The following is a 50,762-nucleotide window of genomic DNA, read 5'->3' as shown; positions in this document are numbered from 1 at the left end:
GAGACCCCGGCGCGACCCTCGCGCCGGGGTTTTTCTTTGCGGGCGAGACTATGGCTGCACAGCGCGCGAATTGCGTGATAAGGCGGCAGAATGGATCCCAGCACCAATCAGGACGGACCGGCCACATCGCACGCGCTTGCCGCGTTCGGGGTTCTTTTCGCCTCTGTCTGCTTCGGGATCGTTCCCTATTTCAGCCGGGGGCTGACGGAACAGGGCGTGGCGCCCTATGCTGTCGCCTTTTACCGCTACATCATTGCTGCTGTGCTGCTACTGCCCGCGCTTGTGATTCACCGCGGGGCGTGGCGCGAGATCCTGTGGGGCCTGGCCGCGGGCGCCATAATGGGGCTGGGATGGATCGGCTACGTGACCGCGCTGGAGACCCTGCCCGCCTCGACCGTGGGTGTCCTTTACATGACCTACCCGGTGTTCACGCTGCTGATCGCATGGGCCTTTTTCGCCGACGCGCCAACGCGGCGGGCACTGCTGGCCTCGGGCCTGATCGTCGTGGCGGCGGTTATCGCGGGCTCTCCCACCTCGGTTCCTCCCGAGCATTTCGGGACGCTGCTCATATCGCTTGCGGCACCGTTCGGATTCGGGTTCGGGATCTGCGTGCTGGTCTACCGGCTGTCCCGCATCGGCTCGCTGGCTCGCATGGCCTCGGTCTCGCTCGGCTCGGTGCTCGGCCTGTCGCCGCTGGTGCTGAGCGCCGATCCGGCGACGCTTGTGCCCGTGGACGGAACCGACTGGTTCCTGATCCTTGGCATCGGTGTCGTGACGGCAATCGTTCCGCAACTGATCTATACCATCTGTTCGCCAGTGATCGGCGCATCGCGCACGGCGGTGATCGGCAGCATCGAGTTGCCGACGATGTTCGCGGTGGGCGTGCTGGCCTTTGGCGAGACGATCACCCTGCCGCAGGCCGTCGCCTGCGCGCTGGTTCTGGGGGCGATCGGGCTGACCCGAAGCCGGACGACCCGGACCATCAACACCGTGATCGCGCGCGAGCCCAAGGACTGAAGCCGCCCCTGTGATGGCACGGGCGCCCGCCCCGTCGAAATCGAGGCGGATTCCGTGTATCATGGCGCAGGCTTCACGGGGGAGGACAGGCCATGTCGCGGATCGATTTCTGGTATTCCATCGGCAGCACCTACACTTTTCTGACGGTGATGCGGCTGCCCCGCTGGGCCGAGGACAACGGTGTCGAGGTGGCCTGGATGCCCTTTGACGTGCGCGCGATCATGAAGGCGCAGCAGAACATCCCCTTTGCCGGGAAACCGAAAAAGAGCGCCTATATGTGGCGCGACATCGAGCGGCGCGCGGCCAAGTACGGGCTGCATGCGGAACTGCCGGCGCCCTACCCGATCAGCGACCTGTCGCTGGCCAACCAGGTGGCCCTGCTGGGCATGCAGGACGGCTGGGGCGAGGCCTTTACCCAGACGCTGTATCGCATGTGGTTCAACGAGGCGACGGATGCGGGCACCGAAACGGCCCTGTCGGAGGCGCTGTTCCGTGTCCAGCAGGACCCGCTGCCAGTGCTGGCGCGGGCGCGAGACATGGCCGATGCGCTGGCCGAGCAGACGGCGCGCGCCGAGACGCTGGGCGTGTTCGGCTCGCCCAGCTTCGTCGTTGGGGGGGAGCTGTTCTGGGGCGACGACCGGCTGGAGGATGCGCTGTCATGGTCCAAGGTCGGCCACGTGACCTGACCGGGCGGTTCGCCCTGCCGTGACGTTTTCGGCCCTCGACGGATGCGCGTGCCGTGTTAGGTTTGCGCCATGCCGTACACGTGGACCGAAACCGCCGGAGAAGAAACGCAGCTTCAGCTGTGGCCGCATAACTCGCTGCCGCCGCGCGGGTTCGCAGCCGTGATCCTGGGGATCTTCACCCTGTCGCTGGTGCCGTTGGGCATCCTTGTGGGTTCGGTGATGTTGTGGGGCATCCTGCCCTTCATGCTGACCGCGCTTGGCGCGATGTGGTGGGCGTTGCAGTACAATTACCGCAGTCGTCGCATCCTCGAGGTGCTGACACTGTCGGATACCCGGGCGCACCTTGTGCGGCACAATCCGCGGGGCGATGTGCAGGAATGGGATTGCAACCGCTATTGGGCCGTGCCGGAGATGCACGAGGATGGTGGCCCGGTGCCCTATTACCTGACCCTGAAGGGGTCGGGGCGCGAGGTCGAGATCGGTGCGTTCCTGTCCGAAGACGAGCGCCGCGCGCTTTATGACGATTTGGTGCGGCGGCTGCGGGGCTAGCCCGTTCAGCGCTCGATTCCCGCGACGGCGCCGGGATCGTCGAACCTGAGTTCGCAGCGCAGGCCGGCGGGCAGTTCGAACCCGGAATTGTCGAGCATCAGCCGGACACCCACCGTGGCCGTGGCTGCATCGAAGACCTGATCGATGACGGTGATCTGTGCCGGGTGCGGCGTGTCCAGCGGCGCCTCGGGCAGGATGGTGAGCGTCTGGCCCAGTTCCAGCCGATCATAATAGGAGATCGGCACGAAAGCCTCGACCCGCAGTTGATCGAGCCGCGCGATGGTGAGGATATGCGCCTCGCCCTCGCGGTATTCGCCGGGGTTGAGCAGACGCTCCATCACCACGCCATCTACCGGGCTGCGCACGATCTTCTGGTCGAGACGGGCCTCGGCCTCGGCCAGCTGGAGACCGGCGAGATCCTTTTCGAGCCGCGCCTTGTCAAGTTCGCGTTCGGCAAGCCGCGCCTCGAGCCGGGCCTCTTCGGCCTGCGTTCGCGAGACGGCGTTGCGCTTGACCAGTTGCTCGTTCCTGCGAGCCTGTGCGTCGAGGAAATCGATCTGCGCCTCGATCGAGGCGATCTGCGCGTCATCCGCGGCCCGCTTGCGCGCGATGGCCACGGCGATCTCTTCGAGGCCGGTGTCGAGCCGGGCCACGACCTGCCCCTCGGCGACCCTGTCGCCGCGATCCACGGCCACCGAATCAACGATTCCCGCGACCGGAGTCGAGAGGCGAATCACCTTGTCGGGCTCGATCAGGCAGCTGACAGGGGCCATCGCCCCCTCTTGGTAGGTCTGCGCAGAGGACACTCCCGCATAGCTTGCAAAGGCCCAGAGTGCGACCACCAGATGTAGCGCCGGAGACGGGAAAGTCGAAGATGTATCCATGAAATCTGTTCCCATGTGGCCGCTCACTGCCCTAGGGTCAAGATTATTGAATATGTCGTCGTGATTACAAGACGTTCCATTTTACAACCGATTGTTCCGCCGTTGGCTTCAAGGGTGGAGCGCAAGGGGGAAAAATGATGAAGAAGGTGAGCGGGGCACCTGACACACCGCTGCGCGACGCCGAGGGGCGTGCGGGCGGTTCCGGTTCTATGAAGGCAAAAGGCCGCTCGAAGCTGCGAAGCGACACCTTGTTGAGCCGCGGCCTGCACCTTGAAATGCTGGAACCCCGAATCCTTCTGTCTGCCGACCTGATCCCCGTGGCCGGCGAGATCGAAGTGCCGGGCGAAACCGATTTCTACACGTTCGAGCTGGCCGAAGAGCGCACGATCGTCTTTGACTCGCTGATCGAACGCTATGACCTGACCTGGTCGCTGGAGGGTGTGGGCGGCGAGATCGTCGGCCCCACCGCGCTGGCACGGTCGGATGCGGATCATGGCGGCGAGATCATCGCGCTGGATGCGGGCACCTACACGCTTGCGATCGACGGTGTCGACGCGGCGCAGGGCGAGTACTCCTTCCGCCTGTTGAACACGGCCAATGCCGAGAGGATCGAAACCGACCGCCTGATCGCTGGCACGCTGGGCGAAGACGGCCGCGAGACGGACCTGTTCCAGTTCGAGGCCGCAGCGGGCACCGAGCTGTTCTTTGACGCGCGCAGCATGAGCGCCGGGTCCGCCGTGTGGCAGCTGGTCGATCCCGATGGCGCGACCGTGTTCGGGCCGACCACCTTTTCCCCATCGGGCGATGTCGCGCGGTTCGCGGCGCCAAAGGACGGCACCTATACACTGATGCTGGAGGGGCGCGTCTTTAATGGCTCGGACAGCGATTACAGCTTTCTCATCTCGCAGGTGGTGGACGAGACGCGCGCCGTCGAGGTCGACGACCTGATCCGCGGCGTTATCGAACAACCCGGCCAGCGGCATGAGCTGACCTTCACGCTCGACGCGGATGTTACGATCCTGTTCGACTCGCTTACCACGGTTCCGCTGCCGGTCAGCCTGACGGGGCCGCGCGGGCCGGTGTTCGAGAACCGGCAGTTGCACCGTATCGACGCGAACTCGGGCAGCGGCCTTCTGGAACTGATCGCCGGGGATTACACGCTGAGCGTGGGCGGCCAGGATGATACGGTCGGCACCTACGGCATCCGCATGATCGCCACCGGCGATGCCGAACAGATCGATCTGGCGGAACCTGCGACGGGGACCTTGAGCGATGAGGGCGTGGGCATCTTCGGCACCCGGATCGACTCGGGCGCGGGGGTTTCAGAGCCGGGCCGCGCGCAACTGTTTTCCGAGACGACGCCGCATTTCTCGGTTCCCGACGCGGATGCGTTGCGCCCCGAGGCGCTGACGCTGGAGACGTGGATCCGACCCGATGCGTTCGACTTCTACGATCTGATTGCGGGCAAGACGACCACCGGCAGCTACAATGACGGCTACGGGCTGTACATGACCGATAGCGGGGTGGCCTTTTACCTCAACAACTGGTTTGACGCCTCATCGCGTGTGGCGGCAGAGCTGGAGCTGGGGGTCTGGAGCCACGTGGCCGCCACCTATGACGGCGCGGCGATCCGCATCTATGTGAATGGTGAGCTGCGTGAAGAGCGCGAATACACCGCCGAGATCAATCACAGCACTGGCCCCCTGCTGATCGGAAGCACGCCTGACGGCTACCGGATGGAAGGCGCGCTGGACGAGTTGCGGCTGTGGGACCGCGCGCTGAGCGCGGACCAGATCGCCGACCAGCGCGGCTCGGTCATCGGCAGCGCCGAGGGGCTGGCCCTGTCGCTGGGGTTCGACGCGGCGACGCCCGACAGTGCCGAGGACCGCTCGGCCAACGGGTTCGAGGCGATGGCGGTGCCGGGCGCTGCGCTGGAAAGCCGGCTGTTCCGCTATGACGCGGCGGGTGGCGAGACGCTGGTGACGCAATTGACACCATCGGGCATCTCGCTGTCGATCTTCGACCCGACCGGCAGGCGCATTTTCGGCCCCGACAGCAATCCCGACAGAGATGTGACCCTGCCCGATCTTGCCGGGCGTTACCTGATCGCGGTCGAGGCGGAGCCGTGGAACACGAACCCGCTGGATTTTTCGCTGACACTCGTCCCGCCCAGCGCGCAGGAGCTGGACCTTGATTTCGACACCCTGGTCGAGGGCGAGCTGTCCAGTGTCGGCGAGGCGGATGGCTACAGCTTCACGCTGGACGGAACGCAGCGCATCTATTTCGATTCCATCTCGACCAATCGCAACGATGTCACGTGGCAGATATTCGGCCCGCGCGGCGCAGAGACGGGCGCGCGGCCCTTCAGTTCGTCTGACGCGTATAACGTGGCCGAAGGTGCGGTGCTGTCGCTGCCGGCGGGCGAGTACCGCCTGGTCGTGGACGGTACCGGTACGGCCACGGGGGAGTATGCGTTCCGGTTGGCGACACTGGCGGCCGCAACCGGGATCGACTATGGCGACACGGTGGATGCGACGCTGACGCCGGGCAGCCAGACGCGGCTGTTCCGCTTCGAGGCGACGGGCGGCGACGTGATCTCGCTGGCAAGCGAGGATGGCGCCTATGGCAGGCTGATCGACCCGTTCGGGCGCGAGGTGTTCCTGAACGAGGAGTTCGAGGACGTCACCGAGCAGCTGTTGCGGGTCGCGGGGACCTATACGCTGCTGGTCGAGGGCTATCCCTACAGCGCCGGGTCACAAAGCGTGACCCGCAGTTTCACGCTGGAGCGGGTACGCACCGAGACCCTGCCCGCCCCGACCGGCACCGCGATCGAGCTGGGCACGATCGTCGAGGGCAATATCAGCCAGGCCGACGACGTGGACAATTACACCTTCACGCTGGATGCGCCGCGCACGATCTATTTTGACCAGTTGAATTCCGCCAGCCCTTGGCCGTTCTGGACCCTGTCGGGACCGCGCGGGATAGAGGTGGAGAACCGTCCCTTCTACCGGAGCAATGCGCGCGACGCGTTCCAGGACGCGACGCTGGACCTGCCGGCCGGCACCTACCAGTTGAGCGTCTTCATCAATGACGGGGCGGCGTCTGCCTATTCGTTCCAGGTCCTGGACCTGTCGGACGCCGCCGGGATCGACCTGGGCAGCCCGGTCACCGGAACACTGGACCCGGGCCGCAGCACGCAGGTCTACAGTTTCGATGGAACGGCGGGCCAGCGGCTGAGCTTTACCGACACCACGCTGGGGAGTGCGCGCTACCTGCCGGTTCTGCGCGTGCTGGATCCGTTCGGGCGCGACATGTACGGCCCGGTCGAGTTGCGCAGTGCGCCGGTGCTGGAGTTGCTGCATGACGGGACGCATACCCTGCTGTTCGAAGGCGCGACCTATGAGACCGCGCCGACCCTGACCTACGGGTTCACGCTGGCCGAGGTTGTCGATACGGTGACGCCGCTGACCCTCGGTGAAACGGTCGAGGGTGAGATTGCCACCGCGCATGGTTCGGACAGCTATACCTTTGCGCTGGACGCGACGACCGACGTTGTGCTGGACGTGCTGGCGCGCTCTGACGATGGACGTGTCCGCATCACCGGCCCGAACGGGTTCGACCGCAGCCTGCACCTCACCGACGCGGACAGCGTCGATACCGGCGTCAACCCGTTCATGCGGCTGGCCGCCGGCGAGTACCGCATCACCATCACCAGCGACGACAGCTGGAACCGCCCGGCCTATGCGCTCCGCCTGCTTGACGCGTCCACGGCCGACACGGTCGCCCTCGGCGATGCGGTCAGCGGGACCCTTTCGCCGGGCGCCGAGACCGACATCTATCGCTTCGAGGTGGATGCCGGGCAGGTCATGTCGATCGGCGACGTCACCAATTCCGGTGCCCGCTACAACGCTTATTACCGGCTGATCGACCCGCTGGGACAGGTGATCGCCGGACCCAGCCGCCTGAGCGGCGAAGGCGCGCGCGAACTTGCCCTTGGCGGGGTCTACACCATGCTGATCGAGGGGCGCATCTACGAGGATCCGGCCTCGGAGATCGGCTATGGCTTCACGCTGGTCGATCCGCAGGATCCCGACCCGGTCGCCATCGAGATCGACGCGCAGGTTACGGCCGAGATCACGCGCGCGGGTCAGGCGCATCGCTTTACTTTCGAGGTCGGGCAGGACACGCGCCTGTACCTCGACAGTTTTACCGAGACCGACCAGTTCTGGATACGGATCGAAGGGCCCGAGGGGCTGAGCCGGACAACACGGATGAACGGCACCGACAGTGTCGATTTCGGAACGGGCAACCCGGTTCTGGACGCCGCGGCGGGCAGCTATACCGTGACCGTCTATTCCACCGGCGGTGTCACCGGGGCGTTCTCCTTCGCGGTGCAGGACCTCGCCGATGCGGCCGAGCTGACCCCGGGCGCGGTGGTCGAGGCGACGCTGGACCCCAAGCGGGAAACGGATGTCTATGCGTTCGACGGCACGGCGGGCGATACCTTTGTGCTGGACGTATTGCGGCGGGCGAACGCGAACCAGTCGACCTATTGGCGGCTGATCGATCCTGCGGGCAACCAGGAGATCACGCGCAGCGTCTTTCAGGACAGCGGCGCCTTCACGCTTAAACGCAGCGGGCTCTATACGCTGCTGGTCGAGGGCCGGGTCTACGAGGGGACGGAAGGTGCGATCGACTACTCCTTTGTCCTGCAGCCGCGGGTCACCGACGAGATCGCGCTGGACATTGCCGAGAGCGGCGCGCGTGCGGGCCTGAGCGGTGCGATCGGCCGCGATGGCGGGGCAGCGCAGGGATTCACCGGTTATGAACGGGTCGAAATCGACGATGCGGCGGTGAACCTGACCGGCGATCTGAGCTTTTCGCTGTGGTTCAAACCGGATGCTCCGCAACGCAGTTGGCAACCTCTTGTCTATCGCGCCGAGACGGCGAATGCGAATGACCGGCAATATACGCTGTGGTTGAACTCCAGCGGGTACCTGCACCTGACAACGGCGGATTCCAGCGGGCAGATCGCGGTGAACTCGCCCGGCGGGTCGGTTCGCTTTGACAGCTGGAACCATGCGGTGGGCGTGGTGGACCGCGCGGCCGACAAGCTGCACCTGTATCTCAACGGCGATTTGGCGGGTACGGTGGACCTGCGAGACCAGGATGGCGTGACGGTCACCACGCCGCTGTCGCTGGGCGGAGAGATCGGCGGACAGGCCGGTTTCGAAGGCGCGATGAGCGATTTCCGCCTGTTCGGTAGCGCGCTCGGCCCAGACGACGCTGCCGCGCTGGCGGGTGGTGGCAACAGTTCCGTCGATCCGCTGCTGCGTCTTGCCATGGACGAGGCGCCGGGTTCCGACGTGCTGGCCGATGCCTCGGGCAATGATCGCACGGGTCGTGTCGTGGATCTTGCCGCGCCGATGGCCGGCGTGTTCAAGGACCGGATCGAGACAGCGGGCGAGGTGCATGTCTACAGCTTCACGCTGGACGAGGCGCAGCGGATCTACTGGGACACCATGGGCAACCGCGCCGACATTCGCGCAGAGTTGCGCGGACCCAACGGGTTGAACATCTCGCGCACGCTGAACGCCACGGGCGCGAATTTCAACGGTGGCAATTACAGTTTCGAAGCGCCTGCCGGGGAGTACACACTGACGGTGCGGGCGGACGCGGCGATCAAGGCGGCCTATGCGCTGCGGCTGCTGCAATTCGGCGATGCCGAGGTGATCGACGCCGATGGCAGTGACGTGGCGGGCGCCATTCCGGCAGGCCGGGCCTCGGCCGCCTTTGCATTCGACGTAACCGCGGGTGAGCAGATCCTCGTCGATCTGGCGTCCATCGACCAGGGGTCGGGCAATTCGGCATGGCGGCTGTTCGACCCGTTCGGGCAGCTTGTGCTGGGGCCGCTCAGCGCCACCGACATCGCGGCGACCACGATGCATTTCACCGGGCGCTACACGCTGGTGCTGGAGTCGCAGCGCGGGCTCGAACCGCATCAGGACATCGCCTATCGGTTCCAGGTGCATCGCATCACGACCGAGGAGGTCGCCGTGACCCTCGGTGGCGACAACCCCGAGGCTGCGCCGGTTCTGGTGGAGGGCGCGCAGGACATGGGCCTGCGGTTGCGCGGCGCGGAATATGTCGAGGTTGCGCATGACGCCAAGCTGGACCTGACCGGCAACACCACTGTCGAAGCGTGGATACGGATCGACCGCACCACGGGCACCTGGACGCCGATCCTGTCCAAGACCAGCGATGACGGCATTCGCGGTTTCGACCTGTGGTACCACAGCAACGGCTCGATCTATGCATCGACCGATGCGCTGGGGGGCGGGCGCGATTCCGCGCAGACGGCCCCCGCCACCGTTCCGCTTGGGGAGTGGACGCATGTGGCGACCGTGTTCGACCGGGCCAACGGTCAGCAGCGGCTATACCTCAACGGCGAACTGGTACTGAGCGAGTCCATGCGAACCACGGTTGGCGAGGGCAATGACGCGCCCGTGCGGATCGGCTGGTCGCGCGAGATCGACCCGTCCTATGGGGCGTTCGACGGCGCGGTCGACGAGATCCGGCTGTGGTCGACGGCACGCAGCGACGCCGAGATCCTTGCCGATTACGACACGGCGCTGGCCGGTGACGAGACCGACCTGAAGCTGTACCTGCCACTCGACGCCGTCGCCGAGGATGGCACCGTGCCGGATGCCGGGCCGGATGGCCAATCCGCGATGCGGGTCAACATGATCCCGCGCGGGATCACCGGCGAGATCGACGCGGTGGGCAAGCGGCTGGACTACAGCTTTGCCGTCGACGCGGCGACGCGCGTCTACGTCGACAGCCTGACGCCCGCAGCGGGGCTGCAATACAGCCTGCGCGGACCGCAGGGCATCATCGTGTCGCAGGGCCTGAACCGCGCGGACAATTCGGGCAACCCGGTACTGAGCCTGCCCGCGGGCGACTATACCTTGCGCGTGCAGGGCGATGGCAGCACGACGGGGCTGTTCAACCTCGTTCTGCTCGATCTGGGCGCGGCCGAGACGCTGACACTGGGCACCCCTGTCGATGGCGAATTGCTGCCCGCGAACCGCACGGCGGCCTACTCCTTTGACTCCGTCGGCGGTGACGCGCAGGTCTATCTGCGCAACCTCTCCGAGCAAGGTCGGATGGACTGGCGCGTGATCGATCCGTTCGGGCGGGTGCATCTGTACGAAAACCCCGGCGACCGGGTTGTCGCCCTGCCCTACGAAGGTACTTGGACCTTCCTTGTCGAGGGCGAGATCGCGCATGGCACGCGCGCCGCCTACGAGCTGGCCGTCTACGAGATCGAGGACGAGACACCCACCGCGCTGACGCTGGACAGCGTTCAGAATGCCGACCTGGACTATCCCGGGCAGGTGCGCCGCTTTTCGCTGGAGCTGACCGAGGCCAAGAAGCTGGTGATGGACAGCCTGGTCTACAGCCGGGATCTGCGCTGGTCGCTGACCGGCCCCGATGGCGCGATCATCACAGGGCGGGCAATGGATCAGACGGACGCGACCCGCTTCACCGCCAACCCGGTGCTGTCGCTGGACGCCGGTGCATACGAGCTGACCATTTATGGCGATGGCAACCTGACCGGCGCGTTCGAGTTCCGCATGATCGACCTCGAGGCATCGGCCAGCGATATCGGCTTTAACGACGAAGTATTCGGGAACCTGCCGAACAAGGCCTTGGGCACGCGGGTGTTCAGCCTTGACGGGATGCGGCACCAGCCGTTCTCGATGGACATGATCGAAACCCCGGCGCGGGACACCGGATGGCGGGTGATCGATGCGGACGGGAACCAGGTGATCTCGGCCCGCCGTCTTGAGGATGCCGGGGGCTTTGTGCTGAAAGAGGCGGGGCAGTATTTCCTGTTGCTCGAAGGCAATGTCGCGAACGGTGAATCCGATGATGGCTACCGGTTCGAACTGGTCAGCCCCGCCTACCCCGCCGCGCTGGGGGATACGCTGGAGGAGTTCGGCACTGGGTCGTCCATCGGCCATGTCCTGAGCACCTACCAGGGGACCGAACCTGCCGAGACGGCCACGGGCGGCGGGACCGCCCTGCAACTGCTCGACATCCTGTCGGCGGACAACCGCACAGGCATCGCCTTTTCCACCACGGTCGAGGGGCAGGTCGATGCCTACACTGCGGCCTTCGACTACGACCTGACTGCGCCGGGGGTCGGCGATCCGGGCAACGGATTCTCGATGCTGCTGGTGCCGACTGCCAGCTATGGCGCGGGCGGCGAGATCGCCTTCCTGGGACTGGAACCGGATGCCAGCGACGTGCTGGCAGTGGCGCTGGACCTCTACCAGGATGGCGGCGACGGGCCGGTGCCGCATCTGTCGGTGCATTTCGGGAGCAAGAAAACCGAGGTCGCGCTGAGCGATCATGGTCTCGGCATCGCCGATCTGATCACCGAGCCGGGCCGCTTGTCCATGACCGCGACGCGGGTTGCCGGCGGGGCCAACATCACCGTTTCGTTGACCATCGGCGGCACCGAGACGGTGCTGCTGGAGGATTTCCTTGTCGGCGGGGTCGAACTGGCCGACCGGCGGCTGGCGATCCAGGCGCAGAACGGCACCAGCACGGTGATGGGCCTTTTGATCGACAACGTATCGCTGGCCACTGCAGCGCTGACCGGTGGGCTGAGTGCCGCGCCGGGCGATATCGTGACCGGCACCCTGTCGTCAGCCGAGGCCGTCGACCGCTATCGCATCGAGCTGGACGCGCCCGCGCGGATCGTTTTCGACCCGATGACCGACAATGGCGCGCTGCGCTACGAGCTGACCGGCCCGATCGGGGTCGAGGCGCGCAACTTTACCCGATCAGACGGTTACTACCTGACGACGAACCCCGTGCTGAGGATGCCGGCGGGTGTCTACATGCTGAGCGTCTACACCAGCGACGACTCGGTCGGCAGTTACAGCCTGGGCCTGCGCGATGCCGATGCGGCCACCGCGCTGGAGCCGGGAGAGCCGGTATCCGCCACGCTCGATCCGGCAAGCGGCGCGCATCTTTATGCCTTCGACTGGGCGGGCGGCGACGCGCTGATGCGCATCGATACCGCCCTGACCTCGGGTCCGACGGCCTATTGGAAACTGGTGGCGCCCGACGGTCAGATCGTCACCCAGCGCAACCGGCTCGACGCCGATTTCGAAACCGCTTCGCTGGGCGGCGCGGGACGGTACCTGTTGCTGGTTCAGGGCACGGTCGATACCACCGAACCCATAGCCTATACGCTGGGGCTGAGCGTGCCCGAGGTGGCGACGGCCGCGATGACGCTGGACAATGTCGTCACCGGCGAGATCGAAGCAGCGGGCGACGTGGCGCGGTACACCTTCACGCTCGACGCGGCGCGGCAGGTCCTGCTGGACACGCTGACCAACGATACGACGCTGGGCTTTACCCTGTCGGGACCGCAGGGAACCATCTATGCGCGCGACATACGGTCGATCGATTCCACCTATCGTAACGATGCGGCGGTGCTGACGCTTGGAGCGGGCGATTACGTCGTCACCATTGACGGGACCGATGCCAATACCGGCGCGTTTGCTTTTGCCCTGCGCGATCTGGGCAATGCCACCGAACTGCCCCTGTCGGAGCAGCAGGACCTGACCTTTGATCCCGGCAACAGCTCGCAGCTGTTCAGGTTCGACGGCACGGCGGGCGACAGTTTCTACCTCGACGCGCTGGAGGGCGACCTTCAGGGCCGGTGGAAGATCGTGGATCGTTTCGGGCAGCTGGTGGCAGGCTCGGCCAACCTGCGCAACGACATCCAGAGCCTGTCGCTGAACATCGACGGGCTGCACTACCTGCTGATCGAGGGCGAGGTCAGCCAGGGCGACGAGCGCACGCATTCCTTCCGCCTCGTGCCCCTGACCGGATCTGCGACGGAGTTGACCTTTGGCGAATTGACCGCGGGCAACATCGCGCTGCCGGGCCAAACCGCCAGCTTTACCTTCACCGTCGAGGAGGCGACGCGGATCTATGTCGATGCGCTGGCGCCCTATGACGGCAATTTCCGCTGGATGCTGTCCGGCCCGCGCGGCCAGGTCGACGACCGGTCCTTTACCCAGACCGATGGATCGAGCGCGCCCAGTGCGCCGCCGATCTACCAGCTGATCCCGGGCGATTATACCTTTACCGTCGCGCCGCAGAACGGTGTGAGCGGCGATTTCTCGTTCCGCGTGCTCGACCTGGCGCAGGCCGCCGAGTTGACCATCGGCACCGCCGTCAGCGACCAGCTGGCACCGGGCAACGAGACCCAGGCGTTCAAGTTCGAGGCCAGCGCGGGCGACCGGCTGTTCTTTGATTTCGGGGATGTCGACTTCAACAATTGGTGGCGCCTGATCGATCCGTTCGGCAACCAAGTGTTCAGCGAATACGCCAGCGATATCGACACCCGCGAGATGCCGTTCGACGGGACCTACACGCTGCTGGTCGAAGGGTTCATGAATGCGCCCGACGCGCGCGAGTTCACATTCAACATCTATTCCAACCCGCTGCGCACGCCGATTTCCCTGACGCTCGAAGACGTGCCGGCGCCGGACCTCGTGCCCAGCGCGTTCAGCGTGGCGACCGAGGACCCGCTGGAGACCGGCGGGACGATGCCTCTGGAATGGACGCTGACCAATGCCGGCGATCTGCCGGTGACGACCAGCTTCAACACCCGCATCACCGTGCGTGACGCCGACGGCGCGATCCTGTCCGATCTCGTCGTGCCCTATGATGTCGGCGCCGCGGGCGAAATCGCGGCCGGTGAGTCGCTGACCCGCAGCGCCGAGATTCGCCTTGCGGCAGGTTCTCAGGCGGTTGGCGATCTGTCGGTCACCCTGCGCGTCGATACCGAGAACAGCGTCGAGGAACAGAACGACGCGGGAGATGCCGAGACCAACAACAGCCTGAACCTGACCGCGACGGTCGTTCTGGCGGCAAGCCCCGACCTGCTGGCGCGCGACGTGTCGATCTCTCCGGCCTCGGGTTGGGAAGGCGGCGACACGGTCACGGTGGATTACACGCTTGCCAACGAGGGCGGCAAGGCCGCTAATGGCGCATGGACCGAGCGGTTGATCGTCACCAACCGCAACACCAACCGCGTTGTCCTGAACCAGGACCTGCGCGCGCCGGGCGACACCACGCTTGACGCCGGGGACACGCTTGCACGCAGCGTGGAGTTCGGCTGGCCCGAGGGGATCGACGGCACCGGCCTGTTCGATTTCCGCATCATCGTTGACGCGCTGGACGAGGTGTCGGAAGCGAACGAGGACGACACGGGCGAGTCCAACAACGACACGACCACGCGGGTCGCCTCGGCCCCCGACCTCGTGATCTCGGAGATTTCGGTCGCCGAGGAAGAACCCGCCGCCGGCAGCTCGTTGACGGTGAGCTGGACCATAGCCAACGAGGGCGCGGCCGCGACGCCGGGAGACTGGACCGACAGGGTCATCATCACCAATCTCGACACGGGCGCCTTGCTCCACGATGTCACGGTGGGTGCCGACGGTTTGCGGATCGACCCAGGCGAGAGCGATACGCGAACGATGGCCTTTGACCTGCCGCATGGCGCGGCCGGTGTCGGCAACCTGCGGATCACGGTGATCGCCGATCGCGACGATGCCAACCGCAGCGGGTTGAACGAGGCGCGCGACGGGCTGACCATTTTCCAGGCCGAAAACAACAACGACCGGCGTATCGACATCGTGTCGGCCTCGCGGCCCTACGCGGACCTCGTGGCCATGATCACCGGCGTGCCGGACAGCCCGCGCGGCGGCGAGACGGGCACCGTGTCGTGGAGCGTCGTCAACCGTGGCGCGGTCACGACCGAAGCCTCGGAATGGGTCGATCATGTCTATATCTCGGAAGATGCGGTTCTGGACGAGACCGACGTCCTGATCGGCACCGTCGCCCGGAGCGGGGCGCTGGAGGTCGATGCCTCTTACACCGTGACGACCGACGTGACCCTGCCCCTTGGTATCGAGGGCGACGTGCAGATCCTTGTCGCCACGGATGCCGAGGCGGCGGTGCTCGAACCCGACACGCGCGGCAACAATGTCGACAACCGGCAGATCGCGCTGTCCTCGCCCTATGCCGATCTGGCGGTTCAGGCACTGGTTGCACCGGCCGGTTCTTACCTTGCCAACGAAGAAATCGACGTGGCGTGGCGGGTGGCCAATTTCGGCCCCAACCCGGTCAGCGCGGCGAACGAAGCGTGGGTCGACCGCGTCTACCTGTCGGCCGATGACACGATCGACGATTCCGATTTCCTGCTGGGCGAATTCTTCCGCGACACTGCACTGGCGGTCGATGCCAGCTACTCGCGTTCGGCCAGCTTCCTCTTGCCGCCCGGCTTCGTGGGCGATTTCCACATCATCGTGCACACGAATGCCGATGGCGACGTCTATGAGCGCGACCTGACGGATAACAACATCAAGGTATCCGACGACACGCTGGGCCTTGCCGCCGGGCCCTCGGCGGATCTGCGCGTGACGTCGGTGGAGGGTCCGACCTCGCTGGTTCCCGGAGAGGTCGTGGAGGTCACCTATACCATCCTCAACGATGGCGAGGCGGATGCCCGTGCCCCGTGGTGGGATGCGCTCTATCTCGTCGGGCCGGGTCTGGGCGCGGGCCGCCTGCTGGGCGAAGCGGAACGGCCATTCGATCTTGCCGTCGGCGACAGTTACGAGGTGACGCTGGAGATCACCGCGCCGGATGTGGGCGAAGGCGAATACCGGTTCGAGGCGCGCGCCGATGCCCGGCGCGACCTGTTCGAGGGCGGGCGCGAGGACAACAACGCCGGACAGGGCGCGGCGCTGGGTCTGCGGCATCCGAACCTGGTGATCGGGACGGTCGCCCTCGACGACACCGCGCCGCAATCGGGCGATACGCTGCGGGTCACCTGGGAGGTCGACAATACAGGGGCGGGCCCTGCCCGGCTGGATTGGACAGACGGCATCTGGCTGAGCCGCGACGACGCGCTCGATGCGCAGGACATCTTCCTTGGAGAGGTGGCGCAGACTGCACCGCTGGCAGACGGGGCAAGTGCCGCCGCATTCGCGGATGTGACCCTGCCCATATCGGTGTCGGGCGCATGGTTCATCCTCGTGGGGGCGGATCGCGAGAATACGGTCAGCGAGCCCGGCAACGAAGAAGACAATACCGGCGCCGCCGCGCTGGACGTGACGCTTGCGCCCTATGCGGACCTGGAGGTGACGCAGGTCACCGCGCCGAACTTGACGGTGGACGATCCGGGCTTTGTCACCGTGGGCTGGACGGTCGAGAATACCGGCACCGGGCGCGGCATCACGGATGGCTGGACCGATCGCATCATCATCTCGGCCGATGACGAGCTGGGCAATGACGATGACATCGAACTGGCGGCCTTCGACCATACTGGCGGACTTGATGTCGGCGCGACCTATGACCGCGAAGAAAGCTTTTTCCTGCCGCCTGCACTCAATGGTCGTTTCACGCTTTTCGTGGTCACCGATGCGGATGACGTTGTGTTCGAGAACGGCCAGGAGGCGGATAACCGCCTTGCACTCGAAGGCTTCTTCGACGTGGCGCCCATTCCCTATGCCGATCTGGTGGTGCAGGAGGTGGTCGCGCCCGAGACCGCGAATTCGGGTGACGACGTGCTGGTGCGCTGGACGGTCAGGAATGACGGGATCGGCCTGACCCAGACCAGCCGGTGGAGCGACCGCGTCTATATCGCCGACAATGCCGAGGGAACAGACCGCGTCTACGTGGGCCGGTTCGAGCAACTGGGTTTCCTTGCGCCCGAGGCGGAATACACCCGTGAGGCGCTGATCCGGTTGCCGGACGGCTGGGAAGGTCCGGCCTATTTCTTTGTCGAGGTGCCCGGCGGATCGTCGACCGGCCCCAACAGCGCGCCATACGAGTTCGTGTTCACCGACGAGGGGAACGCGGGCGCATCGGGAGAAGTGGACGTCATGCTGACGCCGCCGCCCAACCTGATCGTCACCGACATCACCGCCCCCGAGACTGCGCCCGAAGGATCGCCCATCGATGTCACCTGGACGGTGCGCAACGACGGAACCGGCCCGGCAGAGGGGACGTGGACCGACCGGCTGGTGCTGCGCAAGTCCGATGGCAGCGGCAACGACATCCTGATCGGCGCCTACGATTACGATGGACCGCTTCAGGCCAACACGACCTACACGCGCCGGGAACAGATCATCCTGCCCGCCCAGACCAACGACCGTTACGACCTGATCGTGATCACCGATTACGGAAACACGGTCTACGAACATAATGACGAGGGCGACAACGAAAGCGCGGCGGACACGCAGATCCTTGTTTCGCGGCTGCCGCGGCCGGACCTGCAGGTTTCCGATTTCCAGACGAATGACAGCTTTACCGCCGGTGGAACCGGATCGCTGCGCTGGACGGTGATCAATCAGGGCCCGGTGGCGACCAAGGTGCCGAACTGGACCGACAGCGTTTACCTGTCGCTTGATGACAAGGTCACCTTTGACGACATCCGGCTTGGCAGCTACTCGAACGAGGCTGCGCTGGACACCGGCGAGCAATATCTCAGCCAGGAGGTGTTCTTCCAGATCCCGATGCGCTTCCGGGGCGATGTCTACCTGCTGGTCGAGACCGACAGCGGCAACGCGGTCGAGGAATGGCCCAATGACGGCAACAACCTTGGCGTTCACAAGATTTTCGTCGACCCGATCCCGTTCGCCGACCTGGTGGTGCATGACGTCGTAACGCCGACGCAGGCCTTTGAAGGCAACGAGGTCTCGCTGACCTATACCGTCACCAACCGCGGTGCGGGGGCGACGGACCTGGGCAACTGGGCCGAACAGATCTGGCTGACCATCGACAAGAACCGCCCGCATCCGGGACAGGGCGACATATTGCTGACCACGATCCAGTACGCCGATGGCATCCTCGACGTGGGTGAAGGATATGACCGGACCGTCTCGGTCACGCTGCCCGACAGCGTGCGATCGGGCAATTACTACCTGACGCCCTGGGTCGATCCATATGGCACGCTGCTCGAGGATACGCTGGCCGTCAACGTGAACGAGGACGACCCTACCGAGCTCAACTCCAACAACTACAAGGCCGGCGGCGGCGAGGTGATCGGTCAGCCGCCCGTGTTCAACGTGATCGGCGACCCGCCCGACCTGACGCGGCCCGACCTGAACATCACGATCGACGCCGTGACCCCCGAGGCCAAGGGCGGCGTCACGGGTGAAAACGAATTCGAGGTGACCTATACGGTTGCCAATACCGGTGACAAGGAAGCGTCCGGCGGAAACGTGACGCTGACGCTGACCTCGACCCCCAGCCTGAACGCGTCTGGCCAGGAGCGCTGGAGCCTCGGCCGGTTCGACCTGGGCACGATCGGCATTGGCGGCAGCGTGACGCTGACCCAGAAGATGAAGCTCGCCCCCGGTATCGACGCGGCCTATCTGCATGCGGTCGTGGCGCAATCGGGCGACCCCAACACCGACGACAATGCCGATGTCGCGACCACGAAGGTCGACAGCCCGATCCCGAACCTGCGCGTGATCGAGGTCGTTCCGCCGGCCGAGGCGTTCTCGGGTGAGAAGGTGGCCTTCAGCTATACCGTCGAAAACGACAGCGACGCCAAGATCTGGGAGGAGACGCGATACTGGCGCGACGAGGTCTGGATCTCTGCCGATCCGACCTTCATCCGTGATCGTGCGACTATGCTGAAGTCGCTGACAATCGCGAATTCCGACGGGCTGGACGCCGGCGAAAGCTATACAAGGACGGTCGAGGGGGTTCTGCCGCCGGGTATCGAAGGGCCGTTCTACGTCTACGTCTTTACCAATACCGGACTGCGCCTGCAGGAGTTCGAGCGGCCCTGGCCCTATACCGGTGGCGTCAATGACCGGACCGCGGGAACCTTTACCCCTAACGCGTTCGAACATCCCGAAGGCACGATGCTGCGGGGCAGTTTCGATGTCACCTACCGCGAACCCGATCTGCAGGTTACCGCGCTGGACATCCCCGAGACACTGGCGGCGGGCCAGACCATCGATATCAGCTTCGAGGTCACCAATGTCGGCAACCGCACCACGCGGCAGGAGGTCTGGACCGACCGGGTCTACCTTTCGCTCGACAATTCGCTGGACGTGGGCGATTTCCTGCTGCGGCGCGAGGAAGGCTCGCGCGAGATCCGGGCCGAGAACCGTCATGTGGGCGCGCTGGATCCCGGCGAAAGCTATACCTCGACGGTAACGGTCACCCTGCCCTTCGAGATCGAGGGGGATTTCCACATCCTGGCCGTTGCAGATGCGGACCTGTCCGACAGTTCGCGGTCGCGCTCGACGATCTCTCCGCGCCTGCCGGGGCTGAATGGCAGCTCTACCGGCGTGGTGCGAGAGTTCCAGGGCGAGGGCAACAACACCACCTTCGAGGCGGTGACGATCGGCCCCTATGTCGCGCCCGATCTGAAGGTCACGCAACTCGACGCGAGCGAGCGGGCCGTGCGCGGCCAGCAATTCGACCTGAGCTATACCGTCACCAACGAGGGCGGTCCGGTCCCCTTCCAGCAGGCGGCGTGGGACGATCTGATCTATCTCAGCCGCGATGCGCTGCTCGATATCCGGTCGGACCGGTTCATCGGCACTATCCGCCACGGCGGCGGGTTGGAGGCCGGCGAGAGCTACGAGGTCTCGCAAAGCTTTACCGTGCCCACCGACATGCCGACCGAGGCGTATTACGTCTTTGTCGTCACCGATCCGTCACGCAGCGGCAATCGTGGCACGGTTTTCGAACTGGACGATGCCAACAACGACGCACGCTCGGCCGTGCCGATGATCATCGAACTGCCGCCGCCGACGGACCTGGAGGTTACCGACATCTCGATCCCCGCCGATGCCGAGGCGGGTGAGCCGATCACCATCAGCTGGACCGTCACCAACCAGTCCGACGACGTGATCGCCGAGGGGTCGTGGTCGGATACCGCGTTCCTGTCGACCGACGGGATCTGGGACATCAAGGACCGCCCCATCGGACGGGTGCAGAGCTCGGGGCCGTTGGCGCCAGGCGAAAGCCGGACCGTCACGCTGGAAACCACGATGCCGGCGGCAACGCCGGGTGGCTATCGCGTAATCGTGCGCACGGATATCTTCAACCAGATCCACGAGGGTGTGAACGAGGCCAACAACACCACGGCGTCGTCGGATACGCTGGAAACCACGGTTCCCGAGCTTCTGATCGCGACGCCCACGACCGTGTCGGTCGAAAACGGGGCCGAACGGCTTTATCGCATCACCGTCCCGCCGGAAGAAACGCTGCGGGTCACCGTGATCTCGTCCGAGGAACAGGCGCTCAACGAAATCTTCATCCGCCATGACGCGCTGCCCACGGCGAATGCCTTTGACGCGACTTATGAAGGGCCGCTGTCAAGCGATCTGGTGGCGCTGGTGCCATCGACCGAACCGGGAACCTACTATATCTCGGTGCGCAATTTCTCGGGCCCCGAGGACGGAACCGAGTTGACCATCCTTGCCGAGTTGCTGCCGTTGGTCATCACCGACGTGCAGACGGATCGCGGCGGTGCGTCCAGCTTCGTGACCACGCGAATTTCCGGGGCGCAATTCGCCGAAAGCGCCACGGTCAAGCTGGTCCGGCCCAACATCGCGGAATACGCGCCGGTCAATTACCGGGTGGTCGATTCCAGCGAGATCATCGCGACCTTCGACCTTACGGATGCCCCGCTGGGCCTGTACGACGTCATCGTGACCAACCCGTCCGGCGCGCAGGCGCTGGCACCTTACCGCTTCCTTGTGGAGCGCGGGATCGAGGGCGACGTGACCATCGGCATCGGCGGCAGCCGCGTGGTGCTGCCGGGCGAGACCGAGACATATTCGGTGGCCCTGCAGAACCTCAACAACCTCGACGCGCCCTATACCTATTTCGAGGTTGGGGTGCCCGAGCTGCACTTCAACCCGTACGTGTACGGCCTGCCTTTCCTCGACTTCTTCACCAATGTCCGGGGCGAGCCGGACGGGGCCGAGGGCACGCCGAACGAGGATATCTTCTGGGCGGGGCTTGAAAGCATCGTCAACCGCGACGGCCAGCTTGCCACGCGCGGTTTCCTTTACGATCTGCCCGCCGACGGGTTTGCCGGCTTCACCTTCAACGTCGCGGCCTATCCGGGTCTTCAGGCGTTGCATGACGAAGCGTTCGAGGCGTTCCGGGCGCGCATGTCCTCGGTCCTGCCCGACCTCGACGAGATCCTTGAGGAAGGCGGACAGGGTGCGATCGGCGACTGGTACGACAAAGTCGTGGAAAAGGCGGCAGAGGCCAGCCCGCAGCTGGGTGCAGCCATGGCGGCCTTCCCCTTCGAGGAGCTGTACAACAAGAACACCGCCAAGCCGGGCGAGTGCGAGATTCCCTTTATCCCGTTCCGTTTCCACATCTATGCCACCTCGACCTCGATGACGCGCGACGAGTTCGTGGCGCATCAGACCGATATCGCGCTGGAATTGCGCGACACGATCCTTGCCGCGGACGAGGCACCTGCCCCGCTGGTTGCCATCGTTGCCGACCCGGATTTGTGGGTGAACTTCTACCTGGCTGGGCTGGAACAGGCGGGAATCCTGCGGGAGGAGGCCGACATTCCGCCAATCCGCGAGCGCCAGGAGATCCTGTCGCTGATGGCGACGCTGGCCTCGGGCATCCTGTTCGGCCCGGCGGGGCAGGATATCCGCTCGGACGGCGATATCCTGGGCTTCTTCGAGCAGCTTCGCACGTTCTATGGCCATGACGAGAACCTGATGGCCGAGATCGAGTATTGGGATCCGCGCGAAAGCGACTGTTACAGCGGCGAGATCCCGGTGCCGGCCCTTCCCGAATTCGTCGATTACGACATGGGCCTGACCAACCAGACCCATTTCGAAGCGGTGCGCATCTATTCGCCCTGGGTACCGTTCGAGGATCGCGGCCAGGCTCTGCCGGTCGATTTCATGAACCAGAGCCCTGCCACCGTCGATGGCGACGAGTTCGAGATTCTCGATTTCTCGGATTACTTTGCGGACCCGGCCAATACCGGCGCGCTGGCAGCGATCAGCGGTCCGCAGACGCTGGAAACCGAGGGCTGGTTGCCGGCCTCCGAAGATCTGCCGTTCACCGTCAAGTTCGAGAACGATCCCGCCTCGTCGACCTTTGCCAACCAGATCGAGGTGGTCACGCAGCTGGACAACGATCTCGACCCGCGGAGCTTCCGCCTCGGGGACATCCGGATCGGAGAAATCACCATCGATGTGCCGGATGACCGGTGGTTCTACCAAGACGAGATCGATTTCTCGGATACGCTGGGCTTCATCGTGCGGATCAGCGCGGGTGTCGACCTGTTCCAGGATCCTGCCACGGCGCGCTGGGTGATCCAGGCGATCGACCCGCTGACCGGCGAAAAGATCCAGAGCACGACACGTGGCCTGTTGCCGCCCAATACCGAGGGCGGCAAGGGCGCGGGATTCGTCACCTGGACGGTTCAGGCGGCGGATGACGTCGACACCGGCTCGCGCATCACCTCGTCGGCGCGGGTGCTGTTCGACACCGCCGCGCCAGAAGATACCGGGGAGTTGGTCCAGGTGGTCGATGGCAGCGCACCGCGCACGACCATCGAGGTCTCCAAGATCGACGGGACCGACAGTTTCGATGTCTCGTGGGATGCGGTCGATGATCCGGGCGGGTCGGGCGTGCGACATGTCACGCTCTACATTGCCGAGGATGGCGGCGATTTCCGCATCTGGCAGCGGCGGCTTGAGCAGGCCAGCGGCTCGATGATCTTCGAAGGCGATGCCGGCAAGGATTACGAATTCCTCGCCCTGGCCACGGACATAGCGGGCAACCGCGAGACGCCTTCGGACGGCTCGGCCGTGACCGCGGATGGCCAGCCTGTGAACCTGGGTGCGCCGGAAACGGTCGATGCGACCACCGCCCCGAATTTTGGCCGCGCGCCCGAGCCGGTCGACACGCCATCGACGAATGACCTGTTCATTCGCGCCAGCGAGAATATCCCCGCCGCCGCACCGGTCGTGGACCTGCCCGAGTTCGACACGATCCTGAACCCGTTCCTTGGCAATGCCTTTGCGACCGGATTCCAGCAGTCGCAGGACGGGGTTATCGGGCCGATGGCCATCCTCGAGCGGGCGAATGGCGATATCTGGATTTCGGGCGGATTGAACCGTGGCGAAATCTTCACCTTTGACGCGGAAGGCGGGACTGCCGACGGCACATCGCTGTTGATCCAGCTGGATGAGCCTGTTTTCAACCTGGCCGAGGACGCCGATGGCGCGGTCTGGGCCACGACGGGGGGCGGCTCGCTGCTGCGGCTCGATCCCGAGACGGGCGGCGTGGTCAAGCGCTTTGGCCAGGGGCTGACGATGGGCCTGGCCATCGACAAGGAGACGGGCCTTATCTATGTCGGCGCAAATTCCGGCATCCTGGTCTTCGACCCCGAGAGCGAGATGTTCAGCCAGTGGAGCCGGGACGAGAATCTGCGTGTCGGCTCGCTTGCCTTCGACGATCTGGGCACGCTCTGGGCCGTGACCTGGCCGGATCGCAGCCAAGTGGTCAAGTTCACCGAACGGCAGCGCGCCGAAATCGTTCTGGAATTCGACAGCCAGGTGGATTCCATCGCCTTTGGCCGTGAGGGGACGGCGCTGGAAGACCTGCTGTTCGTCTCTGCCAATACCGGTGCTGTTTCCGATACCGGCGAAGTCGCCGAAGGTTCGGCCCTGACCATGGTCGACCTGGAAACCTTGCAACGCATCGAGGTCGCCAGGGCCGGAACGCGCGGCGACGTGGTGGCGACCACCTCGGACGGGCGCGTTCTGATCAGCCAGTCGAACCAGGTGGACGTGGTCAGCCCGGCCTATTCGCCGATCGTGGTTGCGACCAACCCGCCGCAGGATGCCGTGGTGCCGCTGCCTTTGAGCGTGCTGACCGTGCGGTTCGACCAGGACATGTTCGCGGGCGACCCGACCTCGACCGCATCGGTCGCGAATGCCGCGAATTACACGATTGCCAGTTCGGACGGGACCGAGGTCACGCCCAACGCGATCGTCTATGACGCGGTCAACCGGCTGGTGCTGATCAAGGTCGCCAACCTCACCGACGACACCTATACTCTGACCGTCTCGGGCGAGGTGACCTCGACGCAGGGCCTGCGCATGGGTACCGACTACGTGACCGAGTTCCGCGCGATCCAGGACCTGTCGGCGCAGATCGCTGTCGAGTTCGGCGCGACGCGTTACGACCGATCGCTGGGCACAGTGTCCTATGACGTTCAGGTAACCAATATCGGCGATGGCGACATCGTGCTGCCGGTACTGCTGCTGCTTGATCCGAAGCGGGGCTATTCCGGTGTTCCGGGCGATGCGACGGGGCAGACCGATCAGGGCGTGTGGATGATCGACCTGTCCGCCAGCCTGCCAGAGGGCGGCAGGCTGGAAGCCGGGGCAACGACAAGTGGCCAGACGGTCGCCATCGTCACGCCCGACCGCCAGCGGGTTCAGTTCTCGGCCGGGGTTGCGGCCTCGACCGGGCCGAACCGCGCGCCTGTCCTGACCTCGACACCGCCTGAAACGGCAGCCGTGGGCGAGGCGTTTGCCTTTACCGTGACGGCCGAGGACCCGGATGGCGACAGCCTGATCTATCATCTGCTGGACGCGCCTGCGGGCATGGAGATCGACGCCGAGACCGGCGAATTGACATGGATGCCGGATGAGACCGCCAACGCGGAGGCACCGGTGACGGTGCAGGTGTTCGATGCGCGCGGGGCCGTGACGGTACAGCGGTTTGTCCTGTCCGTCGCGGGCGGCAACCAGGCGCCCGAATTCCTGTCCGTGCCGACAGAGATCCGCGCCGCCGAAGGCGAACTGGTCGAGTTCGAGGTCGTCGCCGCCGATGTCGATGGCGACGAGGTGGTGATCTGGGTCGACAACCTGCCCGAAGGTGCCGTGTATGACCCCGAGCGCAGGGCGCTGTCCTGGCAGGTGGGTTACGAACAGGCCGGGACCTACACCTTGACGGTACGCGCCTCTGACGGGCTGCGCGAGATCGCGACCAACGTGACCCTGCTGATCTCGGAGGCCGCGCGCCCTGTAACGCTGCGCACGCCCGGGAAGATGACCGCGGCCGAAGGCGACCGGATCCGGTTCAACCTGCAGGCCGAGGCAGAGCCCGGCACGCCGCTGTCGTTCGGTGTCGTCAACGGCACCCTGCCCTTCGGTGCGACGTTGAATGCCGCGACCGGCGAATTCGAGTGGACGCCCGGCTACACCCAGGCCGACACCTACGAGATCACCTTTGCCGTTTCCGACGGCAACGGCATTGCCGTGGCCGCGATGGAGATCGAGGTCACGCCCGGAAACGGCGCGCCGATCTTTGACAATTTCGACGGGCTGCAGATCTACGAGGGCCAGAACTTCGTTCTGCGCGCCTTTGCCAAGGATCCTGACAACCCGTTCTACGAGCCCGGGTATCGTGATGTGGACGGCGTGTTCCACGAGCTTGGCGATCTGCCCAAGACGGTCTCGATCGAGATCGTTGGTGACCTGCCGGCCGGTGCGACCTTCGACAGTGATACTTGGGAGCTGTTCTGGGTTCCGGGTGCCGACCAGGCCGGCGAATACGAGATCACCTTCCGTGCCACCGATGACGGCGCCGAAAGCGGCGAGCCGATCTCGGTCGAGGAAACGGCTAGGATCAAGGTGCTCGACCTCAACCTGCCGCCGGTCCTGTCGGAATTGACGAACGTTTCGATTGCGCGCGATGCCGTGCAGGAGATCCCGGTTTCGGCCATCGACCCGGATGGCGACCCGATCGAGCTGATGCTCATCAACGAGCAACCGGGCATTCCGCTGCCGGGCTTCATCACCTTTACCGACAATGGCGATGGCAGCGGCGTGATCCGCCTTGCACCCGGCGTGGGCGATCGCGGCGAGCACGCCGTGACGATGGTGGCCTATGACGATGGCGGCGAACAGGGCACGCGGCGTGGCGCGCTGCATACCTTCGTGATCGACGTGCAGAGCGATAACGAACCGCCGCAATTCGTCTATCAGTCCGACGTGGTCGCCGTGGTCGGCGAAGAGCTGTCCCTGGAGCTCAACGCCGGCGACCTCGACCAGGACGATCTGACCTTTGCGCTGGACGATCTGCCCGCCGGTGCGGTCCTGGCGATGGATCCGCTGATCTATGGCCGTGCGCTGCTGACCTGGACACCCACCGCAGCCGATATCGGCAGCTACACGGCCAAGGTTTCGGCCACCGACACCGGCGCGGACGGGCTGACCGATCCGGCAACGACGGACCTGTTGTTCGGTGTTACGGTCCGGCGCGCCAACAGCGCCCCGATCCTGAACCCGATCGGCCTGCTGGAGGGAACAGAGAACGTCGCGCTTTCCCATAGATTCGGCGCCACGGACCCCGATGGGGACGCACTGACCTACGCGGTCACGGATCTGCCCAAGGGGGCGACCTTTGACCGGTCGACGGGACAGTTCGACTGGACGCCGTCGCCGGTTCAGGCCGGTACGTTCACAGTCGGTGTCACCGTATCGGACGGGCATAGCGAAAGCAGCGAAGACGTCACGATACAGATCGGCGAGGCCAATCGCGAGCCTGTGTTCGTTCCCATGACCGCACAGCTGGGCCGCGACCGGGCCGAGATCCGCTTTACGGTGGTGGTTGACGACCCCGATGGCGACGACCTGAAGCTGAGCGTGATATCGGGCTTGCCCGATGGCGCGGCCTTCTCGGAGCAGCGCGGGGAGTTCAGCTGGATTCCGCAATACGAACAGAGCGGCACCTACACGGTCGTGTTCGGCGCGCAGGACCCGAGCGGCGCCGAAGCACGCTATGCCGTGGATATCATCATCGCCGATGTGAATCGCGCGCCGGTGATGGAAGTGTCCGATCGCGTCTTCCTGATCGGCGAGGAAAAGAGCTTTGCCCTCGAAGCGTCCGACCACGATGGCAACCCGCTCACCTTCTCGGCGCTGGACCTGCCCGAAGGGGCGACGCTGGACGCGGCTAGCGGCGAGGTCACGTGGACGCCGGGCCCCGGCCAGGAAGGCGATTACTACGTCACCTTCATCGCCGATGACGGCAAGGACCGGACGCGCCAGACCATCGTCATGCGCGCGACGCTGGAGCCCGAAGAGCCTGTGGTGCGCATCGAGCTTACGCCGAGCTTCCCGGCCGTTCCGGGCCAGCAGGTCCTGGTACAGGTCGTGGCCGACAGCCTGTCGGACATCACCGGCATCTCGCTTTATGCCGATGGGAATGAGCTGACGCTGGACGCGTTCGGGCGCACCCTGCTGACACCGACGCGCACCGGCAAGATCGAACTGGCGGGCTATGCGCAGGATGCCGATGGCAATATCGGCCAGCAGATCCTGGACCTGAAGGTGCGCGACCCCGAGGACCGCAGCGCGCCGGTCATCTTCATGGGCGAGGGTCTGAACCTCTACCAGCTTGATGGCAAGGTCGATATCGGCGGCATGGTCGAAGACATCAATCTGGACTTCTGGAAGCTGGAACTGCGCAGCGCGGACGGATCGCGCCTTATCCGCGAGCTGGCATCGGGCGAAGAGCCAATCGGCGGGCTGCTGGCAACGCTCGACACCGGAGGTCTGCTGAACGGATTCTATTCCCTACGGCTGACGGCGGCAGATATCGGCAGCCGCTACTCGGTCAAGGACGTCCGCATCGAGGTGAACGGGACCGAGAAGGCCGGGCGCTTCACTGCAGTGGAAACGGATGTCGAAACCGACCTGGGCGGTGTACCCTTCTCGCTGACCCGCCGGTTCGACAGCCTGACCGGCGCGGACCGCGATTTCGGCAGCTGGTCGGCGGGCTTCGACCTCGACATCGCGCTGAGCACCGAACCCACCGGGCGCGAGGCATTCGGCCTTTATGCGGCGCTGGCCGAAGAGGCCCGGCTGTACCTGACGACGCCGACGGGCGAGCGGATCGGCTTTACCTTCACACCTGTCGAAGAAAAGATCGGCGGGCGCAGTTTCTGGCGCGCAGGCTGGACGGCCGATGGCGATGCCGGGTGGATCCTGCAATCGGCGGACATGTTGTTGCGCAAGTCCGGCGGGCGGTTCTTTACCGCCGATGACGGGCTGGCCTACAACCCGACGGATCCCTTCGTCGGGGGCGCGCAGCCCTTCCTGTTGATGGGGCCGGATGACACGGCATATGCCGTCGCGAGCGATGGTCGGGTTCAGGAAATCCACAAGGACGGTGTCCGCCTGTTCGTAGGCGACAGCGGCATCACGGCCGATAACGGCGCGGTGCTCAATTTCCTGCGCGATGCGGATGGGCGGATCGTTCGGGTGACGACCCCGGATGGCAAGGCCACGGTTTACAGCTATGACGACCAGGGACAGCTGACGCGTTATCGCGCCCTCGAAGACGGCTCTGGCGGGCGGTTCGGCTATGACGAAGACGGGCGGCTGAACGTCACGACGGGCGGATCGGGCACCCCGCGCGTGATCGTCTATGATGGCGATGGCGGCATCGTCGAAACCCCGCTCAATGAGGATCTCGGCGGTATCAGCCAGTTCACCGGGCGTGTGATCGCAGGCGATGCCTCGGGCGGGACGCAATTCTATACGCTGACGATCCGCGAGAGTGATCTTGTGACCGGTGCGGGCGGCAACGGCCCGGTTATCCGTGTCGAGACCTCGTCGGAGGAGACGACGCCCGAAATCGATGGGGGCCGGTTGTTGAGCCTTCAGCGAACCGGCGGCAAGACGGTCGCGCTCTACCGGTTCGAGGCGCCGGGTCTTTACACGATCGCGCTGTCTGGCGGGTCGGAATTCGACCTCGTTCTGGGTGCGGCGGGAGACATCAACGCCGATGGCAGCGTGAACGGCACCGACAGCGACCTGCTGCGCGATGGCGGGGCCGGCACAGACATCACCGGGGACGGTACGGTGGATGCACAGGACCGCGAGGTTCTGAACGTCAATTTCGGTATTCGCGGCAACACCGCCCCCGTGGTGGCGGCCACCCTGCCCGACATCTTTACCCATGAGGATCTGCCCGTCCTGGTGAAGCTGGACGAGATCGCCGAAGATCAGGAGGGCGACCCGGTCTTCTTCCGTATCATCGAGACCGAGAATGTCAGTGCACGGTTCACCCCCGACGGCGAATACCTGCGCATTACGCCCGGCGCCGGGTTTACCGGCGCGGCGTCGATCACGGTGGCGGCCGATGACGGCTACGCGCAGACCGGCGAGATCAAGCTGGACGTGACGGTGTCGGATGCTGCGCTGACCTCGATAACCCTTTTGCAGCGGGAGTATTACTTCACCGAGGCGGGTGAAGTCGGCGACCTGGTCGTTGTTGGCCAGTTCGAGGATGAGGCGGATGTCGTCCTGCCCTTCGACTATGTGAACGTCAGCACACCCGACCCCGATGTCATCAAGATCGGCTCCAACGGGCTTGTCACCGCGCTCAAGGAGGGGGACACGCATATCCTCGCGCAGCGCGGCCACCTTGCGGCGGCCACCGCCGTGGCTGTCGGCATCGCCGAGGACCCGAATGGCGCGGTCGCGCAGATCTTTGGCATCGACGCCTATCCCGACAGCGTGACCATCGTCCCAGATGGCGGCCAGCGCCAGATCGTGACCGAGCTGGGTACGCTGGGAACTGATTTCGTTCAGGGACCCGAGGATGGCGTCGTCTATGTCTCTTCGGATACCGACATCGTCACGGTGACGGATGGCGGCATGATCGAGGCGGTCGCCACGGGCGAGACGACGGTGACCGTCATCTATCGCGGCGCCGAGGAAATACTGAACGTCACGGTCGCCCCGCCGGTCGAGGCTGCAAGCACCGAAATGGACGAGACGGGCGGCGCGTTGCGCACACCGGACGGGATCGAGATCGCCATCGGCGCGGGGCAGCTTTCGGGTGGTGCCACCATCTCGGCCGAGGCGCGGAGCGAAGAAGAGCTCGACCTTGAGGTTCCGCCTGATTTCGATTTCGTGGCGGGCGGCGTCATCGACATCGAGGGCGGCGAGCTGAACGGTCCGATCCAGTTGGCCGCGAAGGTTTCGGGCGATGTGGCGCAAGAGGGCGACGAGGTCCTCTTCTTTGTCCTGGACGATTTCAGCGAACAGACCGATGGCGAATACGGCGAGATCTGGCGCCTGGTCGACAGCGGCACCGTCGATGCCGACGGCATGGCGCGCACCGCCTCGCCCCCCTTCCCCGGCATGTCCGAGCGCGGCAGCTATCTGGTTGCCAAGGCCAACCAGCCCCTCATGGATGCCTCGCTCTATATTCCTACGCTTGCGCGGGCCGCGGTTGCGGTGATCCCGGCGATGGCCATCGGTCTTGCCGTGGGTGGCCTGGGCGGTGCGTTGGTCGGGCTGGGGCTGGTCGCCGGCATCAGCTACATGGCGTTCAAGATGACGCCGGCCAAGCAGAAGGTCGACGTCTACCAGGATTTCCTGGAAGGCAAGAAATGGGCGAAATACGAAGCGGAGGCCGACCCGCAGGGCGTCGACGGCCGCCTGAACATCTCGGCCAAGCTGCCGCCCGGCGCGACCATTCCCGCCGCGGGCGACAAGCCGCAGGTCACCGAGGTTGCACCCAAACTGCTGCCCGATGGCAGCGTGCGTCTCGAGATCGAAGGCACGCGGCTGATCTATGGCGAGAATTCCGAGAATTCGACGAGCTTCGGCAACCGGATCGAGGATACACGCCTGAAGATCCGCATCGGAAGCTACATCCAGTACATCTACGGCAGCGAGTTCAAGGACGTCGATATCGACGCGGCGACCGGCAATGGCAGCATCTCGGTGCAGTTGCCGAACGACATTCTCGTGTCGCGCGCGCATTTCAGCTTTGAGCGTCCGTCGCCCGCCGGGGCGTCGGATGGCAAGGGCAAATGGGCCGATGCAACCACCGCCGAGCCATCAGAAGAATTCACGGTCAAGAACGATCGCGGATACGGCGTGATCGGCGGCTCGGAATATGTCGGCGACGTCAACCAGACGATCCTGCAGGTGTTCGATATCCTCCCGGCCAATTTCTCGGAAACCGACGAAGACGATGCCGTGGATGGCGTGTTGCCCGAGAAAACCGAGGTGGTGACGAACATCCCGATCATGGATGGCACGAAGCCGGTGGACGGCTGGCCGCTCGACGTGGTGGTCGCGGGCGATCTGTCGGCGGCCTATGTCGCCACTTACGAAGGCATTGCCATCATAGACATGCTGAGCCTTCGGCAGTTCGATCCCTTCCCCAAGATGGAAGGCACGAACCTCGTCAAGATCCCTGGCCGGCAGGTGCAGAAGCTCGCCCTGTCGAATGACGGCAATTACCTTTACGCGGCGGGCACCGGCGCCATTCACGTCATCGATCTGCGGCCGGATTCCGACGACTACCTGAAACAGCGGCAGATCACCCTGCCGGTGCCGGGTGTCGACATCGGCAACCAGAACGGCAAGATCAACGACATCGCACTCGATGCCGATGGCAAGAAGCTTTACGTCGCCGTGCCCTTCGGAGGCATGTTCGGCACGAATGGCTGGGCGCGTGGACAGGGCAAGGATGGCAAGATCTATGTCATCAATGTCGACCCCAAGGATGCCGAGCGCGCAGCCGCCGGTGAATCGACCACCTACCTGTCGGTGATCGGCGAGATCAACGGGCACAAGGACCCCTACGACATCGAGGCGACCGCCGATCCGAACAAGCTGGTCTTTGTCTCGCGTGGCGAGCGGCGCGAAGGGCTGTATTTCATCAACGTGCGGGACTCGAACCCCGACAGCTATGACGCGGCGATCCCCGAACAGTTGCCCAGCATTCCCGATCAGGAGCAGCCCAACCGTTTCCCGCTGGAGCTGAACCTGCGCGATATCGGCGTGCGCTATGCGGGCTTTGTCCTGCCCTTCCCGCCGATCCTGATCGACGACTATCGCAAGCTGACCAGCCAGTACTATGACCTAGACATCCGCAATCCCGTTGCTGTCGAGGTCACGCCCGACATGTCTTATGCCTTCGTGGCGGACTACGACCTGTCGCGCTACATGACGATGGGCAACTCTTTGATTGCCTACGAGATCGAGCGGCGCCACCAGCTGGGCAACAATATCGGCCTGATCCGCAACCCGTTCGAGTTCGACAAGACCAAGTGGGACGAGCTGAACAAGGCGCGCGGTGTCGATTACAAGTATGGTCTGCGCGGGCATGTCGGCTCGACCAGTCCGATCCCCGACCAGTACCTGAGCGAAATGGCGATGCGTCCCGATGGCAGCCAGGTCCTGGCGCATCTGCGTTCGTCAGGTGCGATCCTGACCCTGAACACCGACGGCATGATCAAGGCATCGGACCTTGCCATCAAGGGCGCGACCGGGACCGATCTGGGCCGCAACCGCGAACTGCCCATCGACCTCGAGCGCGGGCTGCTCGGGCTGGGTGACGAGGTTCAACGAACCGAAGTCGACGGCTTCCGCCTCTATGGCGATCCGCTCGACGTGGTGTTCTGGGGCCGCGGCATGGATATCCAGAGCGAAGTGGGCCTGGACCTCATCTATCCGCAAAAGGAAATCACCGCGAACGGGCCGAACGCCGACCAGTTGAAGTTCGAAGTGCATCTCGATCCGCGCAAGATCGGGGTGCCCTATTTCGAGATGGATCTCTTCGTATCGACCCAGGCCCCCGGCGAGGGGCTGTTCCCGGGCGACCCGTTCCGCCCGCGCGCATGGCTGGGCAATGACGACCCGACGCAATCGAACGATTACCACACCTATCGCCTGATCAACTCGGCGGACTCGATAGGCAGCTTCGCCTTCCGGTCCGGCAAGAAATACTTCCTCAAGGGCGACGGAACGATCGACGAATCCAAGACGGTCGACCTGACCGAAGCCGATGTGAATGGCGTGGATCCGACCCACGCGGTGATCATCGAGGCGGCACCCGGCTTTGGCAATGCCCTGACCGGCGGCCAGAGCTATTACTGGGGTGTGAAGGTCAAGAACAGCGGCGGCGATCTCGTCGGTTCGCGCCGGTTCACCACCAGTGCCGTCATGCCGACACAGACGCCCTTCTCGTCCGTCAACGTGCTGACGCACGGCTTCCAGATCATGGGTCTGCTGCCGGATTACGCGAACACGCCTCTGAACGAGGATACTCTGGCGCCGTGGCTGGAAAGTGGCGAGCTGCTGAATACCGCATCAGGGGGCGGCACGGTCCTTGTCTACAACCGTCAGACAGGGAAATGGCACAAGTACAATCCTGATGGTGCCGAGGGCGCGCGCATCGACAAGTCTGCCTATGACCCGGCGCAACTGAAAGAAAAAGAAGCCGTCACGCTGGTGCTCGATTGGTATCGCGAGAGCAACATCTCCGACAGCGGCTTCTCCGAAGCGGCTGCGGACGCCTTTTTTGCCTCGCTGGTGCAACTTGACCTCGATACCGGCGGGAAGGTGTTCAAGAGCCCGCTGCACTTCATCGGTCACAGCCGTGGCACATCGGTCAATTCCGAGATCATCCAGCGGCTTGGCGTGCGGTTCCCGGAATCCGGCGGCAAGAACATCGACATCCACATGACGACACTGGATCCGCACGACTTCAAGCAGGATTCGCTGAAGGTCGAGCTGAAGAAGATCGTCGAAAGCTGGATCACCGCGGCCAAGTTCGGCGCGACGCTCACCTCTTTCGCCAACCCGGCCCTTGGGGCGACGCTGCTGCGGGTCATCAACGGCGTGGAACTGGGGGCACAGCTTCTGTTCAAGATCGCCGGTTACGCCGGGATCCAGGCGGCCGAAATCCCGTGGGACGATTTCAAGGACCCGAATGTACAGGTCTGGTCCAACATCGATTTCGCCGACAACTACTTCCAGACCTCCGCGCCCGAGGGCGACAGCAACTTCAACAAGTTCACCGGGCTGAAATTCGTACCCGTGACTACGCCGAACGGCACCAAGATCCCGACCGACAAGGACGGCAAGGACAAGCTGCCGACCAAGCACGGCATGGGTGTGCCGGATATCGAGCTGGACTTTACCAAGGCCAAGATCCCCGGCTTCATCGAGGCCGATGCACTGGCCACGCCGCACAGCCGGATCACCAACTGGTACCTTGGCACGGCGGACGTCAATTCCGGGTTTGTCGGCGGTGTCCTGATCCCGCGCACGATGGGTGACGAGGGGCTGGCCATCAACTCGACCGGGGACGAAGGCTTCTTCGGACAGCTGGGCAACGCATTGTTTGGCGAGGGACACACGAAACAGCCCTATTACGGTGTCGATCCGGTCGCCTTCAACGCCGGCAAGTGGGGGGATGTGAAAACGCATTTCGCGAAGTATTTCGAGAATGCGAACGTCAATCCCGGCACCGACAAGAGCAACTCGACCCGGACCGAGGCGATCGGCACCGGGTTCTATTTCTCGACCGTCGCGGGCGACCCGGACATCCGGCCCAAGCTGGCCGAACGCAAGCGCACCAGCCTTGATTTCGACAATACCGAAGTCGACCGGCCTGCGGGTACGAAGGAAAACCCGGTCAAGTACGAGGCGGTGCCGACCGTCTTCAACGGCGATTTCAGCCACGGCACGCGCCATGCGCTTTCCAATTACATCAAGTGGATCGCGGGCGCGGGTTACAGCCAGCTGCTGAACGGGCAATCCTCGTGGGATGACTTCAAGAAGGCACTGAAGAATGTCGGCGACAAGGAATTGTCGATTGCCAAGAAGTTCGGAGGCGTGGCGTCTGCCGCCAATGCGATCCTGCCGGATCTGCCGCCCGAACTGGGCCGTTTCCCTCTGCATTACGACCTGCCCGGCTGGTCGATGCATGGCGGGATCGAGGGCACCCAGGCCGACCGGGACGGGGCGGCGGCCTTCCCCGATGGCGTGGACGAAGGCGTATCATACACGTTCGACCTGTTCTCGGCCTCGACCGCCGAAAGCTGGGGGCTGGCCGGTCCCGTGGATATCACCGGTCTGTTCCTGATGAACATGAATTTCGGCGCCGAGGTCATCGACATCCTCGGGCGTGTGCTCAAGCCTCTTCTCGAGAAGGTGCTGAAGCAATATGCCGACAAGTTCACCAGCGACAACTATACCGACCGCTACACCGACAGCGAGAAGAAGGCACTGATCCGCAAGGATTATGCCGACAGTGTCGGCGGAACGGTGGTGCCGGACGGCGACGGGTTCAAGGTCGTCAAAGATGGCAAAACACTGCTATCCAACGACCAGCTTTCGCGCAACGTCGATGCGACCTTCAACTTTGTCATCGACGATGCGACCTCGCTGCGGCTGCTGGCCAAGGCGTTCGACTTCCTTGTCGATGCCGCCTCGGGCAGTGCCGTCGTCAAGGATGCGCTGAAATCATGGGGTGGTGACAGTTTCGCGCTAAAGGGTGGCGTGCCCTCGCTGATCAAGATCCTCGACACGCCGCTCGACACGTCGACGCCCGAAAACGAAGAGGCGTCGAAAGCGGCACGTGCCAAGGCGTTCAGCGATTACCTTGCCTGGATCGGCAAGAACCTCGTTGCGCTCGTGACCCATCAGCTGGGTTGGGACACCAAGCCGAACTATGCGCTGATCTTCGGCGGCTCGCAGTCGCTGAAGGAGATGGTGCGCACCTTCCTGCCGGAAACCAAGTTCACCGTCGGCGGCAACCAGATCTCGGTGCCCGACATGTTCGACCGCGCAATCGATGCCGTTGGACAGATCGACTCGCTCACGCATAACCGGCTCTACGTCCCGGCGGACATGGAAGAAATCATGTTCGACGCCTTCATGCCGCTCAATCCGAGCGTGGAGGTGAATGCCGAGATCGTGTTCACCACCATGGACGGCAACGAATACACGGCCAAGGGCCTGAACACGAACGCCAACGGCGTCGTGGAAAAAAAGGACGCCTATTACTTCGACCGGAGCTTCTTCTCGACGCAGATCGCGCGTTTCGAGATCCCGTCCGAAGTCCGCGGCAAGGTTGCCAATGTCACCATCACCAATAACGGGCTGGAGCGCGCTCCGGCGGCCAACCTCGCCGAGGAACTGGTCGATTTTCTGAGTAACTTCAACATCTTCGCGTCGGTCGCCGATGCGGCATCCGTGGTCATGGTGATCGACAACATCCGGATGTCGAAATCCGGGTCGAACCAGACCGCCGCCGGTATCGGCGACGGGGCTACGCCCATTTCCGTGCTCGAAGCCCAAGCCATGGCCGAAGTCGCCCAAGGCATATGGGTCGACAGCGCGCTGGTCCCCGGTGCGGGTGACCTGCTGGGCGACGTGGTCATTCGCGTTGCCGATCTTGACGGGGCGGCCCTGGCGCTGGCCGAGGGTAACGAAATCACCATTGATGCCGATGCGGCCGGACATGGCTGGTTCGTCGACCCCACTCCACGCGAGGCAAGCGAATTCGAGGCTGCCGATCTTGACCATCTCTTTGTCGCCGGGGACGGTACGGATGCCGACGGGCGGATCGACCTGCTAACCGTGCTGATGCACGAAATGGGCAATATCATGGGCCTTGCCGATCACGTCGATCCCGGCAGCAGCTTTGTCATGAGCCCGGTGATCGATACCGGAACGCGGCGTCTGCCGACCGGCCCGGACGTGGGCGACTGGTCCGCAATCATCGCTGCCGATGGCGATGTGGTCGGCACGGACGGGGTACAGCGTACGACAGTACCGACGACACGTCAGAGCGCTGTCGGATCGGCAAGCGCGGATACACAGATCGCAGGCGCCGTTGGCGAGCCCTTCACGAATGGCGGATTCGACACCGATCTCTCCGGTTGGACGACCACGGGCAGCGTGACCGCCGTGGATGGCAAGGCACGTCTGGACGAGAGTTCGGGCGTCATGTCCGGGCTCAGCCAGGGTTTCCAACTGCCCGCGGGGATCACCGCGATACAGTTCACGCTTTCCGACATCACGCTTGGCCAGCCTGCCGATGCGCCACCGGATGCCTTCGAGGTCGCGCTGCTCGATGGCGCAACGCGTCAGCCGGTGCTGCCGGCCATCGCGAACCTGCCCGGAACCGACGCGTTCCTAAACATCCAGGCGGATGGCACGCGGTACCTGAGCCCGGCAGTGGGGGTCGCCGCCAATGCGGACGGCTCGCTGACGGTGACGGTAGACCTGACAGGCCTCGACGCACGGCCAGAAGACCTGATCGTTTCCTTTGACCTGATCGGACTTGGAGACGTCAATTCCGCCGTCAGCGTCGACAGCGTGCGCCTGCTGGGACTGGAGGCAAATGACGCCCCGGTCGCCACCGGCGAAAGAGCGACCACACAAGAGGATACACCGGTCGAAATCGACATCCTTGCAAATGACAGCGACCCGGACGGCGACCCGTTGATCGTGCAGATCGAAACCGACCTGGGTGGCGCAACGCTGGTGCCGGTTACGGGCGGCGTCTTCCGCTACACGCCCGAAGCCGACGCGAATGGCGAGCGGCAGATCACCTACCGTCTCTTCGACGGGGTGAGCAGGTCCGAGCCGGCGGTGCTGACAATCGACATCACACCCGTGAATGACGCACCGGTTCTGGAGACAATCGCCGATGGCCGCGTCCCGCAAGGTGTCGAAACCACGATCCAGGCGGTCGCCACCGATGTCGATGACGGCACGGGCGATCTGCGCTACGCGCTTGAGACGGCGCCCGACGGCGCGACCATCGATCCGGAAACCGGGCTGATTACCTGGACACCGTCCACGCCCGATGCGGGTGCCTTCACGGTGACTGTCACCGACCCCGGCGGATTGAGCGTGAGCCGGAGCTTTACGTTGTCGATCCTCGCGGCACCTGTCGTCACCGTTGCTGATCTTGCGGTGACCGAGGGTACGGCAATCGACCACGCGGCAAGCGCAACCGATCCCGATGGCGATGATTCCGCCATCACCTATCGGTTGGTCTCGGGTCCGCCATGGCTGGTGCTCGATGCGGCAACGGGTGCCCTGACTGGTAATTCGACCGATCGCGGCGGCATCTATACCGTCACGGTCGAAGCGACGGATGCCGATGGCGTCACCGGGCAGGCGAGTTTCGAGCTTCGCGTCTATGCCGCCCCCGTCCTGAACGCGGCCAGCGTCACACTTGTCGAAGGCGACGCGCTTTCGGCGACACCGCTGGCAACAGATGCCGACAGCCCGGCCGAAGAACTGACCTTTGCCAGGATCGACGGCCCGGACTGGATCACGGTCGATCCATCCACCGGCGTCGCAAGCGGCGACAGCGCTGGCAATGTGGGCAGCTTCGAGGTGACGATACGCGTCACCGATGCGCAGGGGCAAAGCGCCGACGCGACCTTTACCGTTACCGTGCGTGCCCGCCCAACCCTTTCGGCTGCTGACGTGACGCTCACGCAGGGTTCCGCGCTGTCGCATCCTGTCACGGCGAGCGACGCGGATACGCCTGCGGATCAGTTGACCTTTGCCAAACTCGCCGGGCCGGACTGGATCGCCGTCGATCCCGCCACCGGCACCCTGACCGGTGACAGCAGAGGGCAGTCGGGCGAGGCCGCCGTGACGGTCCAGGTAACCGACGCCGATGGCCTTTCGGCCGAGGTGACGCTGACCGTGGATGTCAACGCACCGCCGGGCTTCACCCTGGCCGATACCACGCTGATCGAGGGCGCGGCGCTCGCGCTTGCGCCGACCGTGTCGGACCCGGACAACCCGGAGGGCAGCCAGACCTTCAGCAAACTTGTCGGGCCGGACTGGATTGCCGTCGACACGACAACCGGTGCCGTGACCGGCGACAGCGCAGGCCAGGTCGGCGTGCATGACGTCACCGTGCGGATCACCGATCCCGACGGGCTGAGTGCCGAGGAAACCGTCACCATCACCGTGCTGGCGCGCCCGGTCCTGAGCGTGGCCGACGCCACGGTCACGGCGGGCGAGGCGCTGTCCGTCCTGCCGGTTGTCACCGATGAGGACAGCCCGGCGCAGGATCTGACCTTTGCCAAGCTTGCCGGACCGGACTGGATCAGCGTCGATCCCGCCACCGGCGAGATCACGGGCGACAGTTCCGGACAGGCGGGCGAGGCGACCGTCACCCTCCGCGTCACCGATGCCGATGGCCTGAGCGACGAGGCCAGCCTGACCGTCGACGTCAATACTCCGCCGGTTCTGACGGTGATGGACACCACGGTCGTCCAAGGGGCCGCCGTGGATGTCCTGCCTTCGGTTGCAGATACTGATGATCCCGACGGAAGGCGCAGTTTCGTGCTGGTAAGCGGACCGGAATGGCTCTCGGTCGATGCTGAAACCGGGCGCCTTTCGGGCAACAGTTCCGGTCATCCGGGAAGCGTCGAGGTCACGCTGCGCGTCACGGACGCGGACGGGCTGAGCGATGATGCAACCCTTACCGTCAGAGTGCTTGCCGTACCTGTCCTTTCGGCTGCTGACGTGACGCTCACGCAGGGTACCGCGCTGTCGCATCCTGTCACGGCGAGCGACGCGGATACGCCTGCGGATCAGTTGACCTTTGCCAAACTCGCCGGGCCGGACTGGATCGCCGTCGATCCCGCCACCGGCACCCTGACCGGTGACAGCAGCGGGCAGTCGGGCGAGGCCGCCGTGACGGTCCAGGTAACCGACGCCGATGGCCTTTCGGCCGAGGTGACGCTGACCGTGGATGTCAACGCACCGCCGGGCTTCACCCTGGCCGATACCACACTGATCGAGGGCGCGGCGCTCGCGCTTGCGCCGACCGTGTCGGACCCGGACAACCCGGAGGGCAGCCAGACCTTCAGCAAACTTGCCGGGCCGGACTGGATTGCCGTCGACACGACAACCGGTGCCGTGACCGGCGACAGCGCAGGCCAGGTCGGCGTGCATGACGTCACCGTGCGGATCACCGATCCCGACGGGCTGAGTGCCGAGGAAACCGTCACCATCACCGTGCTGGCGCGCCCGGTCCTGAGCGTGGCCGACGCCACCGTTACGGCGGGCGAGGCGCTGTCCGTCCTGCCGGTTGTCACCGATGAGGACAGCCCGGCGCAGGATCTGACCTTTGCCAAGCTTGCCGGACCGGACTGGATCAGCGTCGATCCCGCCACCGGCGAGATCACGGGCGACAGTTCCGGACAGGCGGGCGAGGCGAGCGTCACCCTCCGCGTCACCGATGCCGATGGCCTGAGCGACGAGGCCAGCCTGACCGTCGACGTCAATACTCCGCCGGTCATCGCCGCCAGCGACACGGTGATCGTCGAGGGCACGCAGGTCGATATCCGCCCCGTGGTCACCGATGTCGACGATCCGGCAGGGGCGCGCGTCTTCGTTCTGGTCGATGGGCCGAACTGGCTTTCGATCGATGCAGAGACCGGGCGCCTGACCGGCGACAGCACCGGCCAGATCGGTGTTGCCCCGATCGCGCTGCGGGTCACGGATGCCGACGGATTGGAGGGAGAGACCACCCTTACCCTTACCGTACAGGCGCGCCCCGTTCTGACGGTCGGCGACACCACGGTGGTTGCCGGTGAGGCCCTGTCGCACGGGGTGACGGCGCAAGATGCCGATACGCCGGCATCTGATTTGCGCTTTGCCAAAGTGGCGGGACCGGACTGGATCACCGTCGACCCCGCCACCGGGACAATTTCGGGTGAAACGACGGGCCAGGCCGGTATCTACGAGGTAACCCTGCGCGTCACCGACCCGGACGGTCTCGGTGACGAGGCCAGCCTGATCCTGACGGTTCTGGCCCGACCGACGCTTGCGGGCGAGAACACCACGCTGGTCGAGGGCCAACCCCTCGACCTGCAATTGACGGGCGGCGATGTGGATGGCGGCACCGCCGACCTGGTCTATTCGATCGTGGACGGCCCGGACTGGATCACCATCGACGCCGGAACAGGCCGTGTGACCGGTGACAGTTCCGGCAATGTTGGCGAGAGCACCGCGACCTTCCGTGTAACCGATGGCGACGGGCTCAGTTCCGACTTGACGCTGACGATAGATGTCAACGCCGTGCCGGTCCTTACCCTGTCGAACGTCACGTTGATCCGCGGCGAGGCGCTCGACCTGGTCGCGGCCGCGTTGGATGAGGACAGCCCTCTTTCGGCCCTGACCTTCCGTCTTTTGGCAGCGCCGGACTGGATTTCGATCGACCCCGCCACCGGGCGTCTGACCGGAGACACCGCTTTGCAGGCGGGTGAGGCGCTGGTTCGCGTTTCGGTCACCGACCCCGACGGGTTGACGGCCGAGGCAGAGATGATTGTCGATGTCAACGCGCCGCCGGAACTGGACAACCGTGAGCTTTCGCTGATTGCAGGCCAGAGCATTGCAGAGGCATTGGCCGGGCGCGACGATGACGGCGACGTACGGGACCTGACCTATGCGGTCGTCGACGGCCCCGAATGGCTGAAACTGGACCCGGTGACCGGAATCCTGACCGGTGACACAACCGGCCAAGTCGGACAGACCGATGCAGTCATCCGCGTGACCGATGCCGACGGGCTGACCGGAGATGCGACGGTGTCGATCAACGTGGCGCCGCAGAGTGTACCGGGGGCGACGCCCACCTCGCCCGTTCAGATCACGCGACCCGCAACGACGACCAGTTCGGTCTCGACGGTATCGACCGGCGGCGCGAGCGTGACCGCTGGATACGTCTCGGACAGCTCCCTTGGCGGCGGCGGCGTGTTCACCGAGATCCCGGTCGTGTTCGAAAGCCAGGGTGGCATCACCAGCATGATCATCGAGATCACGCATCGTGCCGGGGTGATGAAACTCCTCGACGTATTCAAGGGCGTCTGCCTGCCCTTCGGCATCGCGGTGAAGACCGAACTGACCGATACGGGGATGCGCGTCACCATCACCTCGCGCGAGCCGTTGCCGGCAGGCGTCATCGACCTTTTGCGCGTGCAGGCTCTGACCGGGGGGAACCCGCTTTCGGCCGATGTCACCATCCGCGCGCTGGAGATCAACGGCCAGCCCGTCGACGACGCGCCCGAAGCACCGGTGCCGGCGGACGGGACGCCACTGAGCGTCGACGTCGGCGACGTCGAATTCGAGAAGGCGGTTCAGGGACCGCTTGCCTACCAGATCGCGCTGGAAGGTGCCGGTGCACGCGATCCGGGCGAGTTGCTACTCGATCCCGACGCTGTTGCCGGCGGCTTCCTTGCGTTGAGCATTTCGAACCTCCGGCGTGCCGACAACCTGCGCATGACGCTGGCCTATGACGGCAATGCGCTGCTGCCGCAGACTGCGATCGCACCCCGCAGCGGCAGCGCCATCAACATGGTTGATCGTCCGGCAAGCGGTGAGCTGGAAATCACGGTATCCGACCTGCCCGCTCTGCTGGCCGAGGCCGCGGTGCTGGCCTGCGTGGCCTTCAAGCGTGCGCCCGGCGGGCGCCGGACCGGGACCGTCAAGCTCAAATCGCTCGAGATCGACGGAGCCGATGTTCCGCTCGAAGAGGAGCTGTCCGGCTGGACAGACGAGACGCCCGGTGGCTACACTATCGCTGCGGCAACCTCGACCGGCCTGTCGATCCCGATGGTTCACGCGCCGGTAAGGTCACCCGAGAAGTAACCGGTTTCATTCACCTTTCATGAGGCAACGAGGTATGGCCAAGGCGGCTGAGAAGACAGAGAAGAACGGGGCGGATGCGGCAAAGGCAGCAACCGGTCCAAAGGCCGAAACTGCCCAGCACAGCACGGGAACCGGCCCCAGGCAGCGCGAAGCGACCGTACCGCCGAGCCAGGTGAAATTCGACACGTCGAACCTCAAGAGCAGCTATTGCAATGTCTGCAACGGCTCCAGCACGCGCGAAGAGGTGGTGGTCAATTTCGGCGTCAACAACAGTTGGGACATGGGTACGGCCAAGCTCGAGGTGCAGCTGGAGCACAGGGTCGTGATGTCTCCACATGCCGCAAAGCGGCTGCGTGACATGCTGGTCCGGTTGATCGACGAACATGAAACCCGGTACGGCAAACTGGACGGTTAAGGCGGGGCGCGCCTGATGGCTATCGGCCGATCGGCACCCGGCCTGACCACCACGAGCGACCCCGGCGGGGCCGAGGTCACGCAGGTATCGCGCAGCCTTTGGTCCGCCTTTGCCAATGCGCGCAGTGAAACGGCACTTCTGACCTCGTGGCTGGCCGTGCTGGTCAACCGCGTACCGGAGGCAACGCTGGGCGTTCTGTTGCGTCCCGACCCCGCAGCGGCAGCCTATGTTCCTGTAGCAGTAGCCCCCGATCCGCGACGCGACCTGTCGGGACTTGGTGACATCGCCCAAAAGGCGATCGCGTCCAACAGGCCCTCGAGCACGCGTTCGGGCGATGGGGAAATCAGCCGGGTCGCAAGTCCCGTGCAAGGCCCCGATGGGTCTGCCGGATATGTCGTCGTTCTTGAACTCAAAGGGTCCGACGACGCAGGCGTGCAACAGGCGTTGAGAGATGCGCATTGGGCAGCGGGCTGGCTTTCGGCACAATTGTGGCAGGACGCCGCCCGGGACGGCGAAGCGCGGTTGCGCAGGGCCGGCGTTGCGCTGGACATCCTTGCCGTCGCGGGCGAGCACCGCAAACCGGCGGCGGCGGCCATGGCTGTCGTCAACGAAGTGCAGACCATCCTCGATTGCGACCAGGTCAGTATCGGGCTGATCAAACGCCGCCGTAGTGCGCCGAAGATGAGGCTGTTGGCGATGTCCTATTCGGCGTGGTTTCGCAAGCGGTCTGGCCTGGCCGAGGGGATCGAGACTGCAATGGAGGAGGCGTGGGACCAGAATGCCAGCGTCAGCCATCCACCGCTGGAGCGCATTGCGCGGGCCGTTTCCGTCGCCCATGGCGAGCATGTGCGCAGGTCTCGGACAAGTCACATGATCACGGTTCCGTTGTCTGATGAAGACGGCCCGATCGGGGCAATGACCTGCGAAAGACGAGATACCGACAAGCCGTTCGACGAGGATACCCTTCTGCTGGCCGAAGCGGTCGCCGCGCTGGTGGGGCCGATGCTGGCGCTCAAGGCGCATAATGCGCGGTGGTTTGGCGGACGGATCGTGGACGGCGTGTTGCATGTCCTGGATGTCGTGCTGGGACCGAGGCACCTGAGCTGGAAACTGCTGACGATTGTCCTTGCCCTGCTGGTCTTTGCCGCGGCCACGGTGAAGGGTCCGTTCCGTGTTCAGGCCGATGCCGTTCTGCGCGGCCAGGAGATGCGCGCCGTGGTCGCGCCCTTTGCCGGGTTCATCGACGATGCGCCCTTGCGGGCGGGCGACATGGTTGCGGCGGGCGACCTGCTCGTGCGGCTTGATGATTCCGACCTTCGGCTGGAAGAACTGCGCTGGCGGTCCGAGATCGACCGCCTGATTTCGCAGGCGCGCGAGGCGCAGGCACAATATGACCGGGCGCAGGTAGCGCTGCTTGAGGCGCAGCTGTCGCAGGCACGCGCCCAACTGGCGCTTGCGCAAGCCGAACTCGAACGAACGCGGCTGATCGCGCCGATTGACGGCGTCATCGTGTCCGGGGACCTGAGCCAGAAGCTCGGCGCCCCGGTCCAGCTAGGGGAGGTTCTGTTCGAAATCGCGCCACCCGACCGGTACCGCGTCGATATCTATGTGGACGAGCGTGACCTTCCCCACGTCGAGACGGGCCAGCCCGGGCGTTTGTCGCTGGCGGGCCAGCCGAGCGAAGGCGTGCCGTTCGCCACGACCCGGATCACGCCAATCGCCGAGATCCGCGAGACCAGGAACACGTTTCGCGTAGAGGGATTGCTCGACACAACGCCGGTGGGGTTGCGCCCGGGCATGGAAGGCGTCGCCAAGATCGAGGTGGGGCGCGAACTGATGGTCTGGGTCTGGTCGCGCCGGCTGATCGACTGGGTGCGCCGTACCTTGTGGACATGGCAGCCGTGACATGGCCGAAAGCTATCTCTCCACCATCTGGTACCGCGTCGCAGACCTGCAACCGAAGCTGCGCAACCATGTGACCGTTCACCGGCATCGCTATCGCGGGCGGGCATGGTACGTGCTGCACGATCACGCGTCGGGGCGGGTGCACCGGTTCACGCCGGGTGCCTACATGCTGATCGGGCAAATGGATGGCGGGCGCACGGTGGACGAGGTCTGGCGTTCGCTGGCCGAAGCGCATGATGCGGACGCGCCGGGACAGGACGAGGTGATCCGGCTGCTGTCGCGGCTGCACCAGAACGACCTGATCCGGTATGCAGGCTCACCCGACGTGGCGGACCTGCTGGAGCGATACAATCGAAACACGCGCCAGGTGGTAAAACAGAACCTGCTCAACCCCATGAGTTTTCGCCTGCCGCTGTTCGATCCGGACGCATTCCTGAAAAGGACATTGCCCTGGGTAAGACCGCTTACGGGGTGGTTCGGGTTCATACTTTGGCTGGTAGTCGTTGCAGCGGGCATCTTGACCGCGGCAATGCATTGGGAGGAACTGACCCGCAACCTCGTGGACCAGATGCTCGCAAGCTCGAACCTGATGATCGCGGCGATCACCTATCCGGTGCTCAAGGCGCTGCACGAGCTTGCCCATGGCTATCTCATCCGTGCACGCGGCGGAGAGGTTCGCGAGATGGGGATCATGTTTCTCGTCTTCTTTCCCGTTCCCTATGTCGATGCATCCGCGGCCGCGGCGTTTCGCAACAAGTGGAGCCGCGCTGCGGTCTCGGCTGGCGGCATCTTCGTCGAGACGTTCGCCGCAGCCATTGCGATCATGGTCTGGGTGTCGGCCGAGCCCGGCATGGTCCGGGCCGTTGCCTACAACGTCGTCCTGGTCGGCGGCATCTCGACCGTGCTTGTCAATGGCAACCCGCTATTGAAGTTCGATGGCTATTATGTCCTGTCCGACCTGATCGAAATCCCCAACCTGGGAACACGGGCGAACCGTTACTGGGGGCATCTTATCCAGCGTTACATTTTCGGTGCCAAGCAGTTGAAGGAAGAGGTCGCGACCTTCGGCGAAAAGGTCTGGTTCGTGCTCTACGCGCCATCGGCCTTCGTCTACCGGATGGTCGTGATGCTGGGGATCGCCCTTTTCGTTGCGCAGAAGTTCTTTGTCATCGGTGTGTTGCTGGCAATCTGGTCGCTGTTCAACACGATCGTCAAACCCTTGTTCAAACACGTTCGGCATGTCGTGACGGCCCCTGCCCTGCGCAAGGTGCGCAGGCGCGCGATGGGGTGGACCTTTGGCACCATGGCGGTAATCCTCGGGCTGGCTCTGCTGATCCCGCTGCCCTTGCGCACGGACACTCAGGGCGTGGTCTGGTTGCCGGACGAGGCGCATCTGCGCGCAGGAACGCAGGGGTTCGTGACCGATCTGGCAGCCGCCGAGGGCGCCCGCGTGTTGCCGCAAGACCTGGTCGCCACGTTGGAAGAGCCCACCGTGCGCGCCCGGATCTCCGTGCTGGAGTGGCGGGTCGAAGAGATGCGGCGCAGGCTAGCCGCAACCGAGGTCAACGAACGCCGCCGGACCGAGGTTGCCCGCCTGGAATTGCAGGAAGCCGAAGCCGAACTGGCCCGCGAACGTGAGCGGATCGCGGAACTGGCGGTGTACGCACCCATAGCAGGTGTGTTCCAACCGGCCCTGCCCGGGCGCGAGCTGGTGGACCGCTACGTGTCCGAGGGTGACCTGATCGCTTACGTTCTGCCGGACGGGCCTCGCCAGATCAGGGCCCTGGTGTCACAGGATGACATCACGCTGGCGCGCAACAGGCTGCAAGGCATAGAGGTCAAGGCCGCGGGCCATCTCGACCGTCGGATCGCGGCCGAGCTGGTCCGGGAAATGCCGCAGGCCACGGCTCGGACCCCGGCAGCAGTCCTGACCAGCGCCGCGGGTGGCCCGTTCCTGACCGATCCCACCGATCCCGAGGGAGCAACGCTGGTGGAACAGGCCTTTGTCATCGACCTGACCTTGCCCGAAGAGACCGATCCGCTGCCCTTCGGTACCCGCGTTTACCTGCGTCTGGATCATGGTGCAGAACCCGCGGCGTTTCAGATCTGGCGACGGGTCCGGCAATTGTTCCTGAGGCAGTTCAATGCCTGACCTTTCGGGCGCATTCGGATTTGGCCGCGTGCCTTTGGGTACTGGCCCCTATCCCGAACTGGCGGACCCTGCGGGCAATTCGGTGGATCTCTGGCTGGAGCGCCGCTTGGGGCGGCTGACCTCGCGCCTGCCATTCACACGCAATCGACTGGCCCGCCGGGCGGATCGCGTGCTCTCACATGGTGCGGAGATTGTCGACGAACCTGACGACGGTTTGCGCGAAATGGCCCTTAAGCTGCGCCCAGCCCTTTTGCGCGGAGTCGAGACCGATGCGGTGGATCGCGCCTTTGCCATCACCCGAGAAGTGAGCGCACGCGTGCTGGGAAAGCGTCACTACAAGGAACAGATCATGGGGGCCATCGGTCTTTACGAGGGCCGGATGATCGAAATGGCAACGGGAGAAGGCAAGACCCTGACCGCCACCCCTGCCGCAGTTGTGGCAGCGCTGTCTGGCAAGCCTGTACACGTGGTGACGGTCAACGACTACCTCGCCTCGCGCGACGCCGAAGAAACCGCCCCGGTCTACCAATTCCTTGGCCTGACTGTCGGTGTCATCGACAGCGATATGGATCCGCAAGCGCGCCAGAAGGCATATGCCTGCGACATCACCTATGTCTCGAACAACAATCTGACCTTTGACTACCTCCGCGACCGGATCGCGTTGGCAAGGCGCCGGGGACGTCCAAGGCGTAAGGCGCTGGAACTCGTCTCGGCCCGGCAGGCGGCACCGCTCATGTTGCGTGGGCTGGCCTTCGCCATCGTGGACGAGGCAGACTCCGTTCTGGTCGACGAAGCAAGGACGCCGCTGATCCTGTCTTCGACAGCGGATGATCCCGAGGCGGGGCAGGTCTATGCCACCGCACTGGCCGTTGCGCGCAAACTTCATGACCGCGTCCACTACAAGGTGGATGCGATGAACCGGCAGGTGACACTGGAAGAAGCCGGTCGACAGGCGCTGAGCGAGATCTGCGCCGAACTGACCGGCATCTGGCGGATACGGCGCGCGCGCGAGGAACTGGCGCAACAAGCCCTGTCCGCGATTCACCTTTTCGAGTTGGGCCGCGACTACGTCATCCTCGAAGGCGCCGTTCAGATCGTCGACGAGTTCACCGGCCGGGTGATGCCGGATCGCAGTTGGCAGGGCGGCCTGCACCAGATGATCGAGGCCAAGGAACGCCAAGAGATCACGGGCCGCAAGGAGACGCTCGCCCGGATAACCTATCAACGCTTCTTTCGCCGTTACCTTCGCCTTTCCGGCATGACAGGCACCGGGCTGGAACTGGCAGAAGAATTTCGTGACACGTTCGGCCTGTTCACGACCCGCGTTCCGCGGCACCGGGCCAGCCGCGTAAGGCACTTTCGGACGAGGTTCTGCGAGAGCGCCGCCGCCAAATGGGACATGGTCGCCGATCAGGTCGCACGGCTGCACGAGGCCGGCCGGCCGGTTCTGGTCGGCACACGGTCCGTGGAGGCCTCCGAAGCCTGTGCGGCCGCCATCGCCGCGCGAGGACTGCCGCATGAAGTGCTGAACGCCACGCAAGACCGCGAAGAGGCCGAGATCATCGCCCGCGCAGGACAGATGGGCGCGATAACGGTTGCCACGAACATCGCCGGCAGGGGCACCGATATCCGTCTTGGCGAAGGCGTCGATGCACTTGGGGGGCTGCACGTGATCCTGACGGAATTCCACGAGAGCCCCCGGATCGATCGCCAGCTTTATGGTCGGACGGGCCGCCAGGGGGCCAATGGATCGACCGAGGCGATCGTGAGTTTCGAGGACGAACTGTTCAGCCGGTTCGCGCCGCGCCTGCTGCGGCTGGTTCGGGCCTTCCCGTCCCGCGTGACGGAAACGCTGCTGCGCCGGTCGGCGCAATCGCGCGCCGAAGCGGAACACGCAACAACGCGAAGGGAACAGACCAAGCTCGACCGGCAGCTTGAGCGCGCTCTTGCCTTTACCGGTCCCACGGAGTGAACCCTACTCGGCCGCTCTGCGGCTCTGCGGGACGACTTCATAGCCCGGCTCCTCGGGCTCGTCATCGGTCATTTCGGGCGGAAAGCCAGGAGCTCGGATATCCAGCCCGGTGGCGTCTTCCAGTCGCTTGATGATGTTGGGTGAAAGTTCACGCGGGCCGAAGCGCGCGATCCCGTCGTCAAAGATGCGGATCATCATGGGGTTGATCTCGAGCGGGACACCTGCCCGGTCGGCAACCTGCTGGAACAGGCCGATATCCTTCTTGACCAGGTCCATCGTGAACGAGATGTCCCGCGAACCGTTCAATATCACCTGGCTTTCGGTTTCATGTACGAATGAAGTGCCTGACGAAATGCGGATCGCCTCGTAGGCCGTTCCCAGATCCATGCCCGCCGCCTTGGCCGTGACAAGCGCCTCGCAGCAGGTCAGAAGGTTCGCGGTGGCAAGGTAATTGGTGATGACCTTCAGGATGGATGCCGAGCCCAGATCGCCGGTGTGCAGGATACGACGCCCCATGGTTTTCAGTAGCGGCGCCACATGCTTGAAACTCTCCCGGTCGCAGCCCGCGAAGATCGAGATGTTGCCGGTATCCGCCCGGTGGCACCCGCCGGAAACCGGGCAATCGACGGCCGCACCACCCTTTTCGATGACAAGCGCACCCAGTCGCTGCACTTCGGCCTCGTCGGTCGTGGACATCTCGAGCCAGGTCTTGCCAGATCGGACCTCCGGCAGCATCTGGATGACGACCGCGTCAGACGCGGCAGGCGATGGCAGGCACGTGATCACCACATCGCAATCGCGCATGATCTGCGCTGGCCCTTGGCCAGCACGCGCTCCACGGGCGACGAACCGTTCCACCAGTGCCGCGTCAAGATCGTGGACCGTCAAATCCACCCCGTTGCGCAGGAGCGAGCCTGCCAGTTTGCCGCCCACGTTACCCAGACCTATGAACCCGACCTTCATGCCGCCCGTCCTTCCCTGCATCTCTCCACTCCCATAACCCCATCATCCCAGGGAAGATGGGTCATGCCGCCGACCGACATGGTCACGTCGCATTTGCGGCGTCAGGGTGCCAAGAATGCAGGTCAGTGCAACCGCAGCGCGTCAGCGCTGCCTGGCCCAACGGAAAGCGTCGCATCTGTGATGCGGCGCTTTCGGGCGGGAGCATTCCTCGATCAGAGCAGAACCTCGATCAGGCGCGGCCCCTTGTTCGCGAAGGCCGACGCAAGCGCCTCGGCAAAGTCCTCCGCACGGTCCACACGCTCTCCGGCAACGCCCAGCGCGCGAGCCTGCGCGACCCAGTCGATCTCGGGCCGGTCGAGGCTCAGCATGTCCACCGCCCTCGGTCCGGCATTCTCGACACCCACGCCCTTCAACTCGCCCCGGAGGATGCGATAGCTTCGGTTGGCCCAGATAACCACGGTGATGTCCAGCTCTTCTCGCGCCATGGTCCATAGCGCCTGCGGCATGTACATGGCCGAGCCGTCGCCGGTGAGCGTCATCACCTTTCGGTCGGGGCAGGCGATGGCCGCACCGATGGCCACCGGCAGGCTGTAGCCGATCGAACCGCCGCAATTGTTCAGCCAAGTATGCGGTTTGGCGCCCAG

At 64.6% G+C, this 50,762-nt stretch carries 11 protein-coding genes (1 of these 11 cut by a window edge); 8 read left to right on the top strand and 3 right to left on the bottom strand.

Going from position 1 to position 50,762, the window contains the following annotated elements; all coding sequences use genetic code 11:
• The first annotated feature begins 90 nt into the window (after positions 1 to 90).
• The 3 genes from ACFORG_RS21345 (at position 91) to ACFORG_RS21335 (ending at position 2,252) form a co-directional block, all read left to right on the top strand.
• The gene (locus ACFORG_RS21345) at positions 91 to 1,017 is read left to right on the top strand and encodes a DMT family transporter (RefSeq protein WP_386737602.1); all 927 of its coding nucleotides are present in this window, start codon (positions 91 to 93) and stop codon (positions 1,015 to 1,017) included.
• A 92-nt stretch (positions 1,018 to 1,109) separates the two neighbouring features.
• On the top strand, positions 1,110 to 1,703 hold the full coding sequence (locus ACFORG_RS21340; RefSeq protein ID WP_386737601.1) for a 2-hydroxychromene-2-carboxylate isomerase: 594 nt from the start codon (positions 1,110 to 1,112) through the stop codon (positions 1,701 to 1,703).
• 69 nt (positions 1,704 to 1,772) lie between these two features.
• Positions 1,773 to 2,252: a DUF2244 domain-containing protein gene (locus ACFORG_RS21335; RefSeq protein ID WP_386737600.1), complete on the top strand. Its 480-nt coding sequence runs from the start codon at positions 1,773 to 1,775 to the stop codon at positions 2,250 to 2,252.
• A 5-nt stretch (positions 2,253 to 2,257) separates the two neighbouring features.
• On the opposite strand, the gene ACFORG_RS21330 is transcribed toward ACFORG_RS21335, so the two are convergent.
• Entirely contained in the window at positions 2,258 to 3,136 is an 879-nt protein-coding gene (locus ACFORG_RS21330; RefSeq protein WP_386737599.1) for an efflux RND transporter periplasmic adaptor subunit, read from the bottom strand.
• Positions 3,137 to 3,273: 137 nt separating this feature from the next.
• On the opposite strand from ACFORG_RS21330, the gene ACFORG_RS21325 reads away from it, so the two are divergent.
• The 5 genes from ACFORG_RS21325 to ACFORG_RS21305 are packed head-to-tail and all read left to right on the top strand — an operon-like array spanning position 3,274 to position 49,155.
• On the top strand, positions 3,274 to 42,711 hold the full coding sequence (locus ACFORG_RS21325) for a putative Ig domain-containing protein (RefSeq protein ID WP_386737598.1): 39,438 nt from the start codon (positions 3,274 to 3,276) through the stop codon (positions 42,709 to 42,711).
• 34 nt (positions 42,712 to 42,745) lie between these two features.
• A complete protein-coding gene (locus tag ACFORG_RS21320) occupies positions 42,746 to 43,126 on the top strand; it encodes a DUF3467 domain-containing protein (protein WP_386737597.1) in 381 nt (126 codons plus the stop codon).
• A gap of 15 nt (positions 43,127 to 43,141) precedes the next feature.
• Positions 43,142 to 45,031 carry an efflux RND transporter periplasmic adaptor subunit gene (locus ACFORG_RS21315; RefSeq protein ID WP_386737596.1) on the top strand — a complete coding sequence of 630 codons (1,890 nt, stop codon included), beginning with the start codon at positions 43,142 to 43,144 and terminating at the stop codon, positions 45,029 to 45,031.
• 1 nt (position 45,032) lies between these two features.
• Positions 45,033 to 47,183, top strand: coding sequence for a PqqD family peptide modification chaperone (locus ACFORG_RS21310; protein ID WP_386737595.1), 2,151 nt, complete (start codon positions 45,033 to 45,035; stop codon positions 47,181 to 47,183).
• Positions 47,176 to 49,155: a preprotein translocase subunit SecA gene (locus tag ACFORG_RS21305; protein ID WP_386737594.1), complete on the top strand. Its 1,980-nt coding sequence runs from the start codon at positions 47,176 to 47,178 to the stop codon at positions 49,153 to 49,155. The genes ACFORG_RS21310 and ACFORG_RS21305 overlap by 8 nt, the downstream gene beginning before the upstream one ends.
• 3 nt (positions 49,156 to 49,158) lie before the next feature.
• Here ACFORG_RS21305 and ACFORG_RS21300 read toward each other — a convergent pair whose 3' ends face one another.
• Positions 49,159 to 50,118, bottom strand: a complete 960-nt coding sequence (locus tag ACFORG_RS21300; RefSeq protein ID WP_386737606.1) for an NAD(P)-dependent oxidoreductase — start codon at positions 50,116 to 50,118, stop codon at positions 49,159 to 49,161.
• Positions 50,119 to 50,330: 212 nt separating this feature from the next.
• Positions 50,331 to 50,762: the final stretch of an acetolactate synthase large subunit gene (locus ACFORG_RS21295; protein ID WP_386737593.1), read on the bottom strand. 1,119 nt of this gene lie beyond the right edge of the window; 432 of the gene's 1,551 nt are visible here — the last part of the coding sequence; the start codon falls outside the window, past its right edge; it ends in the stop codon at positions 50,331 to 50,333.

The sequence above is a fragment of the Lutimaribacter marinistellae genome, from assembly GCF_042648365.1.
In the GTDB taxonomy this organism is placed as follows: domain Bacteria; phylum Pseudomonadota; class Alphaproteobacteria; order Rhodobacterales; family Rhodobacteraceae; genus Lutimaribacter_A; species Lutimaribacter_A marinistellae.
Note: the sequence above shows the minus strand (reverse complement) of the source record. Positions and strands in the feature narration are given on the sequence as shown.

Coding starts and splice junctions, on each gene's coding strand:
- ACFORG_RS21345 (WP_386737602.1), top strand. CDS start 91: ATGGATCCCAGCACCAATCAGGACGGACCGGCCACATCGCACGCGCTT.
- ACFORG_RS21315 (WP_386737596.1), top strand. CDS start 43,142: ATGGCTATCGGCCGATCGGCACCCGGCCTGACCACCACGAGCGACCCC.
- ACFORG_RS21320 (WP_386737597.1), top strand. CDS start 42,746: ATGGCCAAGGCGGCTGAGAAGACAGAGAAGAACGGGGCGGATGCGGCA.
- ACFORG_RS21300 (WP_386737606.1), bottom strand. CDS start 50,118: ATGAAGGTCGGGTTCATAGGTCTGGGTAACGTGGGCGGCAAACTGGCA.
- ACFORG_RS21330 (WP_386737599.1), bottom strand. CDS start 3,136: ATGGATACATCTTCGACTTTCCCGTCTCCGGCGCTACATCTGGTGGTC.
- ACFORG_RS21305 (WP_386737594.1), top strand. CDS start 47,176: ATGCCTGACCTTTCGGGCGCATTCGGATTTGGCCGCGTGCCTTTGGGT.
- ACFORG_RS21340 (WP_386737601.1), top strand. CDS start 1,110: ATGTCGCGGATCGATTTCTGGTATTCCATCGGCAGCACCTACACTTTT.
- ACFORG_RS21335 (WP_386737600.1), top strand. CDS start 1,773: ATGCCGTACACGTGGACCGAAACCGCCGGAGAAGAAACGCAGCTTCAG.
- ACFORG_RS21325 (WP_386737598.1), top strand. CDS start 3,274: ATGAAGAAGGTGAGCGGGGCACCTGACACACCGCTGCGCGACGCCGAG.
- ACFORG_RS21310 (WP_386737595.1), top strand. CDS start 45,033: ATGGCCGAAAGCTATCTCTCCACCATCTGGTACCGCGTCGCAGACCTG.